Raw genomic sequence first — 54,167 nt, forward strand, 5'->3', positions numbered from 1 at the left:
ACGGTGAAAGCGGGGCGGGCATGGTGATCCTGCGTATGCTAGAGCGCGAGGATCTGCGCGACACGATTGTCGTGGTGACGCGCTGGTACGGTGGCAAGCACCTTGGGGGCGACCGCTTCCGCCATGTGCAGGAAGCGGTGCGCCAGTTCATCGAGGCGCGTGAGGGCTGACCTCTCCGCGCCGCAAGGCTCAGACGATTTCGGTTTCCACGTCGATATTGCCCTTGGTCGCGTTCGAATAGGGGCAGATGAAATGGCCGCGCTCGGCGATCTTTTCAGCCACGTCACGTTCGACACCCGGCATCGACACCGCCAGTTTCACCTTGAGGCCAAAACCACCGTCGCTGCGCGGGCCGATGCCCACATGCGCGGTCACCTTGGCGTCATCGGGCACGCTGCCCAGCTTTTCGCTCTGCGCGGCAAAGCGCATCGCGCCAAGGTAGCAGGCGGCGTAACCGGTCGCGAACAGCTCTTCGGGGTTGTGCCCCTTGCCCGAGCCACCCAGTTCAGTGGGGCTGGTCATGGTCACGGTCAGCATCCCCGAGGCCAGCCCGGCGCTGCCGTTGCGGCCACCGCCGGTTGCCCAGGCTTCGGTCCAGTATTTTGCGTCGACGCTCATGAGTTTCTCCTTTCGCGCAGGAATTGTTCCTGTGCGAAATATCTGGATCGCACACCCGGATGTCAACGCTTGCGAATTATTCCTGCACGATTTATTCCTGCGTCATGACCAAGACCCTGTCCCCTTCGGAAATGCTCTGCTTTGCGCTGTATTCGGCGGGACACGCCATGCAGCAGGCATATAAACCCTTGCTGGACCCGATGGGCCTGACCTATCCGCAATATCTTGTGCTGTCCGCGCTGTGGTCCGAAGATGACCGGACGCTGGGATCCCTTGCGGTGCAGATGCAACTGGCCTCGAACACGCTGACGCCGCTGGTCAAGCGACTGGAGGCCAAGGGCCTGCTGACGCGGTTGCGCGATCCGCTGGACGAACGGCAGGTGCGGATCCGCCTGACGGAAGAGGGCAATCGCCTTCGCGAGGCCAGCGAAGATGTGGCGCGCTGTTTTCTGGAGAGGTCCGGGCTGACCATGTCCGAGGCCGCGCGCCTGCGCGACGAAGTCATGACCCTGCGGGACAACCTGCGTGACGAGGCGGAGCTGCCCGGGGCCTGAGTGTCGACCCTTTTGACCAGCCAAAAAAAAGAGGCCGGGCAAAGTGCCCGGCCAGGTCCAACAGGGAGGTGCATGTGATGACCCGCACATGCAACGGGATCTCTTGAGCTTACCCTAAAAGCTGCCAACGGCATAAAACTTTGATCTGGGTCAAGCTCTGCTATGGGCAGTCCTAGCGCGGGCTGCCCGATTTCCGCAATTCTACTTAAGTGCGGCGTGGTCAGCTTACCAGTCTGTAGCCGCCAGATTCCGTCACAAGAAGTCGTGCATTCGACGGATCGGGTTCGATCTTTTGGCGCAGGCGGTAGATGTGGGTTTCCAGCGTGTGCGTTGTCACCCCGGCGTTGTAGCCCCAGACCTCGTGCAGCAGCGTGTCGCGTGGCACCACCCCCTCGGTCGAGCGGTAGAGGAACTTGAGAATATTTGTCTCTTTCTCGGTCAGGCGGATCTTGCGGTCATCTTCCGTCACCAGCATCTTCATCGCCGGTTTGAAGGTGTAGGGGCCAACAGAGAACACGGCATCCTCGGATTGTTCGTGCTGGCGCAATTGGGCACGAATCCGGGCGAGCAGGACGGGAAACTTGAAAGGCTTGGTGACATAATCGTTGGCACCTGCGTCCAGACCAAGGATCGTGTCGGCATCGCTGTCGTGGCCGGTCAGCATGATGATTGGCGATTTGACGCCCTGCTTGCGCATCAGTCGGCACAGTTCGCGGCCGTCGGTATCTGGCAGGCCGACATCAAGGATGATCAGGTCATAGATCTGTTCCTTGATCCGCGCCATGGCGCTGGCACCTGCGTCTGCTTCGAACACTTCGAAGTCTTCCGTCATGACCAATTGTTCGGCCAGCGCTTCTCGCAGGTCTTCCTCGTCATCGACAAGAAGAATGTTTCGCAGTTGCGCCATGAGCCCGGTCCTCCGTGTTGCCTTTCCTGCCAGATGTGGACAGAGTGCGCCTCCGGCAAGATTTGCTGCAACGCGTTCACGTCCTCGTGTGCTGAGGCTTGAAATGTTACAGAAAGCCGGGGAGTTGACCAGCCGGAGAACAGATTTGTGGGACTGAGACCGGACCTAGTTGAAATACTTGCGCGGGCACGGGCGGACCTGCGTATGGGGGTTCCCGTCGGTTTGTGTATCGATGGCGGGCATGTGCTGGTGGCCTCTGCCGAAACCCTCTCCGAGGACCGGTTGCGCGCGCTTCAGGCTCTGGGGCCGATGGATCTGGCGCTGACGGACCGCCGGTCGGCAACGCTCAAGGCGAGGGCCTATGACGGCGACGTGGCCCGGATCATTGTCCCCGCGGATGCACGACTATCCTGGGTGCAGGATCTGTCTGACCCGGCCGATGATCTTGCCAATCCGATGAAGGGGCCATTGCAGACCCGGCGTGAAGGATCTGCGGCGGCGCATCGCCTTGCCCTGCAATTGTGCAAGGGCGCGCGGCTGTTGCCTGCGGCGCTTGTGGTCCCGGTTGCCCCGGGGATGGCCGTGTCCCAAGGCTTGCTGGAGGTCGAGGGCGCCGAAGCGGCGCCGTTATTGCAGGCCCTGCCGGATCTGTCGCACGTGGTGTCGGCCCGTGTTCCCCTGCGGGCCGCCGAAAATGCCCGCCTGCATATCTTTCGCCCGGCGGACGGTTCGGAAGAGCATTACGCCATCGAGATCGGGCGCCCGGATCGGGCGCGGCCCGTGTTGTCGCGCCTGCATTCTGCCTGTTTCACCGGTGACTTGCTGGGGTCGCTGAAATGCGATTGCGGGCCACAACTGAACGCTGCGCTGACCCAGATGGGTCAAGAGGGCGCGGGCGTGCTGTTGTACCTTCAACAAGAAGGGCGTGGCATCGGCCTTGCCAACAAGATGCGTGCCTATGCCTTGCAGGATCAGGGGTTCGACACGGTCGAGGCCAACCACCGGCTGGGCTTTGAGGATGACGAACGGGATTTTCGTCTGGGTGCGGCGATCCTTGGCAAGCTGGGTTTTGACACGGTGCGCCTGATGACGAACAATCCGGCCAAGATGCGGATGATGGAAAGCTGTGGCATCGGTGTGTCCGAACGTGTCCCGCTCAAGGTTGGTGAAACTCCGTTCAACAGCCGCTATCTGGCTGTCAAAGCAGAGAAATCAGGGCATTTGCTGTAACGGTCATACCGGCCACTCGGCTGACGTAGGGGGTGGCGCCGTTGTCAGGGCTGCCATGGGTTCCTAGCTAGGTGTCAAAGGAGAATGCCTGATGCGTTATTCGCTGCTTGACCTGTCCCCCGTGCCCGAAGGCTCGACCGCTGCCGATGCGCTGCGCAACACCGGCGCGCTTGCCCGCCATGCCGAAGATTGGGGCTATCACCGGTATTGGATGGCGGAACACCACAACATGCCGGGGATCGCCTCTGCGGCGACCGCGGTTTTGATCGGCCATGTGGCGGGCCTGACCCGTCATATGCGCGTCGGGGCCGGGGGCATCATGCTGCCCAACCATGCGCCGCTGGCCGTGGCCGAGGCGTTTGGCACGCTGGCCACATTGTATCCCGACCGGATCGACCTTGGGCTTGGCCGGGCGCCGGGCGGTGACCATGCGGTCATGCGGGCGCTGGGTGTTCAGCACGCGCGTGCCGAACGTTTCCACGAAGAAGTGGCAGAATTGCGCGATCTCATGGGGCCACCAGACGAAAACCGCGCCGTTCGGGCCTTGCCCGGAGAGGGAACGGAGGTGCCGATCTGGATCCTCGGGTCGTCGCTGCACGGTGCGCAGGTGGCGGCGATGCTGGGTCTGCCTTATGCCTTTGCCTCGCATTTCGCGCCGGCCATGCTGGGGCAGGCGTTGGAGGTCTACCGCCGCTATTTCAAACCTTCGGCCACGTTGAAACGTCCGCATGCCATGGTCGCGGTCAATGTCTTTGCCGCCGAGACGGAGGCAGAGGCGCGCCGACTGCGGACCACCATGCAGCAGGCGTTTTATCGGCTGCGCACGGGCGCTCCGGGCAAGCTGCCTGCGCCTGTCGATGATCTGTCGACAGTGGTGCCTGCCGGGGCGATGCCTGCGCTGGATGAGGCGTTGCGGATCAGTGCGGTTGGCGATGCCGCTCAGGTCGAGACACAGATGCGCGAGATCATCGCCACCTATGCGCCGGACGAGGTGATCCTGACCGGGCAGATCCATGATCACGGTGCCCGGTTGCGGTCCTTCGAAATTGCCGCCGATGTGATGCAGCGCATCCAGCGCGCCGAAGCGGCCTGAAAATGCCAGCGCCGCGCGCCTCTGACCTCGTATTGACACGGCTTGGGGTCCGGTTTGGCGGGCGGCTCTGGCCCTGTACGCTGGGTCGGGGCGGCGTGTCCACTGACAAGCGGGAAGGCGACGGTGCGACCCCTGCGGGGGTGCACCGTATCACCGGAATGCTGTACCGTCCCGACAGGATCGCGCCGCCGACACACTGGGCCGTGCCCATCGGTCCGTCTGACCTGTGGTCCGACGATCCGCGGCACGAAGATTATAACCTGATGGTCCGCGCGCCCTATGCGTGGAGCCATGAACGCCTGCGCCGTGCCGACCGACTGTATGATCTGGTCCTGTTGACCGACTGGAACTGGCCTCGCGCGGAAAGGGGGCGGGGCTCTGCAATTTTCCTGCATCGCTGGCGTCGCGCCGGTTATCCGACCGAAGGGTGCATCGGTTTCCGTCCTGATCACCTTCAGAGGATCGCGGCAGCGATCACGCCGGAAACACGCCTGATCGTGCCCGATAATCTCGCCTAAGGGTTGCGCTAACAGCGCTGAAACCCTCTGATAACGTGAATCTTTTTGGCCGCTTTCACCTGTCTTGGGCCGTCCGCCTTCTGACGCGTTGCAGTCGGACGGCCCGAATCGTGCCAAATCACCGGCCATTTGCCCTGCAAGTCGCTGTTTTTCTGACCGTAAGTCACTGATTTGCGCATTGGTTACGCAGATTCCAGCGATTTGCTTGCAAGTATCGGGCGCACAGGCTTTAGTCTGGGGTCAACACAGCGGGAAAATCCGCGGAATACATAACAGACAGGGAGTCTGACGTGGCTGATGGAGCAAGTGGCGACGCTTTCGTCGCCTTTGAGCGCGTGCAGAAGAGCTATGACGGCGAAACGCTTGTCGTCAAAGATCTGAACCTCAGCATGCCTAAAGGCGAGTTTCTGACGATGCTTGGGCCATCGGGGTCGGGCAAGACAACGTGCCTGATGATGTTGGCGGGCTTTGAGACCGCCACCCATGGCGAAATCAAGCTGGACGGCGTCAGCATCAACAACATTCCGCCGCACAAGCGCGGCATCGGCATGGTGTTCCAGAACTACGCGCTGTTCCCGCACATGACCGTCGCGGAAAACCTCAGCTTCCCGCTGGAGGTGCGCAAGCTGGGCAAGTCTGACCGCGAGGCCAAGGTCAAGCGCGCGCTGGACATGGTGCAGATGGGCGCATTTGGCGGGCGTCGTCCCGCGCAGCTTTCAGGCGGTCAGCAGCAGCGGATCGCCCTGGCCCGCGCCTTGGTCTTTGAACCGGAACTGGTGCTGATGGACGAACCGCTTGGCGCGCTGGACAAGCAGCTGCGTGAACACATGCAGTTCGAGATCACCAACCTCGCGCACAGCCTTGGTATCACCGTTGTCTACGTGACCCACGACCAGACCGAGGCGCTGACCATGTCGGACCGTGTTGCGGTGTTCAACGATGGCCGCATTCAGCAGCTGGCCCCGCCGGATGAACTGTACGAAAAGCCGCAGAACAGTTTTGTCGCCCAGTTCATTGGCGAGAACAACACGCTGGAGGGCGTGGTCAAAGAGATCAAGGGCGACGCCTGCGTTGTGCAGCTTGACGATGGCGAGGTGCTGGACGCCACGCCGGTCAATGTCAGCGCCGTTGGCGAACGCACCCGCGTGTCCATCCGGCCCGAGCGGGTGGAGTTCAACAAGGGCCGCCTGAAACCCGGTGCCCATACGCTCAAGGCCGAGGTGCTGGAATTCATCTACATGGGCGATATCTTTCGAACCAGGCTCCGCGTGGCGGGCAATGACAACTTTGTCATCAAGACCCGGAACGCACCGGATCAGGTCCGGCTGGAGCCCGGCAGCCAGATCGAAATCGGCTGGCTGCCCGAAGATTGCCGGGCGCTGGACGCCGGGTGATCTGAATGCCGCTTGCCGCGTGGGGGTGTTTCACGGGGCAGGCGACCATGGGGCGAGGTTCGTACCCGTAACATCGCCTCGATCAAGATAACGGGTGTTTTTAGGGAGTATGACATGAAACTCACCAAGACTCTGCTGGCGACATCGGCCCTGACCGTTGCGGCAGCCGGTGCCTTTGCCGAAAGCCATGCCGACATGGCGATGGACATGACGCTGGTCAGCTGGGGCGGTGCCTATCAGGCGTCGCAGCAGAAGGCCTATGTCGAACCGTATCTGGCGATGAATTCGGGCGTGTCCGCAACCTGGGACGAAAGCTCGTCCGAGGCCGTCGCCAAGCTGCGCGCGATGAACGAAGCCAAGAACATCACCTGGGATCTGGTCGACGTCGAGGCAGCAGACGCCATCCGCCTGTGCGACGAAGGTCTGGCGATGGAAGTCGACCATGACGAGATCCTTGCCCCGGGTCCCGATGGCATGGACGCCTCGGATGACTTCGGCGACATGATCGTGTCCGATTGCTTTATCCCGCAGATCGTCTTCTCGACGACCTTTGGCTATCGCACCGATATGGTGCCCGAAGGCGTCGAACCGCCGACCGGTGCCTGCGACGTCTTTGACATGGAAAAATATCCGGGCAAGCGCGCGCTGAACAAGCAGCCGATCGCCAACATGGAATGGGCGCTGCTGTGTGACGGCGTGGCCTACGCAGACGTCTACGACGTGCTGGAAACCGAAGAAGGTCAGGAACGCGCGCTGGCGAAGCTGGACACCATCAAGGATCAGACGATCTGGTGGTCCTCCTCCTCCGAGCCGCCGCAGCTGCTGGCGGATGGCGAAGTCTTCATGGCATCGGCCTACAACGGTCGCCTGTTCTCGGCCATCGTCGAGCAGGGTCAGCCGATCGGCATGGCTTGGGACTGGCAGATGTTTGACCTTGACGGCTGGGTGATCCCCGAGGGCCTGCCCGAGGACCGTCTGGCGCGGGTTCTGGACTTTGTGAAGTTCGCCACCGACACCCAGCGTCTGGCCGATCAGGCCAAGTACATCTCTTACGGTCCGGCGCGTGAAAGCTCGGCCCCGCTGGTGTCGACCCATGCCGAACTGGGCATCGAAATGGCGCCGCACATGCCGACCGATCCCAACAACGCGAAGAACACCTTTGTGAACAACTACAACTGGTGGGCTGACTACCGCGACGATCTGGACGCCAAGTTCCAGGCGTGGCTGGCGCAGTAATGCCGGTCAGGGGCGCGGGGCCAGCCCCGCGTCCGTGATGCGAAAAATCGTCCGTGGCGGGCACTGCTTGCCCGCCACGGACCAACAAAGACTGGGGACGGGGACAGCACGACATGCCCAAGGGCTATATCATCGGCCATATCACGGTGAACGATCCGGAGGCCTACAAGGAGTATGTCGAGAAGGACACGCCGATCCTTCTGGGAATGGGCGCACGGCCCATCGTGCGCGGCGGACAGGCCGAGGTCGTCGAAGGCGAGGCCGAAGACCGCCATGTCGTCTTTGAGTTCGACAGCTACGAAAAGGCACTGGCCGCCTATCACGACCCCGATTACCAGGAGGTTGCCAAGATCCGCCATGCCTCTGCCACCAGCACGATCATGGTGGTCGAAGGCAATGACGAGGATTTGCCCGATCCGGCGGGTGACGCACCAAGGGGCTTTCTGATCGCCCATGTCACCGTCAAGGATGCCGAGGCCTATCGTCCTTATGTCGAAGGCAATACGCCGATCATGCGCGGCTATGGCGCGCGCTATATCGCGCGGGGCGGGCCCGCCGAGGTCATGGAAGGCATTACGGGCGCGCGGCACGTCGTGATTGCCTATCCCAGCTACGAGGCGGCACGGGCTGCCTATTTCGATCCGGCCTATCAGGAACTGGTCAAGATCCGGCAGGCCCATTCCGACGGCACGATCATCATTGTGGAGGGCGCAGCATGAGCGACACGACACAAACCGGGCCGATGCTGGCCGCTGACGGAACACCGCTGAAGCGCAGCCTTGCGCGGGCCCTGCGGGCCCAGAAGATGCGGGCGCTTGCGCTGATTGCGCCGCTGCTGCTCTTTGTGCTGCTGACCTTTATCGCGCCAATCGCGGATATGCTGTTCCGCTCGGTCGACGACAGCCAGCCGGGCACGGTACACGGAACGCTGCCGCTGACGGCGGAGGCACTCAAGGACTGGGACGGCGCCAGCGGCGAATTGCCCGGCGACGCGGTTTTCGATGCGGCCTACACCGACCTTTTCGTCGCGGCCGAGAACAAGATGCACACGCGTGTCGGCTCGCGTCTGAATTATGAAAAGACCGGCAGTTCCTCGCTGTTCCGCAAATCCGGCCGGGGGCTGGACGACATCGGCGAGGTCTACCTCGACCAGTTCGAGGATCTCGACAAGGCTTGGGACAAAGGCGACCACTGGGCCGCCATGATGGGCTCTGATGCCTGGCTGGCCAGCATGGAAGGCTGGAAAAAGGGCGATCCGCTGCCTGCCTTCGAACTGCGCGACGGGATTGCCGATCTGTTGCCGCGTACCGCGGCGATCTATTCGACCTTTGCGGATTTCATCATCGTCGAGGATGAAAAGAGCCTGCTCAAGGAAGAACCGTGGAGCATCGTGCACACGCGGCTTTACGAAGATCTGCGCGATGGCGACGTTTCGGGCTATGGCGGTCCGGGGGCCGACCTTCTCAAGGCAGCCGACGAACTGGTGGCCAGCCCGGACTTCGAAACCGTCAGCATCCGGGACGGCTTTGCGGATATCGACGACGACTGGATGGATATCGAAGTCTGGCAGACGATCAAGAGCTACAGCACGCCCTACACGCCCGGCTATTTCCTGAACGCCGTCGACATGCAGAAAACCCCCGAGGGTCTAGCCCTGCGGGATGAGAACGAGCGCATCTACGGCCTGCTGTTCAAGCGGACCATGTTCATGAGCCTTGCCATCACCTTCAGCTGTATCCTGCTGGCTTACCCGGTGGCCTACCTGCTGTCGAACCTGCCGATGCGCACGGCCAACCTCTTGATGATCCTCGTGCTCTTGCCGTTCTGGACCTCGCTGTTGGTCCGGACATCAGCATGGAAGGTCATGTTGCAGCAACAGGGGGTTATCAACGATACGCTGGTCTGGCTGGGTCTGGTGGCCGATGACGCGCGGCTGGTGATGATCAACAACCAACTGGGTACGATCATTGCCATGACGCATATCCTTCTGCCCTTCATGATCCTGCCGATGTATTCGGTCATGTCGACGATCCCGCCTTACTATGTGCGGGCGGCGAAATCGCTGGGGGCGACCAACTGGACGGCTTTCTGGCGGGTCTATTTCCCGCAGTCGGTGCCGGGTATCGGAGCCGGGTCGATCCTCGTCTTTATCCTTGCCATCGGTTACTACATCACGCCCGAGATCGTGGGCGGCAACACCGGCACGTTTATCTCGAACCGGATTGCCTATCACATCTCATCCTCGTTGAACTGGGGTCTTGCGGCGGCGCTGGGCACGATCCTTCTGGCGGTCGTTCTGATCCTTTACTGGGTCTATGACCGGATCGTCGGCATCGACAACGTCAAGCTCGGGGGCTGAGAATGATTGGTGTTTCATTGTCCCGTGCCGGAATGGCTGGCCGCATTCACGAAAACAGCGATCCCTGCCTGCACGTGTTGCCGGTGGTGATCGACAGAACGCAGGAGAGCTGATCCATGGCCGTCGAGACACAAGCCGTAAAACAGCCGATCCAGTTCGCCGCGCCCGTGGTGGGGGCCGCGGGTGCATTCGCCGGCGTTTTTGTGGGGGCCGCCAATGGGTCGGTCCTGCTGGGCATCGCCGGGGGGCTGGTGATCCTTGCGGCGCTGGCCTTTGTCATCCTCGAAGTGCTGGACCCCAAGCTTGAGAAGGCCGTCAAATGGGCCATGGTGCTGGGCTTTGCCATCGCCGGGTTCCTCTTTGCGCAACTTCCCGGGCTGGTTGTCGGGGCGCTCTTTGGTTGGTTCTTTGGCTGGTTCACCTACTGGATCGGGATGGGGCGTTACCGCGTGCCCTTGCCGCCTTACCTGACGTCCGGTCAGGTTCTTTGGCACTACGCTTTCCGGGTGTTGTGCGGGGCAATCTTTGTCTTTCTCATCACGCCGATCCTCGTGGTGATGCCGCTTTCCTTCAACGCGCAGGACTTCTTTACCTTCACGCCGGAAATGCTGCGGTTCGAGGCCGAGGGCTACAGCCTCAAGCATTACCGCGATTTCTTTACCTCGACGGAATGGCAGCAGGCGCTGCGTAACTCGCTGATCATCGCGCCGCTGGCCACGCTTCTGTCGGTCAGCTTTGGTACGCTGGCGGCGATCGGCCTGTCCTCGGAACATGTCCCCTTCCGCCGGGCGATCATGGCGATCCTGATTTCGCCCATGATCGTTCCGCTGATCATCTCGGCTGCGGGCATGTATTTTTTCTACAGCCGGATCGGTTTGCAGGGCACGTTGCTGGGGGTCGTACTGGCCCATGCGGCGCTGGGCATTCCCTTTGTCATCATCACGGTGACCGCGACCTTGGTCGGCTTTGACCGCTCGCTGACGCGGGCGGCGGCGAACATGGGGGCCAACCCGGTCACGACCTTCTTCCGTGTGCAGATGCCGCTGATCCTGCCGGGGGTTATCTCGGGCGGGCTTTTTGCCTTCATCACTTCCTTCGACGAGGTGGTCGTGGTGATCTTTGTTGGTTCGGCCCGCCAGCAGACGCTGCCTTGGCAGATGTTCACCGGGTTGCGCGAGCAGATCAGCCCGACGATCCTGGCTGTGGCGACGATCCTCGTGACCATCTCGATCCTGCTTCTGACCACGGTCGAACTCTTGCGACGTAGGTCCGAAAAGATGCGTGGCATGAGCCCGGGCTAAAGGTAAAATCCTTCGGAAATCCAACAGGCGGCGCTTATGTGCCGCCTGTTTGCGTTTAGGGTTCGCAAAGGGTTTACGCCCTAGTGTCGCGCCAAACGCAGGAGGCGCGCCATGTCCGAACTTGATCCCGCATTCCCATCCGCGGTCTCCCATTCTGAGGCCAAGTTTCAACTGTCCGAGGTGTTTTATTCCCGCACCGACAAACGCGGGGTGATTCAGGCGGGGAACGAGGTGTTCCAACGGGTTGCTGGCCACGATTGGGGCAAATTGATCGGGGCTCCGCACAAGATCATTCGCCACCCGGATATGCCGCGCGGCGTGTTTCATTTCCTTTGGGAACGGTTGAAAGAGGGCAAGCCCACCGGCGCATACGTCAAGAATCGGCGTATCTGCGGGCGCTACTACTGGGTTTTCGCGCTGGTTGCGCCCACGGGCGACGGGTTCATCTCTACCCGGATCAAGCCGACCTCGCCCCTAAGGGCCGAGGTCGAGGCGTTCTATGCCCAGATGCTGCAACAGGAACGCGACGGGATGAGCCCCGCCGAAAGCGCGGATAACCTGCGCGACTGGGTGCAGGGCAAGGGGTTTGCCACATACGACAGTTTCCAAAGCCACGCCTTGGCCACCGAGTTCGAGGCGCGTTCGCGCCAGATGGGGCGACCGTTGGATCCAATGTTGCAGCGCTTCGTCGACATGTCGCGCGCCATTTCAGACGTCTGGGACGAGGCGGACCGGATGACCGAAGCGTTCAAGGCGATCCGCACAGTGCCGATGAACATGCGAATTATCGCCTCGCGTCTGGAAAACGCGGGCGGGCCGATCAGCGCGATTTCGGTCAACTACAGCCAGATGCTGGAAGAAATGTCGGCATGGGTGAAAACCTTTGTGGAAGGGGACGACTGTGTCTTTGCCCACATCCGGAACGCGATCCTGATGGGACAGTTCCTTGCTTTTGCCTCGGCCGTCGAACGCGAGATGATTGCCGGCTTCGGCACGACAAGGGATGCCTATCCCGACACGCTGGACATCGCGCGAGAGATTGCGGAACTGACCGAGCATGAAAAGCGGTTTATGGATCAGACGATTGACAAGCTTGGCTCTGTCGAACGTGAGGCGCGCCGCTTTGCACATAGCGTTCTGGACATGAAACGCTTTGTCACCGGGCTCAGCTCGACCCGGATGATGTGCAAGATCGAAAGCGCCAGCCTGTCGGAGTCGGGCACTGCGCTGACCGGCATCGTCGAACAGTTGGACAGTTGCCAGGAAGAGATCGAGGAACGGCTGGCTCGGGTGATGGACCTGAACTCGGTCATCCAGAACAATACCGCCATGCTGCGGTCGATGATTTGACGTGGGTGGTTGACGGGCCTGTCTTCACCGTTTCGAAAGCCTTGGCGGAGATGATCTGCGCCACCACAAATCGCTTCAGGATGTCACGATGACGGAACACACGCCTCAATTCACCGCCGACTCCAGTTTTTCGGCCTCGGAGGCGCAGTTCCACCTGACGGAACTGTTTTATTCCCGCACCGATGCGCGTGGGGTCATCAAGGCGGGGAATTGCGTGTTTCAACGCGTCGCCGCCTATGAGTGGGACGATCTGCTGGGCGCGCCGCACAAGATCATTCGCCATCCGGACATGCCAAAGGGTGTGTTTCAACTGCTGTGGGATCGGATCAAGGCCGGGCAACCCACGGGGGCTTACGTCAAGAACCGCTGTAAATCGGGGCGCTACTACTGGGTCTTCGCGCTCGTCTCACCGACAGAGGGGGGATATATCTCGACCCGGTTGAAACCCAGTTCGGACCTTTTCACCGTCGTATCGGGCCTTTATGCAGATCTGCTGAAACGCGAAAAGGAAGAGGGCCTGAACCCGCGGGACAGCGCGGAAATCCTGCTTGATGTCATCAAGGCCAAGGGGTTTTCCAACTACGACAGTTTCCAGAGCCATGCGCTGGCCACTGAATTTGACGCCCGTGCGCGCGGGATCGGCCGGGAGGTGGATCCGTTGCAACGGCGTTTCCTCGACATGTCCCGTGCGATCGAACAGGTTGGCGTTGAAACCAGCGACCTGACAGAGGCGTTCAAGGCGATCCGCACGGTGCCGATGAACATGCGTATTATCGCCTCGCGTCTGGAAAACGCGGGTGGGCCGATCAGCGCGATTTCGGTTAACTACAGCCAGATGCTCGAAGAGATGTCGACCTGGGTGAAAACCTTTGTCGATGGTGAGACCTGCGTGTTTGCCCGCATCCGTGATGCGATCCTGCGGGGGCAGTTCCTCAGTTTTGCCACCGCCGTCGAGCAGGAGATGATCGACGGCTTTGGTGTCAACGCTGCTGTATACCCGGAGACCGTAGACATTCAGGCCGAAATCACCGAGGTCGGCGCGCATCGAAAGAGGTTTCTGGAAGACACGGTGGCCTCGCTCGACAGTGTCGAGGCGGAGGCCAAGCGCTTTGCCCGCAGCGTGCTGGATATGAAACGGTATGTCACCGGGCTCAGCTCGACCCGCATGATGTGCAAGATCGAAAGCGCCAGCCTGTCGGATTCCGGCTCTTCCCTCGTGGGGATCGTCGAGCAGTTGGACGCCTGCCAGAAAGAAATCGAACAGCGTCTTGCCCGAATGACCGAACTGAATTCGGTCATTCAGGCGAATACCGGCATGTTGCGGTCGATGCTGTGATCAAAAGGGGAGGGCCGCGGCGCGGCCCGGCCCCTGTCAGGCGCGCTTGTCCAGAACTGCCGCGCCCAGCACTTCAAGCACCTTGGCCTCGATATCCGAGGCGTTCAGCTTCGCCACCGAATACATGTCTTCGGGGCTGGCCTGATCGATGAAGATGTCGGGCAAGACCATCGAGCGGAATCTCAGCCCGCGGTCAAAGACCGCCTCATCGGCCAAAAGCTGAGCCACATGGCTTCCAAAGCCGCCCACGGCCCCCTCTTCGATGGTGATCAGCGCATCATGGTCGCGGGCCAGCCCAAGGATCAACTCGCGGTCCAGCGGCTTGGCAAAGCGGGCATCCGCCACGGTTGGCGTGATGCCGCGCGCTTCCAGCGACTCGCAGGCTTTCAGCACTTCCTTCAGGCGTGTGCCAAACGACAGGATCGCAACGCCCTTGCCCTCGCGGATCATGCGCCCCTTGCCGATCTCCAACACCTCGCCCTTTTCGGGCATCTCGACCCCCACGCCTTCGCCGCGCGGATAGCGGAAGGCAATCGGCCCCTCATCATGCGCGGCCGCCGTGGCCACCATGTGTTTCAGTTCAGCCTCATCGGCTGCCGCCATGACCACGAAGCCCGGCAGATTGGTCAGATATGCCACGTCATAGGATCCCGCGTGGGTCGCCCCGTCAGCCCCCACCAGTCCGGCGCGGTCGATGGCAAATCGCACCGGCAGGCGCTGGATCGCAACGTCATGCACCACTTGGTCATAACCACGTTGCAGAAAGGTCGAATACATCGCGCAGAATGGCCGCATGCCGCCCGCTGCCAGTCCGGCGGCAAAGGTCACGCCGTGCTGTTCGGCAATGCCCACGTCGAAACAGCGGCTTGGATAGCGTTCGGCGAACAGGTCCAGCCCCGTGCCATCGGGCATCGCGGCCGTCACCGCGCAGACGCGCGGATCCTGGGCGGCGTGCTGCAACAGCGCCTGGGCAAAAACCTTGGTGTAAGAGGGTGCGTTCGACGGCGCCTTTTTCTGCTTGCCGGTGACGACATCGAATTTTGCCCGCGCATGGCCTTTGTCGGGCGCATGTTCCGCGTGGCTATACCCCTTGCCTTTTTTTGTCAGCACATGCAGCAGGATCGGGCCGGTCGCCCGCTGGCGCACTGTGCGCAGCACCGGCAAAAGCTGATGCAGGTCATGCCCGTCCAACGGGCCGAGGTAAGAAAAGCCCAGCTCTTCGAACAGCGTGCCGCCGACGGTCATGCCTTTCAGCATTTCCTTGGCCCGTTTGGCTCCTTCACGGAACGGTTCCGGAAGGAGCGAAACCGCCCCCTTGGCTGCCGCCTTGAGATCCTGAAACGGTTCTTCGGCATATAGGCGGCTGAGATAACTGGAGAGCGCGCCGGTGGGCGGGGCGATGCTCATCTCGTTGTCGTTGAGGATGACGATCAGGCGTTTGCCCAGATGGCCGGCATTGTTCAGGGCCTCAAATGCCATGCCCGCACTCATTGCGCCATCGCCGATCACGGCAATCGCGTCGCCATGTCCGGTGTCACAAACGCCACCGAGGTCGCGCGCCACGGCAAAGCCAAGCGCGGCGGAAATCGAGGTGCTGGAATGCGCAGCCCCAAAGGGGTCGTAAGGGGATTCCGAGCGTTTGGTGAACCCCGACAGGCCGTCCTTCTGTCGCAGGGTGCGGATGCGATCACGCCGCCCGGTCAGGATCTTGTGCGGGTAACACTGGTGGCTGACATCCCAGATGACCTTGTCGCGGGGCGTGTCGAACACCGCGTGCAGCGCAACGGTCAGTTCGACCACGCCCAGCCCGGCACCAAGATGGCCGCCGGTTTCGGACACCGCCGAAATCGTTTCAGCGCGCAGTTCCTCGGCCAGCTGTTCCAGCTGGGCATCAGAGAAATGCTTGAGGTCCGCCGGGCTTTGAACCCGGTTCAGCAAAGGGGTGTTGGGCAGGTCACTCATGCGGCGCCCTCCATCTGGTCAGGTGCGGCGCGAAATAACGAAGCGCGCGGCCTCCTGCAAGTTTCTAGCCTCGGCTCCATATACAGATAGGCAATCACAGGCCTCGGTCACCAACCTTTCGGCGCGGCGTTTCGCCCCGTCCAGCCCCAGCAGGCTGACAAAGGTCGCCTTGCCTCGGTCGGCATCCTTGCCCACGGCCTTGCCCATCTGCGCGGCATCGCCTTCGATATCCAGAACGTCGTCAGCGATCTGAAAGGCCAGCCCCAGCGCGCGGGCATAGCCGGTCAGCGGCACAATATCGGCCTGAGCCATGCGAGCGCCAGCCTCGGCGGACCATTCGAACAGCGCGCCCGTCTTGCCCGCCTGCAAATCGGTGATCTGGTCCAACGTAAGGGGGGTGGTTGCCTGCTCGGCGGCCATGTCGAGCGCCTGCCCCAGCACCATACCCCGCGCACCTGCCGCCTGCGCCAGCGACAGCGCCAGGTCGGCACGCACAACCGCGTTGTCATGGCATTCCGAGCGCGAGACCATCTCGAACCCCAGCGTCTGCAAGGCATCCCCGGCCAGAACCGCCGTCGCCTCGTCCCATTTGCGGTGGACGGTCGGCAAGCCCCGGCGCAGGTCGTCATCATCCATGCAGGGCAGGTCATCGTGGACAAGGCTGTAGGCGTGGATCGCCTCGATCGCGCAGGCCGGCCAGATGGCGCGGTCCGGCCCGATGCCGTGGATCCGCGCGCCTTCCAGCGCAAGATACCCGCGCAGTCGCTTGCCACCGCCCACGGCATAGCCCATGGCCTCGACCACGGGCAGGTTGCTGTCGAACTCAGACAGCACAAGGCGCAGATGCGCCTCGATCTTGCGGGCGGCCTCGGCCAGCCCGTCCGAGAATCCCATCAGAGACCCTCGACCGGCTTCGTCCCGACCGGGTTGCCATCGCCATCCAGCGTGATGGCGGCCACCTTTTCCTCGGCTTCTTTCAGCTTGGTTTCGCAGCGCTTTTTCAGTTTGGCACCGCGTTCGTACAGCGTGATCGATTCCTCTAGCGCGACGTCGCCGCGTTCGAGCATCCCCACGACCTTTTCCAACTCGGCCATGGCCTGCTCAAAGCTCATGTCCTCAACCGGGGTCTCGCTCATTGGCCTGCCTCCATCAATACTTCTACATGCGCCTTGCCGCTGGCGCTGAGTGCGGCAAGGTCATACCCGCCTTCGAGGCAGGACACCACACGCCCGCCGCAGGTATCCGCCGCCAGATCGCAAAGTGCGCGTGTGATCCAGCGGAAATCGTCAACGCTCCATTCCAGCTGTGCCAGTGGATCGTCCTGATGTGCGTCGAACCCGGCCGAGATGATCAGCAAGTCGGGATTATAGGCCCGCAGCCGCGTGAGGGCAGGGCCCCATGCGGCCCGCATCTCGGCCCCGCCAGAGCCGGGCGGCAACGGCAGGTTCTGGACATTGTCATGCGCGCCGCGTTCATCCGCATTGCCCGTGCCGGGCCAAAGCGGCATCTGGTGCGACCCGATGAAGAACGTGCGGGATTCGTTCCACAGCAAGTCCTGCGTGCCATTGCCGTGGTGAACGTCGAAATCCACGACAGCCACCCGTTCGGCACCATGTGCGTTCAGCGCGTGCTTTGCCGCAATCGCCACATTGCCGAACAGACAAAAGCCCATCGGCGTTTCGGTTTCTGCATGGTGGCCGGGCGGACGCATGGCGCAAAATGCATTGGCCACCTCGCCATCCATCACCGCATCCACCGCCGCAACGGCGGCCCCGGCCGCACGTGACGCGGCCCGGAAGGACCCGGGCGACAACCATGTGTCGGCGTCCAGCTGATGTTGGCCGCTTGCCGGGATGCCAGCGCGGATCCGGTCAATGTAGCGCTGCGGGTGGCACAGACGCAGGTGGGCCTCGTCCGCTTCCGGGGCGCTGCGCCGGTCAATCTCCAGACCGGCCAGCGCATGCAGCAGGTGTTCGATGCGCGCCACGCGCTCGGGGTGGCCCTCGGGTGTCACGTGGTCGAGCGCATCCGCATGGGTAAAGAGTGCCGTGGTCATCCTGCCCCCTCTGTTTTGGTGGTGAAACTACCGACCGTCACGCCCGGCACGGGCGTCACGGCCCGACCAAACCGTGAAAAGGCCGCCGCCGCAAGCGATCAGTCGGGGGCCAGCATGTATCCGGCACCCCGCACCGTTTGCAGGTAGCGCGGCTGTTTCGGATCGACTTCCAGCTTGCGGCGAAGGCGGGTGATCTGAACGTCCACCGCGCGTTCCTGCGCCTGTCCCTTGTCACGGCCCAGTTCCTCGACCAGCTTGGCGCGGCTCAGGGCTTCGCCCGGGCGGGCGGAAAAGATGCGCATCAGCTGGCTTTCGGTGGCGGTCAGGCGGATCATCTCTTCGCCGCGCCACAGTTCGCCGCGTTCGATGTCATAGCGGAATTCGCCCAGTGTCAGCAGTTTCGGGGCGCTGTCGCCGGCGCTGGGTTCCGGCATCCGGCGCAGGATGGCATTGATCCGCAGCAACAGCTCTTTCGGTTCGAACGGCTTGGCAAGGTAATCGTCGGCCCCGGCTTCCAACCCTTTGATGCGGTCTTCGGTTTCCGACCGGGCGGTCAGCAACAGGATCGGCGTCTGCGAGGTTTCGCGGATACCGCTGGTCAGGCTGACACCATCTTCGCCCGGCATCATCACGTCCAGCACGATCATGTCGAAATCCAGCCCCGACAACAGCCGCCGCGCATGGGCCGCGTCGCGCGCCGCCGTCACCAAAAAGCCGTTGCGCATCAGAAACTTTTGCAAAAGCCCCCGGATCCGTTCGTCATCGTCCACGATCAGCAGATGCGCATCATGTTCGCTCATCCACGGGTCCCCCTCAAATTCTGGTACTGCCGCCGCAGCTCTGGATCCATCATCGCCTCCAGCACCCGGCGGAAACCGGCGACGGCCTCGGGGCCGGCATCGCGAAAGGCGGCACGCATGCGCGCACGCTGCGCGTCTGACAGCTCTCTTTCAAGGGCTTCCCCTGCTTCGGTCAGGTAAAGATGTCGTTCCCGCTTGTCAGCGCGCCCGACACGGCTTTCGACCAGACCGTCCTCGATCAGGGTCCGCAGCACGCGGTTCAGCGATTGTTTGGTTACGCCGAGGATGGTCAACAGGTTGTTGACCGTGGTGCCGGGGGCGGTGTGGATGAAGTGCAGTGCGCGGTGATGCGCCCGCCCGTAACTGAGCCCGTCGAGGATCCGGTCAGGATCGGCGGTAAAGCCCCGGTAGGCAAAGAACATGGCCTCCGCCCCCTGACGGAGTTGTTCGTCGGTAAGGAAAAGCAGGGTCTCGCCCTGCGGGCTGCGCCCCTCTGACATCGCGGTTTCTGCCCCTGTTGGTTTTTGGGCATTTTAAGTCAGCCTTGTTGACATTCCAATAGTCAACTGGTAGCGAGTCGCAGATTTGACGCAACTTTATGTCCGCATCGGACGCAATTGGCGCAACAATCGAAAAATTCACATCCGCTGCACGTAGGAGAGATGAGATGGCAGATGGAGCATATGACGATCGCGACGGCAAGATCTGGCTGGATGGTCAGCTGGTAGACTGGCGGGCGGCCAATGTGCACGTACTGACCCACGGGCTGCATTATGCCAGCTCGGTCTTCGAAGGCGAGCGGTGCTACAACGGCAAGATCTTTCTCTCGCGCAAGCACTCGGAACGGTTGCATTTCTCGGCGCGCGAGCTGGACTTTGAAATCCCCTACACCGTGGACGAGATCGAGGCCGCCAAGGTTGCGGTTCTGGCGGCCAATGGTCTTACCGACGCATATGTGCGCGCGGTGGCATGGCGCGGTGCCGGTCCGGACATGGGGGTTGCCTCGGCGCGCAATCCCGTCCGTCTGGCCATCGCGGCCTGGTCTTGGGGCAACTACTATGGCGACGCCAAGATGAAGGGCGCAAAGCTGGACATCTCCAAGTGGAAACGTCCTTCGCCGGAAACCATCCCGGTTCACGCCAAGGCGGCGGGGCTGTACATGATCTGCACCACGTCGAAACACGCGGCCGAGGCGAAAGGCTGTTCCGACGCGCTGTTCATGGACTACCGCGGCTACGTGGCCGAGGCGACCGGTGCCAACATCTTTTTCGTCAAGGACGGCGAAGTTCACACGCCCAAGCCTGACTGTTTCCTGAACGGTCTGACCCGCCAGACGGTCATTAGCATGTTGCAGGATCGTCAGATCAAGGTGCATGAGCGTCACATCATGCCCGAAGAGATGGAAGGTTTCGAACAGTGCTGGCTGACCGGCACCGCGGCAGAGGTCACGCCCGTCGGCCAGATCGGCGACTTCAACTTCGAAGTCGGCGCGCTGACGCGCGAGATCTCGGACAGCTATGAAAAGCTGGTGCGCAGCTAAGCGTTTTGGCGGCCCCGCCGTTACGAACCATGAACGGCGTCCCGAAAGGGGCGCCGTTTTCCGTTCAGATCAGGCCTGACCAGATCGAGAACAGGATCAGGACCAGAACACCCGCCTGCACGTAGCCGGCCAGCAGGTAAATACCGTCACGAGTCATGACGCCGAACATCATCATGGCCACGGCACCCGCAAAGAACGACGTCACGAAGGGCAACAGTTCCAGCACTGGCCACGACAGCGCGATCAGCGTCACCGCAGCAAAGGCAAAGGGCCGGATGGGCCGCGAGCTCAGCAGCTTGAGCCGCCCGCTGCTGTGCCTGTCCATCCAGGCCGCCGGTTTGCTGAGCCAGTCGATCCCGCGGGTCATCTTTTTCGCGCTGATGCTGCGTCGGCAAAGGAAGCCGGGCAACCAAAGATGACGCCGCCCCAAAAGCGCTTGTACGGACACAAGGATCGTAATCAGCGCGCCGAATGTCGGGGTTCCCGGAATGCCGGAAATGGGCGAAACCAGAACGATGGCAACCACAAGGATCACGGCGGCAAAGGACTGGTCGCCGACGCGGCTCATCACGTCGCCGACCGAGACACGTTCGGCCCCCGGTTTCGGCCGCATGGCGTCCAGCAATTCGCCAAGGCTTTGCGGATTGCGCAGGGGGCCGGCCTCTGCCGCTTGTGGAACGTCGCTCATGCCCCGGCGGCCTGTTCGGCGTCGAGAATCGCTCGCAACGCGCTTTGATAGTCGGGATAGCGCAGGGTCACGCCCAGTTCCTCCTTGATGCGCCGGTTCGAGACGCGCTTGCTTTCGCCGTAGAAACTGCGCGCCATGGGGCTGAGTTCCGCCCTGTCGAACGGGATTTCCGGAGGAATTGGCATATCCAGCATCTTGGCCGCGCAGGCAATCACGTCCTGCGGCGGTGCCGGGGTGTCGTCACAGAGGTTGTAGGCCGCGCCGGGGTTCGGCTGCCGGATCGACGCCAGCAGCACCTGCGCAATGTCCTCGACATGGATGCGGGAAAAGACCTGGTTCGGCTTGATGATCCTGCGGGCCGTGCCATTGCGCAACTTGGCAAAGGGGCCGCGCCCGGGGCCATAAATGCCGGCCAGCCGAAAGATATGCAGCGGCAAGCCGGACACTTTGGACCAGGCCAGTTCCGCATCGACGCGCAACTGGCCGCGCCGGGTGGCAGGGGTCAGCGGGGTATCTTCGTAAACCCATCCGCCCCGATGGTCGCCGTAGACGCCGGTCGTCGACAGATAGCCCGCCCAGTCCAGCATGGGGGCACGGTCCTGAATCGCGTCGCCCACCAGCCGCAAAGCCGGGTCGCCCTCGGCGTCCGGGGCGGCAGACATCAGGACATGTGTGGCCTTCGACAGCGCATCGGCGACACTCGCTTGCTCCCATAGAATGGGGGTGATTCCGGTGGCGCGCAGCGGCTCCAGCTTGGCGGGGTCGCGGGTCGTGCCGATTACGTCCCATCCCTCGGCCAGCAAAAGAGGGGCCAGGGCGCGTGCCGAGAATCCATGGCCAAGTGAAAGCAGGGTCTTTGTCATTTGCATTAGGTGGCGCTACGCGCGTCAAGATGCAAGCCTTGTCGCGGGCGGGCGTGTCGCGACGGCTGGCGGTTGCGCGCCGGGACAGGGGGGCACTCTGGCAGGGTTTCGCCGACCTGTTGACGCAGGACTCGCCTGCGGAAAGGCTGCGGGCTAGGGGATTGCCAGATTTGTCCCGGAGAGTGCCATGCTGGCTCGTCGTCTTTTCCTGATTTCGGCTGTTGCGCTTGTTGCGGCCTGTTCCACCGGACCGCGTGACCCGGTTGCCGCCGAACCTGTACACCGGGCGATCCCGCTGCACCCCAATGAAACGCCTGAACTGCGCTCAAAGATCAACAAATGGGCTGATCACTATGACCTGCCGCGTGGTCTGGTGCATCGTCTGGCGATCCGGGAGAGCACCCATAATCCGGCTGCGCGGGCCGGTCCTTATTGGGGGCTGCTGCAAATCCTGCCGCAAACCGCGCGCACCATGGGGTTCCAGGGCCAGAACAGCGATTTGCTGGATGCAGATACAAACCTCAAATACGGGCTGAAGTACCTCAAGGGTGCCTATATCGTGGCCGATGGCGATTGGGACAATTCGATAAAATGGTACGCGCGCGGCTATTATTACGAGGCCAAGCGCAAGGGCCTGCTGTACGAAACCGGGCTGCGCACGCGCTGATCCGGCGCGGCTTGGGAAAAACCGTTTGCGTGCAGGTGAACCGCCGCTAGGCTTTGGCCCATGCAGAATGATCCCGATCTGGAAACCGCCTACGGGCTGGAAACCCCCGACGACAATCGCAGGCTCTATGCGCATTGGGCCAAAAGTTATGATGATGCCTTTGCGGCTGACCTTGACTACATGCTGCCCTTGCACGTGGCCGAGGCCTATGCCGCCGTCGCAGGACAGGGGCCTGTGATCGACCTTGGTGCCGGAACCGGGTTGTTGGGCGCGGCGCTGAAGACCTGCGGGATCGGCCCTGTCGACGCGACCGACCTGTCGGAGGAAATGCTGGAGGTCGCAGCGTCCAAGGCGCTGTACCGGCGGTTGTTTCAGGGCAACTTGCTGGAACGCCTGCCAGTCGCGGATGAAACCTATGCCGGGGCGGTGAGTTCGGGCACCTTCACCCATGGGCATGTCGGCCCAGAGGCGCTGGACGAGGTGCTGCGCATCGTGCGTCCGGGGGGCGTGGTGGCCTTGTCGATCAATGCCAAACATTGGACCGCCAAGGGATTTTCTGCCCGGTTCGACGCGTTGGGCGACCGGATTTCCGGTCTTACCCTGCGCGAGGTGCGGATCTACGGGCCGGAAACGACCGGCCCGCATGCCAATGACCTCAGTCAGGTGGTGAGCTTTATCCGAACCTGATCATCAAGAGGCGTAGTCCGATCCTTCCGCATCGAGGATCTTTTTCAGTTCGTCGAGGTGGTGATGGTCACCGCCCGGATATTCCTCGATTTCGCGCGCGGTCTTTTCGGCCACTTCGTCCGACAGGATGTCCAGCGGCAACCCGGTTTGAAGTGCGGTGATATAGATCTGGGCGGCACGTTCGAAGAGGTACAGCCGGTTAAAGGTTTCGGCCACCGTGTCGCCGATCACCATGACGCCGTGATTGCCCATGATCAGTGTCTTGACCTTGGGATCGGACAAGAGATGCGCACAGCGTTCCCCTTCGTCCTCGAAGGCCAGACCGCCGTATTGGTCGTCTACCGCCTGCCGGTTGAAGAACATCGCCGCGTTCTGATCCAGCGGGGGCAGGCGCTTGTCCTTGAGACAGGCCAGCACCGTGGCGTGGATCGAATGCACATGCATGGCGCAACGCGCGTGCGGGCAATGCCGGTGCAACCCGCCGTGCAGGCCCCATGCCGTCGGGTCCGGCGCGCCGGGGCGGTTCAGCGTTTCGGGGTCATTGGCATCCACCACCAGCAGGTCCGAGGCCCGCACCCGCGAGAAATGCACCCGGTCCGGGTTCATCAGGAACTTGGTGCCGTCGTCGTTGATCGACAGGCTGAAATGATTGGCCACCGCCTCGTGCATATCCAGCCGCACGGTCCAGCGAAAGGCTGCGGCAAGGTCGACACGTTCCTGCCAATGGTCGATATTCGCAATGTTCTGCGGTGCGTTCATGATGCTCCCCGGGTTTCGTGATTGGGCAAAGCCTATCAGGAGCCGCAGCGGCCCCGCAACGTGTCAAAGGCCTCGCGCCCGCCATCGGTGTCCCATGCACCGGTCAGCATCCGGGTTTCGCCATGGTCGATTATCCGGAAACCATAGCCGATCCTCGGGCTGTCCAACACGGCATCAAGGAAGAGTTCGGGCGACTCGTGTTTGGTCCAGGCCCAGACGCCCTGCGACAGGAACAGCACCTCGCGGCGGCCCAGTGTCAGGACGTGATCAGCGCTGTCATCAAAGGTCACACCGCCTTCCATGTCTAGGAAGATGGCGGCGCTGCCTTCCAGATCGACAGTCATGACCAGACGCTGACGCCCGGGCAGACGCGCAATGCTGGCGATCCAGCAATAACCGTCATCGTTGAAAAGCGCCCAGTTCCGGACGGTGTCGAAACGATGGATCTCATCCTCGGCATGGGCGGGCAGGGCAGGCAGGATGGTCAGAAAACAAAGTGCAAGACTGCGGGTCAAAAGGCCGGGCATCGGAAAAGCTCCGTGAAATCTGCTGTGACGATGCAGCCATGCTAGCTGCCACCGGCCCGTGCCGAAAGCCTTACAGAGGTCGCGACGGCACCCAGGCATAGCCGTCCGGGCAGATCAGGTAACATTCGCGCAGCCCATGCGGTTTATCGCCTGGCGGCTGAAGGATGGTCATACCCTGCGCCGTGGCACGGTTGGCGGCAAGGTCCGGGTCGCTGTCATACAGTCTCAGTTCTGCCCCGGCACCGCGCGGCCCGGCCTCTGGCAGGAACGAAAGGTAGGGATTGGCGTGATAGGTCCCGTCCGAATGCAGCTGGAACACCGCGGTGCCATAGCGGACAATGGCGAAATCCGCGCTGATCCTGTGCGCGGTCATGTCAAAGACCGCCTCAAGCATCTGGCAATACGCAGGGACATCGCGCACCAAGAGGTTCAGCCCGAGGCCGCGCAGGCTCTTGCCGAAGGCCTCGGCAGAGACAGTTTCAAGATCCATGTCAGCACCTCTGACCTTTTCGGCAGCTTGAACCTCCCGCCGCAGCCTGTCAACGTCGCCGCGAAACAGGAGGCGGTCATGCAGGACACGGCACGGAATCTTGAAATCGTCACCCCGGATGTGTCCGGGCCGGAAAGTTTCGCGGATGCGGAACAGGCCGTCGCACGGCTTTGCGAATTGTATGACGCGGCGGCGGTCTTTCTGCGCGACGGTTTTCTCAAGGCGATGGCCGAGGGTCACCCGGGCGTGCGCCTGCGAGCCTTCTACCCCGAGATCCGGCTGACCACGACGCGCTTTGACAAGATCGACAGCCGTCTGAGCTTTGGCCACGTTACGCAGCCCGGAACCTATGCCACCAGCGTCACGCGCCCGCATCTGTTCCGTAATTACCTGACCCAGCAGATCGGCCTTTTGCTGGGCAACCATGGGGTCAAGATCCGCATCGGCTTGTCGGATACGCCGATGCCGGTGCATTTCGCCGTCGCCAACTTTCCCAATGTGACTGTCCCGCAGGAAGGTGCGGCCAGTTTCGCGCTGCGTGATGTCTTTGACGTGCCGGACCTGACCACCACCAATGACGACATCGTCAACGGCGAAGCTGTGCCCGCCCCGGACGGTGCCTTGCCGCTGGCCCCCTTCAGCGCGCAGCGGGTGGACTATTCGCTGGCCCGCCTGTCGCATTATACGGCGACCGACCCCGAGCATTTCCAGAACCACGTTCTGTTCACCAACTACCAGTTCTATGTCAGCGAATTCGAGGCCTATGCCCGCGCCATGCTGGCGGATCCGGACAGCGGTTACACCAGCTTTGTCAGCACCGGCAACGTCGAGATCACCGATCCCGACGCGCCGATCCCGCACCCCGAGCGGATGCCGCAGATGCCGACCTATCACCTCAAGCGGGGCAAGCAGGGCGGCATCACGCTGGTCAACATCGGCGTGGGGCCGTCGAACGCCAAGACGGCGACAGATCATATCGCCGTCCTGCGCCCGCACGCATGGCTGATGGTCGGGCATTGCGCTGGGTTGCGGAACTCTCAATCGCTTGGGGACTTTGTCCTTGCCCATGCCTACCTGCGCGAAGACAAGGTGCTGGACGATGATCTGCCGCTTTGGGTGCCGATCCCGGCGCTGGCCGAGATCCAGATCGCGCTGGAAGACGCGGTCGAGGCCGAAACCCAACTTGGCGGGTTCGACCTGAAACGGGTGATGCGGACGGGCACTGTTGCCTCGCTGGATAACCGCAACTGGGAATTGCGCGAACAGGACGGGCCGATCAAACGCCTCAGCCAGTCACGCGCCATCGCGCTTGACATGGAAAGCGCCACGATCGCCGCCAACGGTTTCCGGTTCCGGGTGCCCTACGGGACCTTGCTGTGTGTGTCGGATCGGCCTTTGCATGGTGAGCTGAAGCTGCCCGGGATGGCCTCGGATTTCTATCGCACACAAGTCAGCCGACACCTGCGCATAGGGATTCGCGCCATGGAGGCACTGCGGGAAATGCCGCTGGAACGCATCCACAGTCGGAAGTTGCGCAGTTTCGAGGAGACAGCCTTCCTCTGACGCAGCGGAAACCGGCCCAAAATGCATAATACACAGGGCTTTTGTGCCGCTAATCGTTGTGTTTTGCCCCCACATCCGGTTTTATGCCGGTCCAGAGGCCCAAATTAGAGACGGGCGGTGAAGGAGACCATGAAATGGCGAAACCGATGACCAAAACTCAGCTGGTGGCGGCACTGGCGGAAAAGATGGATGCGGACAAGAAGATTGCCGGCGCGGCACTGGACGCGATTGGTGAAATCATCACGTCCGAAGTTGCTGCTGGCGGTGCCGTGACGCTGCCGGGTGTTGGCAAGATCTATTGCCGCGAGCGTCCCGAGCGCATGGTGCGTAACCCCGCGACCGGCGAGCAGTTCAAGAAAGAGGCCGACAAGCAGGTCAAGGTGACCATCGCCAAGGCGCTCAAGGACAGCGTGAACGCCTGATCCCGAAGGGCCCGCAACGCGCGGGTCGGGACAAGGTCCAGAGGGTCGCTTCGGCGGCCCTTTTCTTTTGCGCCGGGGCCATGGTCAGAACCCGGTCGAAACCTGCCCGCGCTCTTTCCATTCGAACTTGTTGCCGCCTGTATCCTCGACGGGAAGGTCCAGCATGGTGGCCCGTTCATAGACCACCTGAGTGGGCACGTTCAGCGTATCGGCGACAAGGTTGGCGCGCCCCTCGTACCAGAGGCTACAGAACTCGTCGCGGGGCATCAGCAGGATACGGGCAAAGCGTACGGCCTCGCGCTGGGCAGCGCGGCTGGCGGGCTGGTGCAGGGCCTGTATCCCGCAGCGGGGATGCGCCTCACGCGTGGAGGGCACATGCAGGATCCAGTGGCCCACGCCCATCGCTGCCATGAACCGGTCCTGACGAGGTTTGCCCCGCTTGGGCAACCAGATGCAGGCCTTGCGGTTCAGCGGCACATCCAGAAGGATTTCATGCGGCGGGCCAGAGTATTCCAGATCGACGTTCAGCGCTCGGCAGATCGGGTCCAGCGACTCGCCATGTGGCAGGCTCAGCCCCGGGGACTGCGCGATCATGTCGTTGATGACATCCTCGATCTCGACATCGGATACACCGGTCGCCAGTGGCTCCACATAGGGGTAGGACGGATATCTGGGCGGCATGTCAGGCTCCGCTTCGGGGGATGCGCCGGGTTTCGACCAGCCAATTTGCAGAGTTTGATGCCCTGCAAATGGTTTCATCTCTCTGAATCGGCGGCGATACAGATAGAATTGCGGATGTTTTCCTAGCCCCGCGCAGAGCCGATGAGGACGCTCAACGTCTGGCGTTGTGTTCCGTTTTCATCGAAATTGCCGGCCGACAGCCAAGCTTGGAACCCTTGGCGCAGCGCTGGCCATTCACCGTCGAGAATCGAAAACCACGCCGTGTCGCGGTTGCGACCCTTGTAGACCAAGGCCTGCCGAAAGATACCCTCGAAGGAAAAGCCCAGCCGCAAAGCCGCCCGCCGTGACGGGGCGTTCAGGGCGTCACATTTCCATTCGTAGCGACGATACCCCAGATCGTCGAAGACATGCCTCATCAGAAGGAATTGCACCTCGGTCGCGGCGCGCGTGCCCTGCAAGGCGGGCGAGAAATGGATGAACCCAACCTCGATCGAGGCCGCCTTTGGATTGATCCGCAAGAGCGACAGGAACCCGACAGGGCGTTCGTCCACCAGCACGGTGTAAAACAACGGGTCGCGGCTGGGGGCCTTGGCGGCTGTCCATGCGCGCGCCTGTTCCAGATCCTGAAAGGGCTGTTCCTCGCCAAGATAGGTCCAGCCCGCCGGATCGGTGAAACTGTTGAAAAAGGCCTCTGCGTGCTCCACCGACATGGGCACAAGCGTGGTGTAGGCGCCGCGCAGCACGTCATGTGGTGGTACGGGGCGGGGCAGGGCAATGTCGACGGGCAACCCGATGGGCTGCCCGTATTCGTTCAGACGATGGTCCATTCAGCCAAAAACGCGGCCAAGCGCGCCATCCACGGCGGTCACGATCTGGTCGATGTCATCTTTCGTGGCGATCAGCGCCGGTGAGAAGCACAAGGTGTTGTTCTTGCCCGGAACCGAACGGTTGGTGGCACCGATGATGACCCCCTGTGCCATGCAGTCACCCACCACGGCCTGCACCTGCGCTTCGGGCACGACCTCCTTGGTGGTGCGGTCGCTGACCAGTTCGGCACCAAGGAACAGGCCCTTGCCACGCACGTCTCCGATCACCGCATGGCGATCTGCCAGCGCGCCGAGCTGGTCCAGCATATAGTCGCCCATGGCCGTTGTGTTGGCCAGCAGGCCTTCGTCCTCGATGATCGCCATGTTCTCGATCGCGGCGGCCGGCCCGGCGGTGCAGCCGCCAAAGGTCGAGATGTCGCGGAAATAGTTCATCGGGTCGCTGGCATCGTCCTTGAACATCTCGAAGACACGTTCAGAAGTCACGCAGCAGGCAATCGCCGCATAGCCCGAGGCAACGCCCTTGGCCATGGTCACGAAATCGGGTTCGATCCCGTAGTGCTGATAGCCGAACCATGTGCCCGTCCGGCCCACGCCGCAAACAACCTCGTCGATGTGCAGCAGGATGTCGTACTTGCGGCAGATTTCCTGAACCTTCTGCCAATAGCCTTCGGGCGCGGGGATCACGCCGCCGCCTGCCGTCACCGGTTCAAGGCACAGCGCGCCGACCGTGTCCGGCCCTTCGGCAAGGATCACCTTTTCGATCTGATCAGCGGCCCATTCGCCATAGTTGGCTTCGGGCGCGCCCTCCTGTTCGTGGCGGCGGTATTCAAGGCAATGCGGCACGCGGACGAAACCGGGGGTGAACGGTCCGTATTGCGCGTTGCGTTCATCCTGGCCACCGGCGGAAAGGCAGGCGATGGTCGTGCCGTGGTAGTCGCGGTCGCGGTACAGGATCTTGTGCTTTTTGCCGCCATACCGCTTGTGCGCGATCTGACGGACCATCTTGAACGCCTTTTCGTTCGCCTCGGAGCCCGAGTTGCAATAGTAGACCCGCGTCAGACCCGGCATCTTTTCGATCAGCTTTTCGGCAAACAGCGCGCCGGGCACCGAGCCGGCCGCGCCCGCGAAATAATTGACGCGCATCAGCTGGTCATAAACGGCCTTGGCGATCCGTTCGCGGCCATAGCCCACGTTCACCGTCCAGACACCGCCGGACACGGCATCAAGGTGCTCCTTGCCCGCCTGATTCCAGACGCGCATGCCCTTGCCTTCGATGATGATATTCGGGTCCTTGCTGTCGAATGCCTTGTGCTGGACAAGGTGATGCCAGACGTGGGCTTTGTCAGCCTCGACAACATGGCTGAGGTCGTTTTGCGAATAGGTGCCGTCCATTCCTGTGCCCTCCTTGGGTCATCGCGCCGCTCTGCGTGGATTGCTAGCACATGAGCCAGATTAATGGGCAGCCGTTAGGGCCAGAAATTCGGCGCGTATAAGGCCAGAATGGGCGGAAAACTTTGGCCTCAACAGGCAGTTTTCCCCGAATGTTGCGTGTTTTCATGGGGATGACCCGATTTCCCTTTTTCGAATGTTGCCTGTGATCTGCTCAAATCGGGGTCGGTCTCTGGAAAAACCGTTGATCCGTTGCCCGTTTTCCGTTCCGATTTGACCCGAGCGCCCGGCACGAGGCGCCGCCGGATGCCCCGATGCGTCCGTGACGAAGAGCCCGCCCAAGGCGGCGGGCGCACAACACGGGAGAATGATGATGACACTGAAAACCACCCTAAAGGGCGCTGCGGCCGCGCTGGCCGTTCTGGCCGGAACCTCCGCCGTCTCGGCCGAAGAGATCACCGTCGGCTATTTCCTCGAATGGCCGATGCCCTTCCAGTACGCCAAAGCAACCGGCATGTATGACGAGGCCATGGGCGTGACCATCAACTGGGTCAGCTTTGACACCGGCACCGCAATGTCGGCGGCCATGGCCTCGGGCGACGTGCAGCTTTCTGTCAGCCAAGGGGTGCCGCCCTTCGTCGTGGCCACCTCGGCCGGGCAGGATCTTCAGATCCTCGATGTCGCGGTCAGCTATGCGGACAACGACAACTGTGTCGTGCTTGAAGCGCTGGAAATCGACAAGGATTCCGCCAAGGAGCTGGAAGGCAAGAAAGTCGCCGTGCCGTTGGGCACCGCCGCGCATTATGGCTTCCTTAAACAGATGGGTCACTTTGGCGTGGACATTTCGACGATGGAAATCGTCGACATGGCGCCGCCGGATGGCGCGGCCGCACTTGCCCAAGGATCGGTCGACATGGCCTGTGGCTGGGGCGGTTCGCTGCGCCGGATGATGGAACATGGCAACATCCTGCTGACCGGCGATGAAAAGACCGAACTGGGCATTCTTGTCTTTGACGTGACCTCCGGCCCGGCGGGTTGGGTGGCCGAGAATTCGGACACCGTATCGGCCTTCCTTTCGGTGACTGCCAAGGCAAATGCCATGTGGGCCGACGACGCCAACAAGGACATGATGCTGCCGGTGATTGCCAAGGACGCGGGCATGGATCCCGACGCCACGCTGGCGACCATCTCGACCTTCACCTTCCCCACTGTCGAGGATCAGCTTTCGGCCAAGTGGCTGGGCGGCAACGCGCAAACCTTCATGAAGGGCGTGGCGGATGTCTTTGTCGACGCCGGGTCCATCGACGCGGCGCTGGACAGCTATGACGCCAACGTCAACACCGGCCCGCTGAGCGCGGCTTCGGACATGTGATCCGGAACGGGCATCGCCGGTCTCGTCCGGCGGTGCCCCTTTTGTGAAACGGTCTTTCGGGAAAGGACTGTTTCCCCCTCCGCCCCCCGTCAAGAATCAAAAGGAAGGCAGGCATGAGCGGACTGTCTATCGAAAATATTTCCATGCGCTTTGATCTGCCCAACGGCACGTCGGTGCAGGCCTTGAAGGATGTCTCGCTAACCCTTGCCGAGGGGGAATTGCTGAGCGTCCTTGGCCCTTCGGGCTGTGGCAAGACCACGCTGCTGAACATCGTCGCGGGGTTCCTTGCGCCGACATCCGGGCAGATCACCCTGAACGGTCACAAGGTCAAAGGCCCCGATGCGGAACGCGGCATGGTGTTCCAGCAAGGCGCGTTGTTCGAGTGGATGAGCGTGCGTGAAAACGTCAGTTTTGGCCCCCGCATGGCAGGCAAACGCGAACGGGAATGGGCCGAACATGTGGACCATCTGCTGGATGTCGTCGGCCTGCGCGATTTCAAGGAAAAAGCCGTCTATGAACTGTCGGGCGGGATGCAACAGCGCGTGGCGCTGGCCCGTTGCCTTGCAAATGATCCCGACGTGATCCTGATGGACGAACCGCTGGGCGCCCTGGACGCGCTTACGCGGGAAAAGATGCAGGGGCTGGTGCTGAAGCTCTGGAAGGAAACCGGCAAGACCATCATCCTCATCACCCACTCGGTCGAAGAAGCCCTGTTGCTGGGGGAACGCCTGTTGGTCATGGCGCCGCGTCCGGGACGCATCCATCGCGAATACCGTTTGCCCTTTGCCGACATGGGGGTGAACGCCGACCTGCGCGAGGTCAAGAAACACCCTGATTTCGGCGCGAAACGCGAAGAGATCCTGGGCATGATCTGGGACATGGAGGAAGAAATCATGGGCCGTGCGGAGGAAAGCGCATGATCGTCTTCGCCATCTACATCGCGATTTTTATCGCCTCTTTCGTGATCGTGAAATTTGTCGTCCACAAGACGGTGACGGATTACACCTCGCTCAAGACGGTAACCTTCGGCGACGAAAGCGCGGTGACCCCCAACCGCATCGCCAGCGTCATCTCGGTGTTGTCTATATTCCTGCTCTGGGGGGCCTTCACCGGGTCATCCTATGTGCCCCGTTTCCTGCACGCGCCGGGGCCCTTCATTGGCGACGCGACCTTTACCTACACCGCCGAGGCCGAGGGACAGGCGCCGGACGATGCCACCGTGACAGTGCGGGTTTTCGAGGTGGGCACAGATGTGGAAGATCCCGAGGTCGAGCCCGGCGAGGGATGGGCCAAGAATGACGTGGACACCGTCGGCGCCTGGCGGTCCGGGTTGATCCGCGTCGACCGCAACGATGAATTTGGCCGCGATGACGGCCACAAGGTCGTGGCCGTGAACGGCCAGCCCATCGGGCCGGGGCAATCGGTGCAGACAGAGTACGGCCGCGTCGGAATGTCCCAAAAGGGTACGCTGAACTTCGAACCGGCAAAAGGCTGGCAGATGGAACCGATCTGGCTGCCGCCACCCGAAGCCGTGCTGTCCCGCCTTGGCGATATCGCCAGCGAGGGCTATCGCGACAGTACCCTTTGGGAACACCTTGGCTATTCGCTGTTCCGTGTCGTGGTCGGTTTCTTCTTTGGCGCGCTGGTGGGGATCCCGCTGGGCTACGCGATGGGTCTCAGCAACTGGTTCCGGGGCTGGTTTGATCCGATCGTCGAATTCATGCGCCCGGTGCCGCCCTTGGCGCTGATTCCGCTGGTCATCATCTGGGCGGGGATCGGGGAAGTCGGCAAGATCATCCTGCTGTTCCTTGCGGCACTGTGGATCATGGCCATCGCGGCGCGCGCGGGTGTGTCCGGCGTGGCGATTTCGAAAGTGCATGCGGCCTATTCGCTGGGGGCCAGCAAGTTCCAGATCATGCGGCACGTGATCGTTCCGAACTCGTTGCCGGAAATCTTCACCGGTGCACGGGTGGCTATGGGCGTCTGCTGGGGAACTGTCGTGGCGGCCGAGCTGGTGGCGGCGGAAAAGGGCGCGGGCATGATGATCATGGTGGCGTCGAAGTTCCAGCTGACCGACATCGTCATCATGGGGATCATCCTGATCGGCGTCATCGGCTTTGGCATCGATATCCTGATGCGCATGGCCGAAAAGGCGCTGGTGCCCTGGAAAGGGCGGGTCTGAGGCAAGGGCGGGACGGGCACGGCGCTCGTCCCGGCCTTTGGCCGGAACATCGCCCCGCCCACCGTCCCGTCAGACGGCGCCTTCGGGCGCCGTTTTCGCGTTTGGAGCGTGGATCAGTTGTCCGAAGCAGGAGGCGTTGCCGGTTCGGCGGCCTCGGAACTCATCTGGTCGAGTTTCACCAGAAGATCGGTCACCTGCGCATCAAGCCAGCGCCGCCCTTTGTTCACGTTGTCGACATAGGCGTCCAGAAACGGTGCCGCCTTGGGCACCTGTTGGGACAGGCGCGGTGTGGCGACATAAAGACCGACGCCAAGCGTTGCCAGCATCACCACAACCATAAAGCCGCGGGCAAAGGGGCTGCCCTTTTGGCGAGGTGCCGTGTCCGAGGGGCGCCCGGCGTCCCGATCCACCACCCGCGGTTCCGATGTCGATCGCAGCGTCTGGTTGATCTCTTCCACATCGGGCAGGAGATCGCGCCGCGATGCGGCCGCCGCGGCGGCGGCCGCCGCGTGCAGGTCCGCGTCATCGCGCGCGCCGCCATCCGGTTCCGGCTCCGGACGCTTTGGCGCATCCGCGATGTCCTCTCCCTTGAGGCGGGCCATCCGCTCGCGGCTCTCTCGGGCGCGGCGGGCCTGCTCATCCTCGGCGGGCGGTTCAAGACCGAGGTCGGGTTGGGTTTCCAGCGCTTCGGCCTGACGTTGACGTGCTTCGAACTCGCGCTCTTCGCGGAACAGCTCGGCCATTTCCGGGTCAATGCTGTTGCGCGGCGCGGGCTGTGGTGCCTCGGGGGCGGGTTCGGGCAGAGGGTCCGGTGTCTCTGTCGCTTCCGGCGCTGGCACCGGTTGTGTCACACGGGCGTCGGGTGTCTGGGCAAGGCGTTTCTGAAACCACGTATGCCCACAGTTCGAACACTGCACATCACGGCCTGCCTCGGGGATCACCTCGAGAGGCACGTCGTATTGAGCGCCACAATTTGGGCAAACCAGCCGCATTCCGTCTTGATCCCCGTTACTTGTCCCTAGCAGTGGCTTGCCACCCCGCCCGAACCTTAAGCTGCCCGTATCGGCGGGAAAAGTCCAATTCTGCGCTGGCCGCGTTGCAACGGCCCTGTGCCTCGGGCAAAACTGCGCGCGGACCAAGAATGACAGAGGCAGAGCCGCCCGTGATCGAGCTGGACAACGTGGCCTATTCCTACAGCGGTGCGGCGCTATTGTCCGGGGTAAGCCTGGACCTTGCGCCGGGATCGTTCCATTTCCTGACCGGCCCGTCCGGATCGGGCAAAACGACATTCCTGAAGCTTTGCTACGGGGCGCTGCACCCGACAGAAGGCAGGGTGACCTTTCAGGGCGACGACCTTGCCGCCATGGACCGCGATGCCGTGGCCATGGCGCGGCGGCGCATCGGCGTGGTGCATCAGGATTGCCAGTTTCTCGACCACCTGCCAGTAGCGGAAAACGTCGCCTTGCCGCTGACGGTTTCGGGGCAGGCCAGCCCCGATCAGGCGGACAACCTGCGCGAACTGATGACCTGGGTCGGGTTGACTGAGAAATTTCAGGCGCTGCCGCCGGAACTGTCGGGGGGCGAACGTCAGCGTGCCGCGCTGGCCCGCGCGCTGATCCTGTCGCCCGACGTGATCCTTGCGGATGAACCCACGGGGAACGTCGACTGGGACATGTCGCAGCGTCTGTTGCGCCTGCTGGTAGAGTTGAACCGGATGGGCAAGACCGTGATGATCGCCACCCATGACCTGATGTTGATCCGCGCCGCCAAAAGCATGGTACAGGCGCGTATCCTGCGCATCGCGGGCGGCAACTTGCAGGCAGCGGGGGCAGAGCTGTGAGCGCGCTGGATCGCTTCAAGGGGCTGATTACCCGGGATGCCGGGGCCGACCGCGTGGTGCCGCCCTCTGGGTTTACCGTTCGGCTGACCCTGTTCACCGCCGGAGCGATGGCCTTTCTGACGGTCTTTGCGCTGGCGTTGTCACTAGCGGCAGGCCGGCTTGCCACCAGTTGGGGCGAAGATCTGGCCCGCGCATCGACCATTCGCATCACCGCCCCCGAAGGCCAACTGGCGGCGCAGACCGCCGCCGTCCTGAAATTGCTGGAACAAACACCCGGTGTCGGAACGGTCCGTGCCTTCAGCGACGCCGAACAGCGCGCCTTGCTGGAACCGTGGTTCGGCCCCGACCTGCCGGTCGAGTCGCTGCCGATGCCGCAATTGATCGAAGTGCGGGAAACCGGCGATGGCTATGATGCGGACGGGTTGCGCCTGCGGCTTCAGGCCGAGGCACCGGGCGCGGTTCTGGACGAACACAGCCGCTGGCGGCGTCCGCTGGTCACGGCAGCAAGCCGTCTGCGGCTCTTGGGTTGGGTGGCGATCCTGCTGATTGGCGCGGCGACCGGGGCCATGGTGACACTGGCGGCCAATGCGGCGCTTGCAGCCAACGCACAAGTCATCGCCGTTCTGCGCCTTGTAGGAGCCACCGACAGCTATATCGCCGGGGCCTTCGTGCGGCGCTTTACCCTGCGGACGATGACCGGGGCGGCGGCGGGCACACTGGCCGGAATGATCGCCTTGCTGCTGATGCCATCGGGCGATGACACCGGAGGCATCCTCACCGGGCTGCGCTTTGCCGGGCTGCAATGGCTCTGGCCGCTGTTCGTGCCGCCTTTGGCTGCGGTCGTGGCCTTCTTTGCAACCGAACTGGCCGCGCGCCGTGTCCTTGGAGAACTGGCCTGATGCGCTGGGTGATGTCATTCCTGTTTGTAGTCCAGATGTACGCCATGATGGCGATCATGGGGATCGTCTTTCTGCCATGGGCGTTGGTCTCGCGCCATGGTGCGCGCGTGGCCTGCCGCAGCTATTGCCGCTGGGTGCGCCTGACAGCGCGCCTGATGGTCGGTTTGCGGACCGAGGTGCGCGGCCCCGTACCCACAGACGAAGTGCTGATTGCCGCCAAACACCAGAGCTTTCTCGACATCATCCTGATCTTCGGCGCGGTCCCGGCGGGCAAGTTCATCATGAAGCGCGAGTTGATGTATTTCCCGGTAATCGGGCAATATGCGCTGCGCATCGGTTGTGTCCCGGTTGCCCGCGGCAAACGTGGTCAGGCCATCGCCCGCATGGTCAAGGACGTGGAACGCGGCGCTGCAGATCCGGGCCAGCTGATCATCTACCCGCAAGGCACGCGTATCGCCCCGGGCGTCAAGGCCCCGTTCAAGGTCGGCACCGCCGTGCTGTATCAACAGACCGGCCAACCCTGCGTGCCGGCGGCCACCAATGTCGGCCTGTTCTGGCCGCGCAAGGGCATCTATCGCAAACCGGGCCTGGCCGTGGTTGAATTCCTGCCCGAAATCGAACCGGGGCTGGACAAGAACAGCTTCCTCTCCAGACTGGAGCTTGAGGTCGAAACAGCCTCGAACGCACTGATGAAAGAGGCCGGCTTCGATGCGGAAAATCACCACGCTTGACGCGCTGCACGCGCTTTATGATGATCCTGTCCCGGCTGCGCTTGTCAAGGTCGCCCCGGAACTGACACCGCTCTACCGGCGCTGGATCGAAGGCGCGCGCTTCGCCATCCTCTCTACCGTTGGCCCCGATGGCGTACATGGCAGCCCAAGGGGCGATGACGGCCCCGTGGTCCGCGTGCAGGATGCAAACAGCCTGCTGATGCCGGACTGGCGCGGCAACAACCGCCTCGATTGCCTGCGCGACATCGTACTGGACGGGCGCGCAGCCCTCCTCTTTCTGGTGCCGGGCACCAACACCACCGTCCGCGTCAACGGCCGGGCCGCGCTGACCGACGACCCCTCCCTGCGCCGAAGTTTTGCCAAGGGCGACCGTTTGCCTACGACGGTCATCCGGTTCGAAATTGCCCAAGTCTACACCCAATGCGCCAAGGCATTGCTGCGGTCGGGTCTGTGGAGCTGTGGCGACATCTCGCAAGACCTGCCGACCACCGGCGAAATTCTCGCTGACATATCGAACGGCGAACATGGCGGCAAAGACTACGACCGCACCTATCCGGCCTATGCCAAGCCACGCATGTGGTAGCATCTGAACGGAAACAGGGGCGCCCTGTGCGGACCGCCCCTGCTTCTTCTTGGCAAAAATACCTCCACGGGGGTGCGGGGGTGTGAACCCCCCGCTGCAACCGCGCCGCCGACGGACGGGTCACATGTGGATCGGGCCGTCGCCACAGGCCATGGCCGCTTCGCGAACCGCTTCCGAAAAGGTCGGATGCGCGTGGCAGGTCAGCGCCACATCCTCGGCCGAGGCTCCGAATTCCATCGCAACGCAGATCTCGTGGATCAGGTCGCCGGCACCGGGGCCGATGATATGGCAGCCCAGCACCCGGTCGGTTTCCTTGTCCGCCAGCATCTTGACGAACCCTTCGCCCTGGAAGACTGCCTTGGCGCGGGCATTCCCCATGAAAGAAAACTTGCCCACCTTATAGGCGCGGCCCTCTTCCTTAAGCTGCTGTTCCGTCTTGCCGACCGAGGCCACCTCGGGCGCTGTGTAGATCACGCCGGGGATCACGTCATAATTCACATGGCCATGTTTGCCGGCGATGACTTCGGCACAGGCCACGCCTTCGTCCTCGGCCTTGTGCGCCAGCATCGGCCCGTCGATCACGTCGCCGATGGCATAGATGCCGGGAACATTGGTGCGCCACTGGCTGTCGGTCTTGATCTGTCCGCGCTGGCTCATTTCGACGCCAAGCGCCTCCAGCCCCAGACCGTCGACATAGGGCCGACGGCCAGTGGCGCACAGCACCACATCCGCGTCCACGCTATGTTCGCTGTCGTCCTTACGCAGCTTGTAGCTGACCTTGGCCTTGGTCTTGGTGGCTTCGACCTTGGACACGGCGGCCCCCATCACAAAGCTCAGGCCCTGTTTTTCCAGCAGGCGCTTGAACTGGCGCTGGACCTCGGAATCCATGCCGGGGGTGATGGCGTCGAGGAATTCGATCACCTGCACCTCGGTCCCAAGGCGCGCATAGACCGACCCCAGTTCCAAGCCGATTACGCCCGCGCCGATGACGACCATCTTCTTGGGGATCTTGCCCAGTTCCAGCGCACCGGTGGAGGTCACGACAACCTTTTCATCCACGGTCACATCCGCGCCGGGCACGGGCGAGGCCTCCGAGCCGGAAGCGATGATGATGTTCTTGGCCTCGTGGATCTCGTCACCGACCTTGACCTTGCCGGCTTCGGGGATCGATCCCCAGCCCTTGAGCCAGTCGATCTTGTTTTTCTTGAACAGGAACTCGATGCCCTTGGTGTTCTGGCCGACCACGTCGGACTTGTACTCCAGCATCTGTTTCCAGTCGACAGAGGGCGCCTTGCCCTTCAGACCCATCTTGGCAAAGTTGTGCTCGGCCTCGTGCAACTGGTGGCTGGCATGCAGCAGTGCCTTCGAGGGGATGCAGCCGATGTTCAGGCAGGTCCCGCCAAGGGTTTCGCGGCCTTCGACGCAGGCGGTCTTGAGGCCAAGCTGCGCCGCGCGGATCGCGGCCACATAGCCGCCGGGACCGGATCCGATGACGATGACGTCATATTGTGCCATGGTGTCTTCCTTTCGTTTTGGGCCGGAACAGGGCCAGCGGCCCCCGCCTGCCCGCGGCAGGCTGTCCCGGGGTATTTCCAGCCCGCTGGGGGGCAGGGGTTATGCGGGTGAAACGGGTCAAATCAGGGCGCTCAGCAGCATCAGGACCGTAGCCCCAAAGCCAGCCATCCAGATCAGCGACCTCCAGGGGGTCCAGGCAAAGTAATAGGCCGGCACATAGAGGATACGCGCCAACAGGTAGAGCAGCGACAAACCAGCCGTCAGACCGTTGCCCTGATCGGAAAAGGTGATGACGAAGACGGCGATCGAAAACAGGATCAACCCTTCGAAATGATTGTCCAGTGCGCGCTTCAGCCGGGCGGTTTTCACCGAAAGCTGATCTTCCAAGGATCCGCCCAGCCGGTCTCGATCCCGCGGACCCAGCGTCTTGCCGGTGCCTAGTTCGCGGTTCGCGGGCACCGACATCAGGACAAATTGCACAACCTGCAACAGCGCGGCGAGGGTCAGGGCGGTCAGTTCGGGGGTCATTGCGCATCCCCGTCCCGGACTTGATCCGGGACCTCTTTCAATCCGGTCCTGTCATGGCCGGGGCCCGACACCTTTCTCCGTGTCCATATGGCGCGATTTTCCGGCGTCAGAGCGCCTGCGCGCGTATCAAGGAACCACGCCTTGCAAGCCTCTTCAGCCTGCGCGACAGCCGGGTCGCGACGCCAGTCCGCGATTCTAGCACGCAAGGCAGGCGCACGGTCGGCCAGATGGCGTTCCTCGACCTCGTTCCGGTTGGCGGCGCGGTGCCATGGGCTGCCCAGGTGATATTTGCCTTCGCCGGCTTTGCCCTGCCCATCGCCGCGAATGTTCTTCATCAGGAAACAGTCCTCGGATCGTATCGCATAGTGAAACAGTTGCGCGGTCTTTGGACGCGCCGCGACATAGTGCGGGCGAAAGCGGGCGCTTTTGGGATTGTAGAGCGTCCGGTTGTCCAGCATTTCGCCATCAGGGGTCATCACAACGGGGTCCGGCACTTGCGGATCCAGCGGATTGTGATCCGTGGCACGGGCAAAACTGGCCACCCGGAACAGGCATTTCGTCTTGGTCTGGCGCGGTTCGGGTCGTGGTTCGGCGCGAACATTGCGCAGGGTCACAAGGTCGCCGGGTGTCCAATCAGCCACGCCGCTGTCCCCAAAGGCGCGCCAGGGAAAAGCCACCACGTCCGCCTGTTCCGTGCGGGTCAAGAGATCCTCCAGCGTGCCGTCCAAAAGGGCAAGAAATTCGTCGCTATCGATGTGCAGGATATGGGTAATCCCCTCGGTGCGGGCAAGGGACAGGACAAGGTCCATCCCGCTGTCCTGAGGTGAGACGCCAGCGGGCAGCTTTTGCCGAAGATGCGTCACCAATCCGCGGTCCGCCAAGGCATCCAACAGCAGGTCCGAGCCATCAGTGACATCATTTGTCACCACGATGACCCGCTCGAACCCAAGAGCCCGATGATGGGCCAGCCATTCCAGCAAGAATACGCCTTCGTTGCGCATACAAGAGGCGAGGGCGATGCGGGCCGATGTCATGCGACCCTCGTCGTGGGACGGAGGCTGACCAGCAGCAGAATTGCTCCGGGAGCGAGCATTGCGAGCGGGACAATCCAGTAAGCGTTCTCAGATAGCCAGCGCTGGATTGCGTGCTGAATTTTTGGAAATTTTTCAATCCAGAACCAAAGGAAAAGAATGAACAAAACGATGTCTACCAGGCGTGCAAAGCGCCGTCTTGGCTTTACGGGACCGCTATCTCGTCCCTGCCCAAGTGCCACGAAACCAAAAATCAAAGGCAACAGGTACAAGGATAACAGCGCAATCCCTTGAAAACCCGTCTTGTGAACTGGCTCATCCCACAAAAGCAGAAAGACACCCGCAACGATGGAAACGAGTCCGGACCAGAAGGTGATCTTCCGGACGTGTGACAACGATGTGGGAAAAGGGTTCAGCATGACCGGGGCCTGGGAATAGGCGGGGTTTCCCCCGCCCATCCAGTTACAGATCCATCAACAGGCGGCGCGGGTCTTCCAGTGCCTCCTTGACGCGGACAAGGAAGGTCACCGCGCCTTTGCCGTCGACGATGCGGTGATCGTAGGACAGCGCAAGGTACATCATCGGGCGGATCTTGATCTCGCCGTTGATGACCATCGGACGGTCCTGGATCTTGTGCATGCCAAGGATGCCGGACTGCGGGGGGTTGAGGATCGGCGAGGACATGAGCGAGCCATAGACACCACCGTTCGAGATGGTGAAGGTGCCGCCCTGCATTTCCGCCATCGACAGCTTGCCATCACGGGCGCGCTTGCCCTTCTCGGCAATCGCCTTTTCGATCTCGGCAAAGCTCATCTGGTCGGCGTCGCGGATGACCGGAACCACCAGACCCTGGGGCGTGCCCGCGGCGATGCCCATGTGCACGAAGTTCTTGTACACGATGTCGGTGCCGTCGATCTCGGCGTTGACCTCGGGGACCTCCTTCAGCGCGTGGCAACAGGCCTTGGTAAAGAAGGACATAAAGCCAAGGCGGGTGCCGTGCTTCTTCTCGAAGAGATCCTTGTATTCCTTCCGCAGGGCCATTGTCTCGGTCATGTCCACCTCGTTGTAGGTGGTCAGGATCGCGGCGGTGTTCTGCGCGTCCTTGAGGCGGCGGGCGATGGTCTGGCGCAGGCGGGTCATCTTGACCCGTTCCTCGCGGCCCGCGTCTTCGGCCGGAACCGGCGCGCGCGGAGCGGAGGCAGGCGCAGCGGCCTTGGGCGCGCTGGTCGCGGCGGCCACGGCAGCGGCAACATCGGCCTTGGTGGCGCGGCCATCGCGGCCCGTGCCCTGTACCGCTTCACGCGAAATGCCAGCCTCGGCCATGGCTTTCTCGGCGGCGGGGCCGTCCTTGATGTCCTTGCCGGGGCCCGCGTCACCGGCGGGCGGCGTGGTGTATTGCGCACCGCCAGCGGCTTCGGACTTGGCGGCGGGGGCTGCGGCGCCCGCACCGGAGGAAAGGACCGCAAGCTTGCCATCGGCCTGCACCGTGGTGCCCTCGGGGGCGACGATCTCGGTCAGGGTGCCTGCGGCGGGGGCGGGCACCTCGACAGAGACCTTGTCGGTCTCCAGTTCGCACAGCATCTCGTCCTGAGCGACGCTGTCACCGACCTTTTTGAACCATGTCGAAACGGTCGCCTCGGTCACGGATTCGCCCAGCGTGGGCACCATGACGTCGATGCTGTCGCCGCCACCCTTGACCTCTTCGACATACTCGGCGTCCTGCTCGACCTTGGCCGTGGCGGCATTCTCCGACGCGCCCGCGCCTTCGGAGATATTGGCCAGCAGCGCATCGACACCGACGGTATCACCCTCTGCCGCGACGATGTCGGACAGGGTTCCGGCAACGGGCGAGGGAACCTCGACCGTGACCTTGTCGGTTTCGAGTTCACAGAGCATTTCGTCCACGGCCACGGCATCGCCGGGCTTTTTGAACCAGGTGGCAACCGTGGCTTCGGTCACCGATTCCCCAAGCGTGGGAACACGCACTTCGGTCATGGTCTTACTTTCCTTCCACTGTCAGCGCTTCGTCTACAAGCGCCTCTTGCTGTGCTTTGTGCTGGCTGGCCAGGCCGGTTGCCGGGCTGGCCGAGGTGGCGCGACCCACGTAACGCGGCCGCGAGTGGGTGGCGCCGATGCGGCCCAGCACCCATTCGATATTGGGTTCGATAAAGGACCAGGCGCCCTGGTTCTTGGGCTCTTCCTGGCACCAGATCATCTCGGCCCCTTTGAAGCGTTCCAGTTCCTTGACAAGGCTGATCGCCGGGAACGGATAGAATTGTTCGATCCGCAGCAGGTAGATGTCGTCGATCCCGCGTGCGTCGCGTTCCTCAAGCAGGTCGTAGTAGACCTTGCCCGAACACATCACGACGCGCTTGATCTTGTCATCCGCCACCAGCTTGGTGTCGCTCTCGCCGGATTCCGCGCTGTCCCAGAGAACCCGGTGGAACGAGGAATTGGTGGTGAACATGTCGGCGCTCGACACACAGAGTTTGTGCCGCAGCAGCGATTTCGGCGTCATCAGGATCAGCGGCTTGCGGAAAGTCCGGTGTAGCTGACGGCGAAGGATGTGGAAATAGTTCGCCGGGGTCGAGCAGTTGGCGACGATCCAGTTGTCCTGACCGCACATTTGCAGGAACCGTTCGAGGCGGGCGGAAGAGTGTTCTGGTCCCTGACCTTCGAACCCATGCGGCAGCAGGCAGACAAGCCCCGACATCCGCAGCCATTTCGACTCACCGGAACTGATGAACTGGTCGAACATGATCTGCGCGCCGTTGGCAAAGTCACCGAACTGCGCTTCCCACAGGGTCAGCGCGTTGGGTTCCGCCAGCGAATAGCCGTATTCGAACCCAAGCACCGCGTATTCCGACAGCGCCGAGTCGATCACCTCGTAACGGGCCTGACCTTCGCGGATGTTGTTGAGCGGATAGTACCGCTCTTCGGTTTCCTGATTCACGATGCCGGAATGGCGCTGCGAGAATGTCCCGCGGGTCGAGTCCTGCCCGGCAAGTCGCACAGGATAGCCTTCGAGTTGCAGCGAACCAAAGGCCAGTGCCTCGGCGGTGGCCCAGTCAAAGCCCTGCCCGGATTCGAACATTTTGGACCGGCTGTCCAGAAGGCGGCCAACCGTCTTGTGAACGGCAAAGCCTTCGGGAAGGGTGGTCAGCGCGCTGCCGATATCGGCCAGCGCCTTGTCCGAGATCGAGGTTTTGCCGCGCTGGTACTTGCCCTCTTTCTGCTTGTCGAGGTGGCTCCACCGGCCGTCCAGCCAGTCCGCCTTGTTCGGGCGATAGACCTTGCCAGCTTCGAATTCCTCGTTCAGCTGCGCCTGAAAGGCGGCTTTCATATCCTCGATTTCGCCTTCCGGAATCAGGCCGTCTTTGACCAGCCGTTCGGTGTACAGCGTCAGCGTGGTCTTCTGCTTCTTGATCTTGTTGTACATGATCGGGTTGGTGAACATGGGCTCATCGCCCTCGTTGTGACCGAACCGGCGATAGCAGAACATGTCGATGACCACGTCTTTGCCGAACTTCTGGCGGAACTCGGTCGCCACCTTGGCGGCGTGAACAACAGCCTCCGGGTCGTCGCCATTGACGTGGAAGATCGGCGCCTCGACCACCAGCGCGTTGTCGGTGGGGTAGGGCGAGGACCGCGAAAAATGCGGGGCCGTGGTAAAGCCGATCTGGTTGTTCACAACGATATGGATCGTGCCGCCGGTGCGGTGACCACGCAGACCGGACAGGGCGAAACATTCCGCCACGACACCCTGACCGGCAAAGGCCGCGTCACCGTGCAGCAGGATCGGCATCACGGCCGTGCGGCTGCTGTCGTTGTACTGGTCCTGCTTGGCACGGACCTTGCCCAGAACCACCGGGTTCACCGCCTCGAGGTGCGAGGGGTTGGCAGTCAGCGACAGGTGCACCGGGTGGCCATCGAACGTCCGGTCAGAGGACGCGCCGAGGTGATATTTCACATCGCCCGAGCCATCCACGTCTTCGGGTTTGAACGACCCGCCCTGGAATTCGTTGAAGATTGCCTTGTAGGGCTTCTGCATCACGTTGGCGAGCACCGACAGGCGACCGCGGTGCGGCATCCCGATGACGATTTCCTTGACGCCCAGATTGCCACCGCGCTTGATGATCTGTTCCATCGCGGGGATCAGGCTTTCGCCGCCGTCCAGACCGAACCGCTTGGTGCCCATGTATTTGACGTGCAGGAATTTTTCAAAGCCCTCGGCTTCAACCATCTTGTTCAGGATGGCTTTGCGGCCTTCACGGGTAAAGGCGATTTCCTTGCCATAACCCTCGATCCGCTCTTTCAGCCAGCTGGCCTGCTCGGGGTCCGAGATGTGCATGTATTGCAGCGCGAAGGTGCCGCAGTAGGTGCGCTTGATGATCGACAGGATCTCGCGCAGCGAAGCAATTTGCAGCCCCAGAACATTGTCGATGAAGATCGGGCGATCCATGTCGGCATCGGTAAAGCCGTAGGATTTCGGATCAAGCTCGGGGTGGTTCGACGTATCGCGCAGACCAAGTGGATCCAGATCGGCGGCAAGGTGGCCACGGATCCGGTAGGCGCGGATGATCATCAGCGCGCGGATCGAATCCAGCACGGCACGCTGGATCGCCTCGTCCGAAACGGTGACGCCCTTTTCTTCGGCCTTTTCCTTGATCTTCTTGCCAGCGCCCTTGGCCTCGGCCGGAACGGCGGGCATCGGCCATTCGCCGGTCAGCGCCCCGGTCAGGTCGTCTTCGGGGGCGGGCGGCCAGTCGCTGCGCGCCCAGGACGGGCCGGCGGCCTCTTTCTGCACGTCCATTTCGGCATCGCCCAACTGGCGGAAAAACTCGGCCCAGGCGTCATCCACGGCGTTCGGATCGGCGGCATAGCGGGCGTACATCTGTTCGAGGTACTCCGCATTGTGCCCCTGCATAAAGCTGGAGGCATGAAACAGGTCGTTGGGGCTTTGGTCAGTCATGGTTCACTCCGTCGACTGGTGCCCGAGGCTGCGAAAAACATCGGGAAGGGGCTTGAGGTGGTCGTCTGTGACAATCGCGGACGGGTTCGTTCCGGGGTGCGGGGCCATCGCGCCCGGAGGAAGGTTGCAGGCCGGTGGGCAGGTCCGGGCGCTCATTGCGTGCCTCCAGCGGGGGCAGGGGCAAAGGCTGTCAACGTCTGGCGTACGCTGTCCGTTCCGGCCAACTGCAAAAGACAAAAACCCAGCAGCAACGCGCCGGTGGTCAGATTGGCCCGTCGCCAGTAGCGGTTGGCGCGGTCTGGCAGGGTCTTGCAGGTCTCGGTCATTGCAATCTCTCCAGTCCCCAATATGGCCCTTTGCTGCCCGAGGAGAAGGCGGGCCCGGTCTGACTGGTGTCATGGGCCAAGGGAAAACGGTGAAGGATGACGGGCGCGGCGGCACCTTGGCGATTGATTGTGCAAAGGAGGACAGCCGTTTTGGTCTGCGCCGTATCCGGCCGGGTCAGCACAAGACCGCCCAGCGGCAGACCGGTCAGCCGATTTGCCGACAGCCCTGCGCGGATCATCGCGGCGCTGTTGCCGCGCATCTTCGCCATCCGCTGTTTCGTGACACCGCGTGCCATCGTTCTCTCCATGCCCCGCTGGTTCCGGGGCGCTTGGCTGTGCTGCACGGGCCCGGGCGATCCGGGCCGGACAGAAGGGGCGAGACGCTCGCCCCAACCAGTGACTATCCTCCCCGAGGTCGGGAAGGGGCCGGGCAGGGTGCCCGGCGCCGCGTTCAGCCGATGGCCTTCAGCACGGCTTCGCCCAGGGTCGCGGGGCTGTCGGCCACCACGATGCCCGCGGCTTTCATGGCTTCGATCTTGTCTTCGGCGCCGCCCTTGCCACCGGCGACAATCGCGCCCGCGTGGCCCATGCGGCGGCCCGGAGGCGCGGTGCGGCCGGCGATGAACCCGGCGGTCGGCTTCATACGGCCCTTCTTGGCCTCGTCGGCGAGGAACTGTGCCGCTTCTTCTTCGGCGGAGCCGCCGATTTCGCCGATCATGATGATCGCCTCGGTTTCGTCATCCGCGAGGAACCATTCCAGCACGTCGATGTGCTCGGTTCCTTTGATCGGGTCGCCGCCGATGCCTACGCAGGTCGACTGACCCAGGCCCACGTCGGTGGTCTGCTTGACCGCCTCGTAGGTCAGCGTACCCGACCGCGAGACCACGCCCACTTTGCCGCGTTTGTGGATATGGCCGGGCATGATGCCGATTTTGCAGGCGTCCGGCGTGATGACACCGGGGCAGTTCGGGCCGATCAGCTTGGACGAGGAATTCTCCAGCGCGCGCTTGACCTTCATCATGTCCAGCACCGGGATGCCCTCGGTGATGCAGACGATCAGTTCCATCTCGGCGTCGATGGCTTCGAGGATAGAATCCGCGGCGAAGGGCGGCGGTACGTAGATCACCGAGGCGTTGGCTTCGGTCACGTGTTTGGCCTCGTGGACCGAGTTGAAAACCGGCAGGTCAAGATGGGTCTGGCCACCTTTGCCCGGGGTCACGCCGCCTACCATCTTGGTGCCGTAGGCAATGGCCTGTTCGGTGTGGAAGGTGCCTTGCGAGCCGGTGAGGCCCTGGCAGATCACTTTGGTGTTTTCATCGATAAGGACGGCCATGTGCTTTCCTGTCTTTGGTGAAGATCATGCTGCGCTGCTGCGCGGCGTCTGGTGAAGCCTGCAAGCAGGCAAAATAGGGTGGGCAGCGAGCGGCCCGGCGGGTGTCCGTTGCATCCTGACTCCTATCCTGCGGCCCACGACCGGAAACTGTCCCGGTGATCGGCGAAATAGGTGTCTTCGATCCAGTCCATCGCTTCGGCGTTCCGGTGCCGGATAGAGGCACGGAGTTCGTCGGTCAGGCTGGGACGTTTCGGACCGCGCGACAGCGGGGATAGCCCGCGCAACCCGTCCCGGAACGAGGTGTTCAACCGTCGCGCCCGCGTCTGGATCCGTCCGTCGGGCAAGCCCAGAACGGTCGAGAAATCCTCAACCAGACCCGCGCCTTTCAGCCAGTCCTCGCGGAACAGGCGGACATCCAGCGCATCGCGGCCCACGGCGTTTTCCCACTTTCGCAGGATCGGGGCGAAAGGCACTGCCTTGACCCGCGTGGCGAAGTCGGACAGCGTTTCATTCCCGCCGTGGCGGCGGCCGGCGTGGCCGTAAAGGCTGACCAGCCATGCATCCGGTCGCCGTATGTAGGCCACGACACGCATCCGACCGAACAGCGACGACAGCCAGTTGGCCAATGCCGTGATCGCCCCCTGCGACATGTTCCGCGAAACCAGCGCCTCGCTTGAACCGACCCAGGTCGAGAAACCGCCCTTGGCAACGCGGGCCTCGAAGTCCTGCCGGAATGTCTGGGCCACGCGGTCCTGACTGGTGCGATCGGTGATGCCCAGCACGGCGTTCATCGGGCGCGCGGGCACCTCCTCATCGGCAAGGCTGCACGCCAGCACCTGCAAATGCGGATTGGTGCAGGTCACGCTCTCGCGTGGGTCCATGCGCTGATACCAGATCCCCTGATCGGCCAACGCGCCGCTTTGATCGCCCAGCCATTGCTGCAGGGCGGTCGAGCCGCATTTGTTGAAACCGATATGAAGGATGGCGTCTGGCATATGGAATGCTGTCCCGCAAAGGGTGAGGGGGGCAGGCGCGGGGCCCGCCCCGCAAGATCAGCCCTTGACCGCTTTCACGATCTTTTCGGCGCCGTCCTTGAGGTCATCCGCGGCAATCACGTCCAGACCGGAGGTCGAGATGATCTCCTTGCCTTTTTCGACGTTTGTGCCTTCCAGGCGCACGACCAGCGGAACCTTCAGGCCCACTTCCTTGACCGCGGCGATCACACCTTCGGCGATCACGTCACAGCGCATGATGCCGCCGAAGATGTTGACAAGGATGCCCTTCACGTTCGGGTCGCTGGTGATGATCTTGAACGCTTCGGTGACTTTTTCCTTGGTCGCGCCGCCGCCCACGTCAAGGAAGTTGGCCGGCTCGGCACCGTACAGCTTGATGATGTCCATGGTCGCCATGGCAAGGCCCGCGCCGTTCACCATGCAGCCGATTTCACCGTCGAGCGCGATGTAGTTCAGGTCGTATTTCGAGGCTTCCAGTTCCTTGGGATCTTCCTCGGTGGTGTCGCGCAGTTCGGCAATGTCCGCATGGCGGTAGACCGCGTTGCCGTCAAAGCCCATCTTGGCGTCGAGGCATTTCAGGTCGCCAGCGTCTGTCACGATCAGCGGGTTGATCTCCAGCATCTCCATGTCTTTCTCGACAAAGAGCTTGTAGAGCGTTCCCATCAGCGCGACGCATTGTTTCACCTGCTTGCCCTCAAGGCCCAGGTTGAAGGCAATGCGACGGCCGTGGAAGGCTTGGTAGCCGGTCGCCGGGTCCACGCTGAACGACAGGATCTTTTCCGGGGTGCTTTCGGCAACTTCCTCGATGTCCATGCCGCCCTCGGTCGAGGCGACGAAGGAAATGCGCGAGGTCTGACGGTCGACCAGAAGGGCAAGGTACATCTCTGTCTGGATGCCCGAGCCGTCCTCGATGTAGATGCGGTTGACCTGTTTGCCGGCGTCGCCGGTCTGTTTGGTCACCAGCGTCCGGCCAAGCATCCGCTTGGCTTCCATTTCCGCCTCTTCCACGGATTTGGCCAGGCGCACGCCGCCCTTCTCACCTGCATCGGCTTCCTTGAAGGTGCCCTTGCCGCGGCCACCTGCGTGGATCTGTGCCTTGACGACCCAGAGCGGCCCGTCCAGCGCGCCGGCTGCGGTCTTGGCTTCTTCGGCTTTCAGAACGACGCGGCCGTCCGAGACAGGCGCCCCGTAGCTGCGCAGAAGGGCTTTGGCCTGGTATTCGTGGATGTTCATGGGTCGACTGTCCCCGTTTTGCTGCGGATTTCCACTAACTAGGCAGGGTCGGGCGGCGGTTTGAACCAAAATCTTGCCGCAAGTGCGAGATTGCGTGTGTTTTCCCGCGTTTGTGATCACACCCTTGAAAGCTGTGATCACATATTCAGAAACGCTTGTAGGAACAGTGATTCGGGGTGAGCGCTATCACTCCGGTCCCGTTGCGATGCCGGTCCGCGAAAGCGCGCATCGCCAATAAAAAAGGGCCCGGCAAGGCGGGCCCTTTCGAAACGTTGCCGCTGAGGCTCAGGCCAGCGAACCGTCGATACCTTTGCAGGCTTCGACGAGGCCCTGAACAGCCTTGACCGAAACGTCGAACATGTCTTGCTCTTCCTTGTTGAGCTTGATGTTGACGATCTTCTCGATGCCGCCAGCACCGATCACGGTGGGCACACCAACATACATGCCGTCGAGGCCGAATTCGCCGTCGCAATATGCGGCGCAGGGCAGAACGCGCTTTTGGTCCTTGAGGTACGCTTCGGCCATTTCGATGGCCGAGGTGGCCGGAGCGTAGAAGGCCGAACCGGTCTTAAGCAGGCCAACGATCTCGGCGCCGCCGTCACGGGTGCGCTGAACGATCGCGTCCATCTTTTCCTGCGTGGTCCACCCCATTTCGACCAGATCGGGCAGGGGGATGCCTGCAACGGTCGAATAGCGCACCGAAGGAACCATCGTGTCGCCGTGGCCTCCCAGCACAAAGGCGGTGACGTCTTTCATCGAAACGTTGAATTCCTCGGCAAGGAAGTGGCGGAAGCGGGCCGAGTCCAGCACGCCTGCCATGCCGCAGACCTTGTTCGCGGGCAGGCCCGAGAATTTCTGCAACGCCCAGACCATCGCGTCCAGCGGGTTGGTGATGCAGATCACAAAGGCGTTGGGGGCATGTTCGCCGATGCCTTCACCGACCGATTTCATCACCTTCAGGTTGATGCCCAGCAGGTCATCGCGCGACATGCCCGGCTTGCGCGGCACACCTGCGGTCACGATGCAGACGTCTGCGCCGGCGATGTCGGCATAGTCCTGCGTGCCCTTCAGTTTGGCGTCGAAGCCTTCCGAGGGGCCGGATTCCGCGATGTCGAGCGCCTTGCCCTCGGGGATGCCCTCGGCGATGTCGAACAGGACGACGTCGCCCAGTTCCTTCATTGCTGCGAGGTGGGCAAGCGTGCCACCGATCTGTCCCGCGCCGATGAGGGCAATCTTGGGTCTGGCCATGGATTTGATCTCCGCCTAGCGTGAATTTGCCGCTTTGCGTACGCGCAGACGCGCGGTCGTGCAAGAGCGCTGCGCTGCGGCGCATGGTCCGGACGCCTTGTAGATAGCGCTAAAGGCGGGATAAGAACCTGTCACGGGGGAAATTTTCGCGGAGGCGCCCATGGAACTGTTCACAGCCTCCGTCTTTGCGGTGACCATTCCGGCGGTGATTTTTGCCGGTATTTCCAAGGGCGGTTTCGGGTCCGGGGTGGCCTTTGCCAGCGCGTCGATTCTGGCCATCGTGCTGGAACCGGGCATAGCGCTGGGGCTGATGTTGCCGCTCTTGATGCTGATCGACGTGGCCAGTCTGCCCGCGTATTGGCGCAAGTGGGACTGGTCGGCAGCGCGGGTGCTTCTGATCGGGTCGATCCCGGGCACGGTTCTGGGGGCCTTGTTCTATGCTTGGACAAACCCGGACGCGATCCGCCTTTTGATCGGGCTGGTCGCTTTGTTGTTCGTTGCGTGGCAATTGGCACAGGCGCGCGGCCTGATCCGCGTGGGCGGCGTGCGTTTCGGACCGAAGGTCGGGCTTTTTGCCGGGGTCGTGCTGGGGTTCACCAGTTTCGTCAGCCATGCCGGAGGCCCTGCGGCGGCGGTCTATTTGCTGGGGCAGGGCCTGAGCAAGACGGTGTTTCAGGCGACCACGGTGCTGATCTTCTGGGCGGTGAACCTGTCGAAATCAGGGATCTACGCAGGCATGGGGATCTTTACCCGCGAAACGCTGTTGTTGGATCTGGCGCTGGTGCCCTTTGCGCTTTTGGGGACATGGCTGGGGATCAAGGCGCATCATCTGGTGCCGGAAAAGCTGTTTTTTGGCATCACCTACGTGGCGTTGACGCTGACGGGAACCAAGCTGGTTTGGGATGCGCTGACATGAGCCTGCGGGCCCTGATCGCGGCGGACTGGCCGCAGGCGCAGGCCCTGTATCTGGCGTTGACCGCAAGTGATGCCATCGGCAACGCAGGTGATTTCGACAGGGTGTTAAGCCATCCCGGAACGCAGGTGATTGGCCGGTTCGAAGGGGAGGCCCTGCTGGCCATGGCGACGCTGCACGTTTTGCCGAACCTGACCTATGGCGGCCAGCCCTACGCGTTGGTGGAAAATGTCGTGACCGCCCCCGAACATCGGGGGCGTGGTCATGGGCGCGCGGTCCTTGAACACCTCCTCACGCAAGCGCGTGAGGCAGGCTGTTACAAGGTCATGCTGCTGACCGGGCAAGGCCGGACCGCGCGCGGATTTTATGAGGCGATCGGTTTCTCCGCCAAAGAGAAATGGGGCATGATCCTCCGCTATTGAAGCGGCGTGTCACGCATCGTCCCCCTTGGGCGGCAACGCCTCGGCCAGTTCTTCGAATGCCTGACCGCTGGCCACAAGGCAGGTGATTCCGTTGGCCATGGTCACAGTGATGGTCCACGACCCCGACTCGGACGAGGCAAAAAGCTCCATCACCGCGTTATTTGCGCCCAGCCCCATGCTTTGCCGGGTTTCACCGAATTTCGTGGCCAGCCTGTCGACCACCTGGTCGCGCGGAGCGCAATGGCGCAGTTCCTGCGCCTCGACCAAAGAGGCAGCGCCCAGCAGGAGTCCGGCCGAGAGCATCGCGATCTTGATGTATTTCTCAGTCATAGTGTCACCTTTCGGCTGCGTGCCGGGCGGTGACGCGGCTTTGCCGCGTGCCCGGCACAGGGTAGGTCCCCTCATCCCGGGGTGCCATCGCCATCCCTGTGGCCCGTCGCCCCGTGCCGCTTTCACGACATGACCATATCGTCCGTCCGAGGCCGCTTAAATCAGGTTAACGGAGCGTGCGTTGCGTCGAATCCGCCGGTGTTTCACTGTCATTGTGCACAAAAATATACCGAATTGCTGCAATGCGGCGACTTCGGTCTTGAACTATCCGGCAAAAAATGCGCATGTCTGCGCAACAATATTGCTTGAGGAGACTCGGATGGACCTGCGTGCACGCCCCTATCGTTCCGTTCTGTATATTCCCGCCTCAAAAGAGCGGGCGCTGGAAAAGGCGCGTGCCCTGCCCATCGATGCGATCATCTTTGACCTCGAAGACGCGGTTGCCCCGGCAGAAAAAACTGCCGCGCGCAACACGCTGGCCGAGGCCCTGACCCGGCCCTATGGAAACCGCACCCGCATCGTGCGGATCAACGGTTTTGACACCGAATGGGGCATGGACGACGCCAAAGCCGCCGCCGGGATGGATTGTGACGCGATCCTTTTGCCCAAAGTCGAAAGCGCCGCGCAACTGGATGCGCTTGCCGCGCTCACGGACAAGCCCCTTTGGGCGATGATGGAAACGCCGGCGGGCATGTTGGCCGCCAATGAAATCGCAGCACACCCCCGTCTAGGGGGGATGGTCATGGGCACCAATGACCTCGCCAAGGAACTGAATTCGCGCTTTCGCGCGGACCGCCTGCCGATGTTGACGGGCATCGGGCTTTGCGTTCTGGCGGCCAAGGCGAATGGCGTGACCATCGTTGATGGCGTCTACAATGCATTCAAGGATGACGACGGGCTGCGGGACGAATGTACCCAAGGCCGCGACATGGGTATGGACGGCAAAACATTGATCCATCCCGCTCAGGTCGAAATCGCCAATGCTGCCTTCGCGCCGGATGCTTCGGAAATCGACCTTGCCCGCCGCCAGATCGACGCTTTCGAAGAGGCCGAGAAAGCCGGCCAGGGCGTGGCTGTCGTCGATGGCAAGATCGTCGAAAACCTGCATGTGGAAACCGCCCGCAAGACACTTGCCAAAGCCGAGGCCATTGCGGCTCTGGCCGAATAACCCCACTTTCGCGCCGAAACCTTGGAGGCTGTCATGCTGCTATTGATTCTCGGCGTCGCGCTTTGGTGGGCTGCGCATCTCTTCAAACGGGTTGCACCGGGCGTCCGCGATCCGATGGGCGACAAGGGCAAGGGCGTCGTCGCGCTTGCCTTGCTGGTCAGCGTTGTCCTGATGATTTTCGGCTATCGCATGGCCGATGGTGCGTTTTTCTGGGGTCGTCACCCGGCCACGGTCGGCATCAACAACCTGTTGATGATTGTGGCGCTGTACCTGACCTCGCCCGGACCGTCGAAAGGCGCGCTGTTCTACAAGATGCGCCACCCGATGCTGACCGGCTTCCTTGTCTGGACGCTGGCACACCTGTTGGTGAACGGGGACGTGCCCAGCTTTATCCTGTTTGGCGGTCTCGGTCTCTGGGCCATTGTCGAGATGATCGTCATCAACCGGGCCGAGCCGAATTGGACCCCACCGGCCAAAGGCGCGATCCGCAAGGATGCGATCTTTCTTGCCGCCTCTGTCGTCCTGTTGATCGTGATCGGTTATGTCCACGGCCTGACCGGCTACCCTGCATTCGGATAAGCTCATGAAACTCTATCGCTTTCTTTCCGAGGACGACACCTCGGCCTTCTGCCACAAGGTGACCGCCGCCCTGAACAAGGGCTGGGAACTGCATGGCGCGCCGACCTATGCCTTTGATGCCGCGAATGGCGT

The 54,167-nt window shown here is 62.3% G+C and carries 59 protein-coding genes (2 of these 59 only partly in view); 29 read left to right on the forward strand and 30 right to left on the reverse strand.

Annotated features, from left to right (window positions below; all coding sequences use genetic code 11):
• Positions 1-170 carry the 3' portion of a YigZ family protein gene (locus KJP30_RS18285; protein WP_218450770.1) on the forward strand. Its footprint begins 184 nt before the window's first position, so the window shows 170 of its 354 coding nt (coding positions 185-354); its start codon lies off the left edge, out of view; it ends in the stop codon at positions 168-170.
• 19 nt (positions 171-189) lie between these two features.
• Here KJP30_RS18285 and KJP30_RS18290 read toward each other — a convergent pair whose 3' ends face one another.
• Positions 190-618, reverse strand: coding sequence for an organic hydroperoxide resistance protein (locus tag KJP30_RS18290; RefSeq protein ID WP_218450771.1), 429 nt, complete (start codon positions 616-618; stop codon positions 190-192).
• Between the two features lie 104 nt (positions 619-722).
• Here KJP30_RS18290 and KJP30_RS18295 point away from each other — a divergent pair, with 104 nt between their 5' ends.
• A complete protein-coding gene (locus tag KJP30_RS18295) occupies positions 723-1,172 on the forward strand; it encodes a MarR family winged helix-turn-helix transcriptional regulator (RefSeq protein WP_246594600.1) in 450 nt (149 codons plus the stop codon).
• A gap of 220 nt (positions 1,173-1,392) precedes the next feature.
• Here KJP30_RS18295 and KJP30_RS18300 read toward each other — a convergent pair whose 3' ends face one another.
• The gene (locus tag KJP30_RS18300; protein WP_218450772.1) at positions 1,393-2,079 is read right to left on the reverse strand and encodes a response regulator transcription factor; all 687 of its coding nucleotides are present in this window, start codon (positions 2,077-2,079) and stop codon (positions 1,393-1,395) included.
• 147 nt (positions 2,080-2,226) lie between these two features.
• On the opposite strand from KJP30_RS18300, the gene ribA reads away from it, so the two are divergent.
• The 10 genes from ribA (at position 2,227) to KJP30_RS18355 (ending at position 13,896) form a co-directional block, all read left to right on the forward strand.
• A complete protein-coding gene (gene ribA, locus KJP30_RS18305) occupies positions 2,227-3,309 on the forward strand; it encodes a GTP cyclohydrolase II (RefSeq protein WP_343222794.1) in 1,083 nt (360 codons plus the stop codon).
• Between the two features lie 91 nt (positions 3,310-3,400).
• On the forward strand, positions 3,401-4,402 hold the full coding sequence (locus KJP30_RS18310; RefSeq protein WP_218450774.1) for an LLM class flavin-dependent oxidoreductase: 1,002 nt from the start codon (positions 3,401-3,403) through the stop codon (positions 4,400-4,402).
• 2 nt (positions 4,403-4,404) lie between these two features.
• Positions 4,405-4,920: a L,D-transpeptidase family protein gene (locus KJP30_RS18315; RefSeq protein ID WP_218450775.1), complete on the forward strand. Its 516-nt coding sequence runs from the start codon at positions 4,405-4,407 to the stop codon at positions 4,918-4,920.
• A 290-nt stretch (positions 4,921-5,210) separates the two neighbouring features.
• Entirely contained in the window at positions 5,211-6,314 is a 1,104-nt protein-coding gene (locus KJP30_RS18320; protein WP_218450776.1) for an ABC transporter ATP-binding protein, read from the forward strand.
• Between the two features lie 114 nt (positions 6,315-6,428).
• Complete coding sequence (locus tag KJP30_RS18325; RefSeq protein WP_218450777.1) at positions 6,429-7,550, forward strand: extracellular solute-binding protein; 1,122 nt, start codon at positions 6,429-6,431, stop codon at positions 7,548-7,550.
• Positions 7,551-7,663: 113 nt separating this feature from the next.
• Entirely contained in the window at positions 7,664-8,269 is a 606-nt protein-coding gene (locus KJP30_RS25190) for a DUF1330 domain-containing protein (RefSeq protein ID WP_343222795.1), read from the forward strand.
• Positions 8,266-9,909, forward strand: a complete 1,644-nt coding sequence (locus tag KJP30_RS18340) for an ABC transporter permease (protein WP_218450778.1) — start codon at positions 8,266-8,268, stop codon at positions 9,907-9,909. The genes KJP30_RS25190 and KJP30_RS18340 overlap by 4 nt, the downstream gene beginning before the upstream one ends.
• Positions 9,910-10,025: 116 nt before the next feature.
• Complete coding sequence (locus tag KJP30_RS18345) at positions 10,026-11,210, forward strand: ABC transporter permease (protein WP_218450779.1); 1,185 nt, start codon at positions 10,026-10,028, stop codon at positions 11,208-11,210.
• A 111-nt stretch (positions 11,211-11,321) separates the two neighbouring features.
• Positions 11,322-12,560 (forward strand): PAS domain-containing protein, encoded by a 1,239-nt coding sequence (locus KJP30_RS18350; RefSeq protein ID WP_218450780.1) that lies wholly within the window; start codon positions 11,322-11,324, stop codon positions 12,558-12,560.
• A gap of 88 nt (positions 12,561-12,648) precedes the next feature.
• The gene (locus KJP30_RS18355) at positions 12,649-13,896 is read left to right on the forward strand and encodes a PAS domain-containing protein (RefSeq protein ID WP_218450781.1); all 1,248 of its coding nucleotides are present in this window, start codon (positions 12,649-12,651) and stop codon (positions 13,894-13,896) included.
• A 36-nt stretch (positions 13,897-13,932) separates the two neighbouring features.
• Here the strand turns inward: KJP30_RS18355 and dxs are convergent, their stop codons facing one another.
• The 6 genes from dxs to KJP30_RS18385 form a co-directional block, all read right to left on the reverse strand.
• Positions 13,933-15,858, reverse strand: a complete 1,926-nt coding sequence (gene dxs, locus KJP30_RS18360) for a 1-deoxy-D-xylulose-5-phosphate synthase (protein ID WP_218450782.1) — start codon at positions 15,856-15,858, stop codon at positions 13,933-13,935.
• Between the two features lie 18 nt (positions 15,859-15,876).
• Positions 15,877-16,752, reverse strand: a complete 876-nt coding sequence (locus KJP30_RS18365) for a polyprenyl synthetase family protein (protein WP_218450783.1) — start codon at positions 16,750-16,752, stop codon at positions 15,877-15,879.
• Positions 16,752-16,994: an exodeoxyribonuclease VII small subunit gene (locus KJP30_RS18370; protein WP_218450784.1), complete on the reverse strand. Its 243-nt coding sequence runs from the start codon at positions 16,992-16,994 to the stop codon at positions 16,752-16,754. Before KJP30_RS18370 ends, KJP30_RS18365 begins: the two co-directional genes overlap by 1 nt.
• On the reverse strand, positions 16,991-17,914 hold the full coding sequence (locus tag KJP30_RS18375) for a histone deacetylase family protein (RefSeq protein WP_218450785.1): 924 nt from the start codon (positions 17,912-17,914) through the stop codon (positions 16,991-16,993). The genes KJP30_RS18370 and KJP30_RS18375 overlap by 4 nt, the downstream gene beginning before the upstream one ends.
• A gap of 98 nt (positions 17,915-18,012) precedes the next feature.
• A complete protein-coding gene (locus KJP30_RS18380) occupies positions 18,013-18,714 on the reverse strand; it encodes a response regulator (protein WP_218450786.1) in 702 nt (233 codons plus the stop codon).
• Positions 18,711-19,214: a MarR family winged helix-turn-helix transcriptional regulator gene (locus KJP30_RS18385; RefSeq protein WP_218450787.1), complete on the reverse strand. Its 504-nt coding sequence runs from the start codon at positions 19,212-19,214 to the stop codon at positions 18,711-18,713. The genes KJP30_RS18380 and KJP30_RS18385 overlap by 4 nt, the downstream gene beginning before the upstream one ends.
• Positions 19,215-19,381: 167 nt before the next feature.
• On the opposite strand from KJP30_RS18385, the gene KJP30_RS18390 reads away from it, so the two are divergent.
• Entirely contained in the window at positions 19,382-20,254 is an 873-nt protein-coding gene (locus tag KJP30_RS18390) for a branched-chain amino acid aminotransferase (RefSeq protein WP_218450788.1), read from the forward strand.
• A gap of 64 nt (positions 20,255-20,318) precedes the next feature.
• Here KJP30_RS18390 and KJP30_RS18395 read toward each other — a convergent pair whose 3' ends face one another.
• Complete coding sequence (locus tag KJP30_RS18395; protein ID WP_218450789.1) at positions 20,319-20,942, reverse strand: exopolysaccharide biosynthesis protein; 624 nt, start codon at positions 20,940-20,942, stop codon at positions 20,319-20,321.
• Positions 20,939-21,805: an SDR family oxidoreductase gene (locus KJP30_RS18400; RefSeq protein WP_218450790.1), complete on the reverse strand. Its 867-nt coding sequence runs from the start codon at positions 21,803-21,805 to the stop codon at positions 20,939-20,941. The genes KJP30_RS18395 and KJP30_RS18400 overlap by 4 nt, the downstream gene beginning before the upstream one ends.
• 187 nt (positions 21,806-21,992) lie before the next feature.
• Here KJP30_RS18400 and KJP30_RS18405 point away from each other — a divergent pair, with 187 nt between their 5' ends.
• Together KJP30_RS18405 and KJP30_RS18410 are read left to right on the forward strand one after the other, a co-directional pair.
• Positions 21,993-22,472, forward strand: a complete 480-nt coding sequence (locus tag KJP30_RS18405) for a lytic transglycosylase domain-containing protein (protein WP_218450791.1) — start codon at positions 21,993-21,995, stop codon at positions 22,470-22,472.
• A 60-nt stretch (positions 22,473-22,532) separates the two neighbouring features.
• Positions 22,533-23,159 carry a class I SAM-dependent DNA methyltransferase gene (locus KJP30_RS18410; protein WP_218450792.1) on the forward strand — a complete coding sequence of 209 codons (627 nt, stop codon included), beginning with the start codon at positions 22,533-22,535 and terminating at the stop codon, positions 23,157-23,159.
• Between the two features lie 3 nt (positions 23,160-23,162).
• Here KJP30_RS18410 and KJP30_RS18415 read toward each other — a convergent pair whose 3' ends face one another.
• The 3 genes from KJP30_RS18415 to KJP30_RS18425 all read right to left on the reverse strand — a co-directional run bounded on the left by KJP30_RS18415 (position 23,163) and on the right by KJP30_RS18425 (position 24,935).
• On the reverse strand, positions 23,163-23,918 hold the full coding sequence (locus KJP30_RS18415; RefSeq protein WP_218450793.1) for a class II aldolase and adducin N-terminal domain-containing protein: 756 nt from the start codon (positions 23,916-23,918) through the stop codon (positions 23,163-23,165).
• Positions 23,919-23,953: 35 nt separating this feature from the next.
• Positions 23,954-24,445 (reverse strand): hypothetical protein, encoded by a 492-nt coding sequence (locus tag KJP30_RS18420; RefSeq protein ID WP_218450794.1) that lies wholly within the window; start codon positions 24,443-24,445, stop codon positions 23,954-23,956.
• Positions 24,446-24,515: 70 nt separating this feature from the next.
• Positions 24,516-24,935, reverse strand: a complete 420-nt coding sequence (locus KJP30_RS18425; protein WP_218450795.1) for a VOC family protein — start codon at positions 24,933-24,935, stop codon at positions 24,516-24,518.
• Positions 24,936-25,013: 78 nt separating this feature from the next.
• Here KJP30_RS18425 and KJP30_RS18430 point away from each other — a divergent pair, with 78 nt between their 5' ends.
• Complete coding sequence (locus tag KJP30_RS18430; protein WP_218450796.1) at positions 25,014-26,498, forward strand: AMP nucleosidase; 1,485 nt, start codon at positions 25,014-25,016, stop codon at positions 26,496-26,498.
• Positions 26,499-26,632: 134 nt separating this feature from the next.
• Positions 26,633-26,920 (forward strand): HU family DNA-binding protein, encoded by a 288-nt coding sequence (locus tag KJP30_RS18435; protein ID WP_218450797.1) that lies wholly within the window; start codon positions 26,633-26,635, stop codon positions 26,918-26,920.
• Positions 26,921-27,004: 84 nt separating this feature from the next.
• Here KJP30_RS18435 and KJP30_RS18440 read toward each other — a convergent pair whose 3' ends face one another.
• The 3 genes from KJP30_RS18440 to KJP30_RS18450 form a co-directional block, all read right to left on the reverse strand.
• On the reverse strand, positions 27,005-27,601 hold the full coding sequence (locus KJP30_RS18440; protein ID WP_218450798.1) for an ImmA/IrrE family metallo-endopeptidase: 597 nt from the start codon (positions 27,599-27,601) through the stop codon (positions 27,005-27,007).
• Positions 27,602-27,723: 122 nt separating this feature from the next.
• Positions 27,724-28,428 carry a GNAT family N-acetyltransferase gene (locus KJP30_RS18445; RefSeq protein ID WP_218450799.1) on the reverse strand — a complete coding sequence of 235 codons (705 nt, stop codon included), beginning with the start codon at positions 28,426-28,428 and terminating at the stop codon, positions 27,724-27,726.
• Positions 28,429-29,820: an aminotransferase family protein gene (locus KJP30_RS18450; protein ID WP_218450800.1), complete on the reverse strand. Its 1,392-nt coding sequence runs from the start codon at positions 29,818-29,820 to the stop codon at positions 28,429-28,431. It lies immediately after the preceding gene.
• 370 nt (positions 29,821-30,190) lie between these two features.
• Between KJP30_RS18450 and KJP30_RS18455 the strand changes: the two genes are divergently transcribed.
• The 3 genes from KJP30_RS18455 (at position 30,191) to KJP30_RS18465 (ending at position 33,371) form a co-directional block, all read left to right on the forward strand.
• A complete protein-coding gene (locus tag KJP30_RS18455; RefSeq protein ID WP_425515721.1) occupies positions 30,191-31,189 on the forward strand; it encodes a taurine ABC transporter substrate-binding protein in 999 nt (332 codons plus the stop codon).
• Positions 31,190-31,302: 113 nt separating this feature from the next.
• The gene (locus tag KJP30_RS18460) at positions 31,303-32,109 is read left to right on the forward strand and encodes a taurine ABC transporter ATP-binding protein (protein ID WP_218450802.1); all 807 of its coding nucleotides are present in this window, start codon (positions 31,303-31,305) and stop codon (positions 32,107-32,109) included.
• Positions 32,106-33,371 (forward strand): ABC transporter permease, encoded by a 1,266-nt coding sequence (locus tag KJP30_RS18465; protein ID WP_218450803.1) that lies wholly within the window; start codon positions 32,106-32,108, stop codon positions 33,369-33,371. Before KJP30_RS18460 ends, KJP30_RS18465 begins: the two co-directional genes overlap by 4 nt.
• Before the next feature lie 113 nt (positions 33,372-33,484).
• Here KJP30_RS18465 and KJP30_RS18470 read toward each other — a convergent pair whose 3' ends face one another.
• Positions 33,485-34,363, reverse strand: coding sequence for a zinc-ribbon domain-containing protein (locus KJP30_RS18470; RefSeq protein WP_218450804.1), 879 nt, complete (start codon positions 34,361-34,363; stop codon positions 33,485-33,487).
• Positions 34,364-34,533: 170 nt separating this feature from the next.
• On the opposite strand from KJP30_RS18470, the gene KJP30_RS18475 reads away from it, so the two are divergent.
• The 4 genes from KJP30_RS18475 to KJP30_RS18490 are packed head-to-tail and all read left to right on the forward strand — an operon-like array spanning position 34,534 to position 37,424.
• On the forward strand, positions 34,534-35,211 hold the full coding sequence (locus KJP30_RS18475) for a cell division ATP-binding protein FtsE (protein ID WP_218450979.1): 678 nt from the start codon (positions 34,534-34,536) through the stop codon (positions 35,209-35,211).
• The gene (locus KJP30_RS18480; RefSeq protein ID WP_425515722.1) at positions 35,208-36,110 is read left to right on the forward strand and encodes a cell division protein FtsX; all 903 of its coding nucleotides are present in this window, start codon (positions 35,208-35,210) and stop codon (positions 36,108-36,110) included. Before KJP30_RS18475 ends, KJP30_RS18480 begins: the two co-directional genes overlap by 4 nt.
• 11 nt (positions 36,111-36,121) lie before the next feature.
• On the forward strand, positions 36,122-36,841 hold the full coding sequence (locus KJP30_RS18485) for a lysophospholipid acyltransferase family protein (RefSeq protein ID WP_246594603.1): 720 nt from the start codon (positions 36,122-36,124) through the stop codon (positions 36,839-36,841).
• Positions 36,819-37,424 (forward strand): MSMEG_1061 family FMN-dependent PPOX-type flavoprotein, encoded by a 606-nt coding sequence (locus tag KJP30_RS18490; RefSeq protein WP_218450805.1) that lies wholly within the window; start codon positions 36,819-36,821, stop codon positions 37,422-37,424. The genes KJP30_RS18485 and KJP30_RS18490 overlap by 23 nt, the downstream gene beginning before the upstream one ends.
• 120 nt (positions 37,425-37,544) lie before the next feature.
• On the opposite strand, the gene lpdA is transcribed toward KJP30_RS18490, so the two are convergent.
• The 12 genes from lpdA to mdh form a co-directional block, all read right to left on the reverse strand.
• Positions 37,545-38,939, reverse strand: a complete 1,395-nt coding sequence (gene lpdA, locus KJP30_RS18495) for a dihydrolipoyl dehydrogenase (protein WP_218450806.1) — start codon at positions 38,937-38,939, stop codon at positions 37,545-37,547.
• Positions 38,940-39,056: 117 nt separating this feature from the next.
• Positions 39,057-39,467, reverse strand: coding sequence for an MAPEG family protein (locus KJP30_RS18500; RefSeq protein WP_218450807.1), 411 nt, complete (start codon positions 39,465-39,467; stop codon positions 39,057-39,059).
• Positions 39,464-40,501, reverse strand: a complete 1,038-nt coding sequence (locus KJP30_RS18505; RefSeq protein ID WP_218450808.1) for a glycosyltransferase family 2 protein — start codon at positions 40,499-40,501, stop codon at positions 39,464-39,466. Before KJP30_RS18505 ends, KJP30_RS18500 begins: the two co-directional genes overlap by 4 nt.
• Complete coding sequence (locus KJP30_RS18510; RefSeq protein WP_218450809.1) at positions 40,498-40,917, reverse strand: hypothetical protein; 420 nt, start codon at positions 40,915-40,917, stop codon at positions 40,498-40,500. The genes KJP30_RS18505 and KJP30_RS18510 overlap by 4 nt, the downstream gene beginning before the upstream one ends.
• Before the next feature lie 43 nt (positions 40,918-40,960).
• Positions 40,961-42,493 carry a 2-oxoglutarate dehydrogenase complex dihydrolipoyllysine-residue succinyltransferase gene (gene odhB / locus KJP30_RS18515; protein WP_218450810.1) on the reverse strand — a complete coding sequence of 511 codons (1,533 nt, stop codon included), beginning with the start codon at positions 42,491-42,493 and terminating at the stop codon, positions 40,961-40,963.
• 4 nt (positions 42,494-42,497) lie between these two features.
• Positions 42,498-45,470, reverse strand: a complete 2,973-nt coding sequence (locus tag KJP30_RS18520) for a 2-oxoglutarate dehydrogenase E1 component (protein WP_218450811.1) — start codon at positions 45,468-45,470, stop codon at positions 42,498-42,500.
• 152 nt (positions 45,471-45,622) lie between these two features.
• Positions 45,623-45,796 (reverse strand): hypothetical protein, encoded by a 174-nt coding sequence (locus KJP30_RS18525; protein ID WP_218450812.1) that lies wholly within the window; start codon positions 45,794-45,796, stop codon positions 45,623-45,625.
• A complete protein-coding gene (locus tag KJP30_RS18530) occupies positions 45,793-46,092 on the reverse strand; it encodes a hypothetical protein (RefSeq protein ID WP_218450813.1) in 300 nt (99 codons plus the stop codon). Before KJP30_RS18530 ends, KJP30_RS18525 begins: the two co-directional genes overlap by 4 nt.
• Positions 46,093-46,247: 155 nt before the next feature.
• The gene (sucD, locus tag KJP30_RS18535; protein WP_218450814.1) at positions 46,248-47,129 is read right to left on the reverse strand and encodes a succinate--CoA ligase subunit alpha; all 882 of its coding nucleotides are present in this window, start codon (positions 47,127-47,129) and stop codon (positions 46,248-46,250) included.
• A gap of 122 nt (positions 47,130-47,251) precedes the next feature.
• Positions 47,252-48,124: a hypothetical protein gene (locus KJP30_RS18540; RefSeq protein ID WP_218450815.1), complete on the reverse strand. Its 873-nt coding sequence runs from the start codon at positions 48,122-48,124 to the stop codon at positions 47,252-47,254.
• A 57-nt stretch (positions 48,125-48,181) separates the two neighbouring features.
• Positions 48,182-49,375, reverse strand: coding sequence for an ADP-forming succinate--CoA ligase subunit beta (gene sucC / locus KJP30_RS18545; RefSeq protein ID WP_218450816.1), 1,194 nt, complete (start codon positions 49,373-49,375; stop codon positions 48,182-48,184).
• 285 nt (positions 49,376-49,660) lie between these two features.
• Positions 49,661-50,623 carry a malate dehydrogenase gene (mdh, locus tag KJP30_RS18550; RefSeq protein ID WP_218450817.1) on the reverse strand — a complete coding sequence of 321 codons (963 nt, stop codon included), beginning with the start codon at positions 50,621-50,623 and terminating at the stop codon, positions 49,661-49,663.
• A gap of 160 nt (positions 50,624-50,783) precedes the next feature.
• Between mdh and KJP30_RS18555 the strand changes: the two genes are divergently transcribed.
• Both KJP30_RS18555 and KJP30_RS18560 read left to right on the forward strand, forming a co-directional pair.
• On the forward strand, positions 50,784-51,539 hold the full coding sequence (locus KJP30_RS18555; RefSeq protein ID WP_218450818.1) for a sulfite exporter TauE/SafE family protein: 756 nt from the start codon (positions 50,784-50,786) through the stop codon (positions 51,537-51,539).
• Complete coding sequence (locus KJP30_RS18560; protein WP_218450819.1) at positions 51,536-51,958, forward strand: GNAT family N-acetyltransferase; 423 nt, start codon at positions 51,536-51,538, stop codon at positions 51,956-51,958. The genes KJP30_RS18555 and KJP30_RS18560 overlap by 4 nt, the downstream gene beginning before the upstream one ends.
• A gap of 9 nt (positions 51,959-51,967) precedes the next feature.
• Here KJP30_RS18560 and KJP30_RS18565 read toward each other — a convergent pair whose 3' ends face one another.
• Entirely contained in the window at positions 51,968-52,288 is a 321-nt protein-coding gene (locus KJP30_RS18565) for a hypothetical protein (protein WP_218450820.1), read from the reverse strand.
• Between the two features lie 319 nt (positions 52,289-52,607).
• Between KJP30_RS18565 and KJP30_RS18570 the strand changes: the two genes are divergently transcribed.
• The 3 genes in view from KJP30_RS18570 to KJP30_RS18580 are tightly spaced (at most 33 nt apart) and all read left to right on the forward strand, a layout consistent with a single transcriptional unit that may run on beyond the window.
• Positions 52,608-53,456 carry an HpcH/HpaI aldolase/citrate lyase family protein gene (locus KJP30_RS18570; RefSeq protein WP_218450821.1) on the forward strand — a complete coding sequence of 283 codons (849 nt, stop codon included), beginning with the start codon at positions 52,608-52,610 and terminating at the stop codon, positions 53,454-53,456.
• 33 nt (positions 53,457-53,489) lie between these two features.
• Positions 53,490-54,035, forward strand: a complete 546-nt coding sequence (locus KJP30_RS18575; protein ID WP_218450822.1) for an NnrU family protein — start codon at positions 53,490-53,492, stop codon at positions 54,033-54,035.
• Between the two features lie 4 nt (positions 54,036-54,039).
• Positions 54,040-54,167 carry the 5' portion of a DUF1737 domain-containing protein gene (locus tag KJP30_RS18580; RefSeq protein WP_218450823.1) on the forward strand. The gene runs 76 nt beyond the window's last position, so only the first 128 of its 204 coding nucleotides appear in the window; its start codon is at positions 54,040-54,042; its stop codon lies off the right edge, out of view.

Origin of the sequence: Antarctobacter sediminis (assembly GCF_019218285.1) — a bacterium.
In the GTDB taxonomy this organism is placed as follows: domain Bacteria; phylum Pseudomonadota; class Alphaproteobacteria; order Rhodobacterales; family Rhodobacteraceae; genus Antarctobacter; species Antarctobacter sediminis.

Bases quoted from the DNA above. Each gene is read 5' to 3' on its own strand.
- KJP30_RS18290 (WP_218450771.1), bottom strand. From the start codon at position 618: ATGAGCGTCGACGCAAAATACTGGACCGAAGCCTGGGCAACCGGCGGT.
- KJP30_RS18295 (WP_246594600.1), top strand. From the start codon at position 723: ATGACCAAGACCCTGTCCCCTTCGGAAATGCTCTGCTTTGCGCTGTAT.
- KJP30_RS18300 (WP_218450772.1), bottom strand. From the start codon at position 2,079: ATGGCGCAACTGCGAAACATTCTTCTTGTCGATGACGAGGAAGACCTG.
- KJP30_RS18310 (WP_218450774.1), top strand. From the start codon at position 3,401: ATGCGTTATTCGCTGCTTGACCTGTCCCCCGTGCCCGAAGGCTCGACC.
- KJP30_RS18315 (WP_218450775.1), top strand. From the start codon at position 4,405: ATGCCAGCGCCGCGCGCCTCTGACCTCGTATTGACACGGCTTGGGGTC.
- KJP30_RS18325 (WP_218450777.1), top strand. From the start codon at position 6,429: ATGAAACTCACCAAGACTCTGCTGGCGACATCGGCCCTGACCGTTGCG.
- KJP30_RS25190 (WP_343222795.1), top strand. From the start codon at position 7,664: ATGCCCAAGGGCTATATCATCGGCCATATCACGGTGAACGATCCGGAG.
- KJP30_RS18340 (WP_218450778.1), top strand. From the start codon at position 8,266: ATGAGCGACACGACACAAACCGGGCCGATGCTGGCCGCTGACGGAACA.
- KJP30_RS18345 (WP_218450779.1), top strand. From the start codon at position 10,026: ATGGCCGTCGAGACACAAGCCGTAAAACAGCCGATCCAGTTCGCCGCG.
- KJP30_RS18350 (WP_218450780.1), top strand. From the start codon at position 11,322: ATGTCCGAACTTGATCCCGCATTCCCATCCGCGGTCTCCCATTCTGAG.
- KJP30_RS18355 (WP_218450781.1), top strand. From the start codon at position 12,649: ATGACGGAACACACGCCTCAATTCACCGCCGACTCCAGTTTTTCGGCC.
- dxs (WP_218450782.1), bottom strand. From the start codon at position 15,858: ATGAGTGACCTGCCCAACACCCCTTTGCTGAACCGGGTTCAAAGCCCG.
- KJP30_RS18365 (WP_218450783.1), bottom strand. From the start codon at position 16,752: ATGGGATTCTCGGACGGGCTGGCCGAGGCCGCCCGCAAGATCGAGGCG.
- KJP30_RS18370 (WP_218450784.1), bottom strand. From the start codon at position 16,994: ATGAGCGAGACCCCGGTTGAGGACATGAGCTTTGAGCAGGCCATGGCC.
- KJP30_RS18375 (WP_218450785.1), bottom strand. From the start codon at position 17,914: ATGACCACGGCACTCTTTACCCATGCGGATGCGCTCGACCACGTGACA.
- KJP30_RS18380 (WP_218450786.1), bottom strand. From the start codon at position 18,714: ATGAGCGAACATGATGCGCATCTGCTGATCGTGGACGATGACGAACGG.
- KJP30_RS18385 (WP_218450787.1), bottom strand. From the start codon at position 19,214: ATGTCAGAGGGGCGCAGCCCGCAGGGCGAGACCCTGCTTTTCCTTACC.
- KJP30_RS18390 (WP_218450788.1), top strand. From the start codon at position 19,382: ATGGCAGATGGAGCATATGACGATCGCGACGGCAAGATCTGGCTGGAT.
- KJP30_RS18395 (WP_218450789.1), bottom strand. From the start codon at position 20,942: ATGAGCGACGTTCCACAAGCGGCAGAGGCCGGCCCCCTGCGCAATCCG.
- KJP30_RS18400 (WP_218450790.1), bottom strand. From the start codon at position 21,805: ATGACAAAGACCCTGCTTTCACTTGGCCATGGATTCTCGGCACGCGCC.
- KJP30_RS18405 (WP_218450791.1), top strand. From the start codon at position 21,993: ATGCTGGCTCGTCGTCTTTTCCTGATTTCGGCTGTTGCGCTTGTTGCG.
- KJP30_RS18410 (WP_218450792.1), top strand. From the start codon at position 22,533: ATGCAGAATGATCCCGATCTGGAAACCGCCTACGGGCTGGAAACCCCC.
- KJP30_RS18415 (WP_218450793.1), bottom strand. From the start codon at position 23,918: ATGAACGCACCGCAGAACATTGCGAATATCGACCATTGGCAGGAACGT.
- KJP30_RS18420 (WP_218450794.1), bottom strand. From the start codon at position 24,445: ATGCCCGGCCTTTTGACCCGCAGTCTTGCACTTTGTTTTCTGACCATC.
- KJP30_RS18425 (WP_218450795.1), bottom strand. From the start codon at position 24,935: ATGGATCTTGAAACTGTCTCTGCCGAGGCCTTCGGCAAGAGCCTGCGC.
- KJP30_RS18430 (WP_218450796.1), top strand. From the start codon at position 25,014: ATGCAGGACACGGCACGGAATCTTGAAATCGTCACCCCGGATGTGTCC.
- KJP30_RS18435 (WP_218450797.1), top strand. From the start codon at position 26,633: ATGGCGAAACCGATGACCAAAACTCAGCTGGTGGCGGCACTGGCGGAA.
- KJP30_RS18440 (WP_218450798.1), bottom strand. From the start codon at position 27,601: ATGCCGCCCAGATATCCGTCCTACCCCTATGTGGAGCCACTGGCGACC.
- KJP30_RS18445 (WP_218450799.1), bottom strand. From the start codon at position 28,428: ATGGACCATCGTCTGAACGAATACGGGCAGCCCATCGGGTTGCCCGTC.
- KJP30_RS18450 (WP_218450800.1), bottom strand. From the start codon at position 29,820: ATGGACGGCACCTATTCGCAAAACGACCTCAGCCATGTTGTCGAGGCT.
- KJP30_RS18455 (WP_425515721.1), top strand. From the start codon at position 30,191: ATGACACTGAAAACCACCCTAAAGGGCGCTGCGGCCGCGCTGGCCGTT.
- KJP30_RS18460 (WP_218450802.1), top strand. From the start codon at position 31,303: ATGAGCGGACTGTCTATCGAAAATATTTCCATGCGCTTTGATCTGCCC.
- KJP30_RS18465 (WP_218450803.1), top strand. From the start codon at position 32,106: ATGATCGTCTTCGCCATCTACATCGCGATTTTTATCGCCTCTTTCGTG.
- KJP30_RS18470 (WP_218450804.1), bottom strand. From the start codon at position 34,363: ATGCGGCTGGTTTGCCCAAATTGTGGCGCTCAATACGACGTGCCTCTC.
- KJP30_RS18485 (WP_246594603.1), top strand. From the start codon at position 36,122: ATGTCATTCCTGTTTGTAGTCCAGATGTACGCCATGATGGCGATCATG.
- KJP30_RS18490 (WP_218450805.1), top strand. From the start codon at position 36,819: ATGCGGAAAATCACCACGCTTGACGCGCTGCACGCGCTTTATGATGAT.
- lpdA (WP_218450806.1), bottom strand. From the start codon at position 38,939: ATGGCACAATATGACGTCATCGTCATCGGATCCGGTCCCGGCGGCTAT.
- KJP30_RS18500 (WP_218450807.1), bottom strand. From the start codon at position 39,467: ATGACCCCCGAACTGACCGCCCTGACCCTCGCCGCGCTGTTGCAGGTT.
- KJP30_RS18505 (WP_218450808.1), bottom strand. From the start codon at position 40,501: ATGACATCGGCCCGCATCGCCCTCGCCTCTTGTATGCGCAACGAAGGC.
- KJP30_RS18510 (WP_218450809.1), bottom strand. From the start codon at position 40,917: ATGCTGAACCCTTTTCCCACATCGTTGTCACACGTCCGGAAGATCACC.
- odhB (WP_218450810.1), bottom strand. From the start codon at position 42,493: ATGACCGAAGTGCGTGTTCCCACGCTTGGGGAATCGGTGACCGAAGCC.
- KJP30_RS18520 (WP_218450811.1), bottom strand. From the start codon at position 45,470: ATGACTGACCAAAGCCCCAACGACCTGTTTCATGCCTCCAGCTTTATG.
- KJP30_RS18525 (WP_218450812.1), bottom strand. From the start codon at position 45,796: ATGACCGAGACCTGCAAGACCCTGCCAGACCGCGCCAACCGCTACTGG.
- KJP30_RS18530 (WP_218450813.1), bottom strand. From the start codon at position 46,092: ATGGCACGCGGTGTCACGAAACAGCGGATGGCGAAGATGCGCGGCAAC.
- sucD (WP_218450814.1), bottom strand. From the start codon at position 47,129: ATGGCCGTCCTTATCGATGAAAACACCAAAGTGATCTGCCAGGGCCTC.
- KJP30_RS18540 (WP_218450815.1), bottom strand. From the start codon at position 48,124: ATGCCAGACGCCATCCTTCATATCGGTTTCAACAAATGCGGCTCGACC.
- sucC (WP_218450816.1), bottom strand. From the start codon at position 49,375: ATGAACATCCACGAATACCAGGCCAAAGCCCTTCTGCGCAGCTACGGG.
- mdh (WP_218450817.1), bottom strand. From the start codon at position 50,623: ATGGCCAGACCCAAGATTGCCCTCATCGGCGCGGGACAGATCGGTGGC.
- KJP30_RS18555 (WP_218450818.1), top strand. From the start codon at position 50,784: ATGGAACTGTTCACAGCCTCCGTCTTTGCGGTGACCATTCCGGCGGTG.
- KJP30_RS18560 (WP_218450819.1), top strand. From the start codon at position 51,536: ATGAGCCTGCGGGCCCTGATCGCGGCGGACTGGCCGCAGGCGCAGGCC.
- KJP30_RS18565 (WP_218450820.1), bottom strand. From the start codon at position 52,288: ATGACTGAGAAATACATCAAGATCGCGATGCTCTCGGCCGGACTCCTG.
- KJP30_RS18570 (WP_218450821.1), top strand. From the start codon at position 52,608: ATGGACCTGCGTGCACGCCCCTATCGTTCCGTTCTGTATATTCCCGCC.
- KJP30_RS18575 (WP_218450822.1), top strand. From the start codon at position 53,490: ATGCTGCTATTGATTCTCGGCGTCGCGCTTTGGTGGGCTGCGCATCTC.